The 57,671-nt window shown below is 48.8% G+C and carries 49 protein-coding genes, 2 tRNA genes and 2 pseudogenes (2 of these 53 running past the window's edge); 20 read left to right on the top strand and 33 right to left on the bottom strand.

Annotation, left to right across the window (positions count from 1 at the left end; all coding sequences use genetic code 11):
• On the bottom strand, positions 1–1,889 hold the 5' portion of the coding sequence (locus tag BSZ32_RS17085; protein WP_165788917.1) for an alpha amylase C-terminal domain-containing protein. 76 nt of this gene lie to the left of the window's left edge; only the first 1,889 of its 1,965 coding nucleotides appear in the window; its start codon is at positions 1,887–1,889; its stop codon lies off the left edge, out of view.
• 193 nt (positions 1,890–2,082) lie between these two features.
• Between BSZ32_RS17085 and BSZ32_RS17080 the strand changes: the two genes are divergently transcribed.
• Entirely contained in the window at positions 2,083–3,483 is a 1,401-nt protein-coding gene (locus BSZ32_RS17080) for an MBL fold metallo-hydrolase RNA specificity domain-containing protein (protein WP_105044535.1), read from the top strand.
• A 280-nt stretch (positions 3,484–3,763) separates the two neighbouring features.
• On the top strand, positions 3,764–5,611 hold the full coding sequence (gene htpG, locus BSZ32_RS17075) for a molecular chaperone HtpG (RefSeq protein WP_105044534.1): 1,848 nt from the start codon (positions 3,764–3,766) through the stop codon (positions 5,609–5,611).
• Positions 5,612–5,670: 59 nt separating this feature from the next.
• Here the strand turns inward: htpG and gltS are convergent, their stop codons facing one another.
• The 5 genes from gltS to BSZ32_RS17050 form a co-directional block, all read right to left on the bottom strand.
• On the bottom strand, positions 5,671–6,885 hold the full coding sequence (gene gltS, locus BSZ32_RS17070; RefSeq protein ID WP_105044533.1) for a sodium/glutamate symporter: 1,215 nt from the start codon (positions 6,883–6,885) through the stop codon (positions 5,671–5,673).
• A 187-nt stretch (positions 6,886–7,072) separates the two neighbouring features.
• Positions 7,073–7,939 (bottom strand): OprD family outer membrane porin, encoded by an 867-nt coding sequence (locus tag BSZ32_RS17065; protein ID WP_105044532.1) that lies wholly within the window; start codon positions 7,937–7,939, stop codon positions 7,073–7,075.
• A gap of 12 nt (positions 7,940–7,951) precedes the next feature.
• Positions 7,952–8,464, bottom strand: a complete 513-nt coding sequence (locus BSZ32_RS17060; RefSeq protein ID WP_129589812.1) for a hypothetical protein — start codon at positions 8,462–8,464, stop codon at positions 7,952–7,954.
• A gap of 217 nt (positions 8,465–8,681) precedes the next feature.
• The gene (gene xerA, locus BSZ32_RS17055; protein ID WP_105044530.1) at positions 8,682–9,584 is read right to left on the bottom strand and encodes a site-specific tyrosine recombinase/integron integrase; all 903 of its coding nucleotides are present in this window, start codon (positions 9,582–9,584) and stop codon (positions 8,682–8,684) included.
• A 14-nt stretch (positions 9,585–9,598) separates the two neighbouring features.
• Positions 9,599–10,027: a Fur family transcriptional regulator gene (locus tag BSZ32_RS17050; RefSeq protein ID WP_105044529.1), complete on the bottom strand. Its 429-nt coding sequence runs from the start codon at positions 10,025–10,027 to the stop codon at positions 9,599–9,601.
• A gap of 635 nt (positions 10,028–10,662) precedes the next feature.
• Between BSZ32_RS17050 and BSZ32_RS17040 the strand changes: the two genes are divergently transcribed.
• Both BSZ32_RS17040 and BSZ32_RS17035 read left to right on the top strand, forming a co-directional pair.
• Positions 10,663–11,142 carry a hypothetical protein gene (locus tag BSZ32_RS17040; protein ID WP_105044527.1) on the top strand — a complete coding sequence of 160 codons (480 nt, stop codon included), beginning with the start codon at positions 10,663–10,665 and terminating at the stop codon, positions 11,140–11,142.
• Positions 11,139–12,359 (top strand): DUF389 domain-containing protein, encoded by a 1,221-nt coding sequence (locus tag BSZ32_RS17035; protein ID WP_105044526.1) that lies wholly within the window; start codon positions 11,139–11,141, stop codon positions 12,357–12,359. The genes BSZ32_RS17040 and BSZ32_RS17035 overlap by 4 nt, the downstream gene beginning before the upstream one ends.
• Here the strand turns inward: BSZ32_RS17035 and BSZ32_RS17030 are convergent.
• Positions 12,356–12,958, bottom strand: a complete 603-nt coding sequence (locus tag BSZ32_RS17030) for a hypothetical protein (protein ID WP_105044525.1) — start codon at positions 12,956–12,958, stop codon at positions 12,356–12,358. The genes BSZ32_RS17035 and BSZ32_RS17030 overlap by 4 nt on opposite strands.
• Before the next feature lie 45 nt (positions 12,959–13,003).
• Complete coding sequence (locus BSZ32_RS17025; RefSeq protein WP_105044896.1) at positions 13,004–14,290, bottom strand: glutamate-5-semialdehyde dehydrogenase; 1,287 nt, start codon at positions 14,288–14,290, stop codon at positions 13,004–13,006.
• A gap of 92 nt (positions 14,291–14,382) precedes the next feature.
• Here BSZ32_RS17025 and BSZ32_RS17020 point away from each other — a divergent pair, with 92 nt between their 5' ends.
• Complete coding sequence (locus tag BSZ32_RS17020; protein ID WP_165788915.1) at positions 14,383–15,423, top strand: phosphatase domain-containing protein; 1,041 nt, start codon at positions 14,383–14,385, stop codon at positions 15,421–15,423.
• Positions 15,424–15,447: 24 nt separating this feature from the next.
• The gene (locus BSZ32_RS17015) at positions 15,448–16,860 is read left to right on the top strand and encodes a dihydrolipoyl dehydrogenase family protein (protein WP_105044523.1); all 1,413 of its coding nucleotides are present in this window, start codon (positions 15,448–15,450) and stop codon (positions 16,858–16,860) included.
• A 113-nt stretch (positions 16,861–16,973) separates the two neighbouring features.
• On the opposite strand, the pseudogene rpoD reads toward BSZ32_RS17015, so the two are convergent.
• From rpoD to rpsP, 5 genes and pseudogenes are all read right to left on the bottom strand, one after another.
• A pseudogene (rpoD, locus tag BSZ32_RS20660) lies at positions 16,974–18,865 on the bottom strand (RNA polymerase sigma factor RpoD).
• A gap of 234 nt (positions 18,866–19,099) precedes the next feature.
• On the bottom strand, positions 19,100–20,374 hold the full coding sequence (gene murA, locus BSZ32_RS17005; protein WP_105044522.1) for a UDP-N-acetylglucosamine 1-carboxyvinyltransferase: 1,275 nt from the start codon (positions 20,372–20,374) through the stop codon (positions 19,100–19,102).
• Between the two features lie 33 nt (positions 20,375–20,407).
• Entirely contained in the window at positions 20,408–21,256 is an 849-nt protein-coding gene (gene prmC, locus BSZ32_RS17000; RefSeq protein ID WP_165788914.1) for a peptide chain release factor N(5)-glutamine methyltransferase, read from the bottom strand.
• A gap of 20 nt (positions 21,257–21,276) precedes the next feature.
• Positions 21,277–22,353, bottom strand: coding sequence for a peptide chain release factor 1 (gene prfA, locus BSZ32_RS16995; protein ID WP_105044520.1), 1,077 nt, complete (start codon positions 22,351–22,353; stop codon positions 21,277–21,279).
• Between the two features lie 189 nt (positions 22,354–22,542).
• A complete protein-coding gene (gene rpsP, locus BSZ32_RS16990) occupies positions 22,543–22,794 on the bottom strand; it encodes a 30S ribosomal protein S16 (protein ID WP_206018891.1) in 252 nt (83 codons plus the stop codon).
• 236 nt (positions 22,795–23,030) lie between these two features.
• Between rpsP and obgE the strand changes: the two genes are divergently transcribed.
• Positions 23,031–24,155 (top strand): GTPase ObgE, encoded by a 1,125-nt coding sequence (obgE, locus tag BSZ32_RS16985; RefSeq protein WP_105044518.1) that lies wholly within the window; start codon positions 23,031–23,033, stop codon positions 24,153–24,155.
• Between the two features lie 259 nt (positions 24,156–24,414).
• Here the strand turns inward: obgE and BSZ32_RS16980 are convergent, their stop codons facing one another.
• From BSZ32_RS16980 to BSZ32_RS16935, 9 genes are all read right to left on the bottom strand, one after another.
• Positions 24,415–24,927, bottom strand: a complete 513-nt coding sequence (locus BSZ32_RS16980; protein WP_240610675.1) for a hypothetical protein — start codon at positions 24,925–24,927, stop codon at positions 24,415–24,417.
• 1,024 nt (positions 24,928–25,951) lie between these two features.
• Positions 25,952–26,515, bottom strand: a complete 564-nt coding sequence (locus tag BSZ32_RS16970; RefSeq protein WP_105044516.1) for a hypothetical protein — start codon at positions 26,513–26,515, stop codon at positions 25,952–25,954.
• A gap of 29 nt (positions 26,516–26,544) precedes the next feature.
• Positions 26,545–28,008: an Asp-tRNA(Asn)/Glu-tRNA(Gln) amidotransferase subunit GatB gene (gatB, locus tag BSZ32_RS16965; protein WP_105044515.1), complete on the bottom strand. Its 1,464-nt coding sequence runs from the start codon at positions 28,006–28,008 to the stop codon at positions 26,545–26,547.
• A gap of 80 nt (positions 28,009–28,088) precedes the next feature.
• Positions 28,089–28,898, bottom strand: coding sequence for a hypothetical protein (locus tag BSZ32_RS16960; protein ID WP_105044514.1), 810 nt, complete (start codon positions 28,896–28,898; stop codon positions 28,089–28,091).
• A gap of 91 nt (positions 28,899–28,989) precedes the next feature.
• Complete coding sequence (locus tag BSZ32_RS16955; protein ID WP_105044513.1) at positions 28,990–29,484, bottom strand: transporter; 495 nt, start codon at positions 29,482–29,484, stop codon at positions 28,990–28,992.
• Positions 29,474–29,905, bottom strand: coding sequence for a hypothetical protein (locus tag BSZ32_RS16950; RefSeq protein WP_105044512.1), 432 nt, complete (start codon positions 29,903–29,905; stop codon positions 29,474–29,476). The genes BSZ32_RS16955 and BSZ32_RS16950 overlap by 11 nt, the downstream gene beginning before the upstream one ends.
• 77 nt (positions 29,906–29,982) lie before the next feature.
• Positions 29,983–31,071: a chorismate synthase gene (gene aroC, locus BSZ32_RS16945; protein ID WP_105044511.1), complete on the bottom strand. Its 1,089-nt coding sequence runs from the start codon at positions 31,069–31,071 to the stop codon at positions 29,983–29,985.
• Between the two features lie 185 nt (positions 31,072–31,256).
• Entirely contained in the window at positions 31,257–32,726 is a 1,470-nt protein-coding gene (ilvC, locus tag BSZ32_RS16940) for a ketol-acid reductoisomerase (protein ID WP_105044510.1), read from the bottom strand.
• Between the two features lie 512 nt (positions 32,727–33,238).
• The gene (locus BSZ32_RS16935) at positions 33,239–34,117 is read right to left on the bottom strand and encodes a ThuA domain-containing protein (RefSeq protein ID WP_105044509.1); all 879 of its coding nucleotides are present in this window, start codon (positions 34,115–34,117) and stop codon (positions 33,239–33,241) included.
• Between the two features lie 243 nt (positions 34,118–34,360).
• On the opposite strand from BSZ32_RS16935, the gene BSZ32_RS16930 reads away from it, so the two are divergent.
• The 3 genes from BSZ32_RS16930 to BSZ32_RS16920 are packed head-to-tail and all read left to right on the top strand — an operon-like array spanning position 34,361 to position 37,533.
• Complete coding sequence (locus BSZ32_RS16930; RefSeq protein WP_105044508.1) at positions 34,361–35,242, top strand: HAD family hydrolase; 882 nt, start codon at positions 34,361–34,363, stop codon at positions 35,240–35,242.
• A gap of 13 nt (positions 35,243–35,255) precedes the next feature.
• Entirely contained in the window at positions 35,256–36,641 is a 1,386-nt protein-coding gene (mpl, locus tag BSZ32_RS16925) for a UDP-N-acetylmuramate:L-alanyl-gamma-D-glutamyl-meso-diaminopimelate ligase (RefSeq protein ID WP_105044507.1), read from the top strand.
• A 7-nt stretch (positions 36,642–36,648) separates the two neighbouring features.
• Positions 36,649–37,533, top strand: a complete 885-nt coding sequence (locus tag BSZ32_RS16920) for a tyrosine recombinase (protein ID WP_105044506.1) — start codon at positions 36,649–36,651, stop codon at positions 37,531–37,533.
• Between the two features lies 1 nt (position 37,534).
• Here the strand turns inward: BSZ32_RS16920 and BSZ32_RS20655 are convergent, their stop codons facing one another.
• Positions 37,535–37,825, bottom strand: a complete 291-nt coding sequence (locus BSZ32_RS20655) for a DUF3634 family protein (RefSeq protein ID WP_425500435.1) — start codon at positions 37,823–37,825, stop codon at positions 37,535–37,537.
• A gap of 1 nt (position 37,826) precedes the next feature.
• Complete coding sequence (locus BSZ32_RS16915; protein ID WP_105044505.1) at positions 37,827–38,900, bottom strand: mannose-1-phosphate guanylyltransferase; 1,074 nt, start codon at positions 38,898–38,900, stop codon at positions 37,827–37,829.
• Between the two features lie 93 nt (positions 38,901–38,993).
• Between BSZ32_RS16915 and BSZ32_RS16910 the strand changes: the two genes are divergently transcribed.
• From BSZ32_RS16910 to BSZ32_RS16890, 5 genes are all read left to right on the top strand, one after another.
• A complete protein-coding gene (locus tag BSZ32_RS16910) occupies positions 38,994–39,302 on the top strand; it encodes a hypothetical protein (protein ID WP_105044504.1) in 309 nt (102 codons plus the stop codon).
• Positions 39,303–39,437: 135 nt separating this feature from the next.
• A complete protein-coding gene (locus tag BSZ32_RS16905) occupies positions 39,438–39,875 on the top strand; it encodes a hypothetical protein (protein WP_129589810.1) in 438 nt (145 codons plus the stop codon).
• A 273-nt stretch (positions 39,876–40,148) separates the two neighbouring features.
• Entirely contained in the window at positions 40,149–40,619 is a 471-nt protein-coding gene (locus BSZ32_RS16900) for a metal-dependent hydrolase (protein WP_105044502.1), read from the top strand.
• 91 nt (positions 40,620–40,710) lie between these two features.
• Positions 40,711–41,973, top strand: coding sequence for a valine--pyruvate transaminase (locus BSZ32_RS16895; RefSeq protein WP_425500447.1), 1,263 nt, complete (start codon positions 40,711–40,713; stop codon positions 41,971–41,973).
• 229 nt (positions 41,974–42,202) lie between these two features.
• Positions 42,203–43,549, top strand: coding sequence for a MipA/OmpV family protein (locus tag BSZ32_RS16890; protein ID WP_105044500.1), 1,347 nt, complete (start codon positions 42,203–42,205; stop codon positions 43,547–43,549).
• A 160-nt stretch (positions 43,550–43,709) separates the two neighbouring features.
• Here BSZ32_RS16890 and BSZ32_RS16885 read toward each other — a convergent pair whose 3' ends face one another.
• From BSZ32_RS16885 to BSZ32_RS16875, 3 genes are all read right to left on the bottom strand, one after another.
• Positions 43,710–44,474, bottom strand: a complete 765-nt coding sequence (locus tag BSZ32_RS16885) for a hypothetical protein (RefSeq protein ID WP_105044499.1) — start codon at positions 44,472–44,474, stop codon at positions 43,710–43,712.
• Positions 44,475–44,600: 126 nt separating this feature from the next.
• Positions 44,601–45,602: a beta-ketoacyl-ACP synthase III gene (locus tag BSZ32_RS16880; RefSeq protein ID WP_165788913.1), complete on the bottom strand. Its 1,002-nt coding sequence runs from the start codon at positions 45,600–45,602 to the stop codon at positions 44,601–44,603.
• A gap of 342 nt (positions 45,603–45,944) precedes the next feature.
• Positions 45,945–47,552 (bottom strand): ABC-F family ATP-binding cassette domain-containing protein, encoded by a 1,608-nt coding sequence (locus BSZ32_RS16875; RefSeq protein ID WP_105044497.1) that lies wholly within the window; start codon positions 47,550–47,552, stop codon positions 45,945–45,947.
• A gap of 302 nt (positions 47,553–47,854) precedes the next feature.
• On the opposite strand from BSZ32_RS16875, the gene BSZ32_RS16870 reads away from it, so the two are divergent.
• Positions 47,855–47,928: transfer RNA gene (locus tag BSZ32_RS16870), tRNA-Arg, on the top strand.
• A gap of 54 nt (positions 47,929–47,982) precedes the next feature.
• A tRNA-Arg gene (locus BSZ32_RS16865) sits at positions 47,983–48,056 on the top strand.
• A 69-nt stretch (positions 48,057–48,125) separates the two neighbouring features.
• Here BSZ32_RS16865 and BSZ32_RS16860 read toward each other — a convergent pair.
• The 3 genes from BSZ32_RS16860 to BSZ32_RS16850 all read right to left on the bottom strand — a co-directional run bounded on the left by BSZ32_RS16860 (position 48,126) and on the right by BSZ32_RS16850 (position 50,660).
• On the bottom strand, positions 48,126–49,136 hold the full coding sequence (locus BSZ32_RS16860; RefSeq protein WP_105044496.1) for an NAD(P)H-dependent glycerol-3-phosphate dehydrogenase: 1,011 nt from the start codon (positions 49,134–49,136) through the stop codon (positions 48,126–48,128).
• Positions 49,137–49,139: 3 nt separating this feature from the next.
• Complete coding sequence (plsY, locus tag BSZ32_RS16855; protein ID WP_240610674.1) at positions 49,140–49,841, bottom strand: glycerol-3-phosphate 1-O-acyltransferase PlsY; 702 nt, start codon at positions 49,839–49,841, stop codon at positions 49,140–49,142.
• 129 nt (positions 49,842–49,970) lie between these two features.
• Positions 49,971–50,660 (bottom strand): peptidylprolyl isomerase, encoded by a 690-nt coding sequence (locus BSZ32_RS16850; RefSeq protein WP_105044494.1) that lies wholly within the window; start codon positions 50,658–50,660, stop codon positions 49,971–49,973.
• 46 nt (positions 50,661–50,706) lie between these two features.
• On the opposite strand from BSZ32_RS16850, the gene dinB reads away from it, so the two are divergent.
• On the top strand, positions 50,707–51,762 hold the full coding sequence (gene dinB, locus BSZ32_RS16845) for a DNA polymerase IV (protein ID WP_105044493.1): 1,056 nt from the start codon (positions 50,707–50,709) through the stop codon (positions 51,760–51,762).
• Here dinB and BSZ32_RS16840 read toward each other — a convergent pair.
• The gene (locus BSZ32_RS16840) at positions 51,759–52,751 is read right to left on the bottom strand and encodes an aldo/keto reductase (RefSeq protein WP_105044492.1); all 993 of its coding nucleotides are present in this window, start codon (positions 52,749–52,751) and stop codon (positions 51,759–51,761) included. The two genes, dinB and BSZ32_RS16840, sit on opposite strands and share 4 nt — an antisense overlap.
• Before the next feature lie 90 nt (positions 52,752–52,841).
• Here BSZ32_RS16840 and clpB point away from each other — a divergent pair.
• Positions 52,842–55,414: pseudogene (gene clpB, locus BSZ32_RS16835) on the top strand (ATP-dependent chaperone ClpB).
• 75 nt (positions 55,415–55,489) lie between these two features.
• Here clpB and BSZ32_RS16830 read toward each other — a convergent pair.
• Together BSZ32_RS16830 and nadD are read right to left on the bottom strand one after the other, a co-directional pair.
• Complete coding sequence (locus BSZ32_RS16830; RefSeq protein ID WP_105044491.1) at positions 55,490–56,311, bottom strand: tetratricopeptide repeat protein; 822 nt, start codon at positions 56,309–56,311, stop codon at positions 55,490–55,492.
• Positions 56,312–56,354: 43 nt separating this feature from the next.
• Entirely contained in the window at positions 56,355–56,948 is a 594-nt protein-coding gene (nadD, locus tag BSZ32_RS16825) for a nicotinate (nicotinamide) nucleotide adenylyltransferase (RefSeq protein WP_105044490.1), read from the bottom strand.
• 20 nt (positions 56,949–56,968) lie between these two features.
• Here nadD and chrA point away from each other — a divergent pair, with 20 nt between their 5' ends.
• Positions 56,969–57,671 carry the 5' portion of a chromate efflux transporter gene (gene chrA, locus BSZ32_RS16820; protein ID WP_105044489.1) on the top strand. Its footprint extends 473 nt past the window's final position, so 703 of the gene's 1,176 nt are visible here — the first part of the coding sequence; its start codon is at positions 56,969–56,971; the stop codon falls past the right edge of the window.

The raw sequence follows: 57,671 nt of genomic DNA, 5'->3' as shown, positions 1-57,671 counted from the left end.
ATGCTGTGGATGTTGATGGAGCTATTTATACGGTTGTGGCCGCCGAAGGATGGGTCATCTGAATTGAGGATTACTTCGTATTCGCCAGCGGAGGGAACGGAAATGTGGTAATCGGTGTACGACTGCGTCGGGTGGAGGTTGATGATTCCTATGTGGTTGGCTCGTTCGAAGGCTATGAGATGGTCGCCACCGTGGCAGCAGAGTTGCTGGGCTTGTGGAGCGGCTAGCATATTACTCTCACCGAGCACATGAATGAGAGCTTTATCGAAGTTGTTGAGGAACTGGTATTTCAGCTCTGGGTTATCGACGAGAGACCATTGGCGGCGGCAGTAGTGGTAGGACCAATCATTGCCTTCGCGTGGGAAATCTAACCACTCTGGGTGGCCGAATTCATTGCCCATGAAGGTGAGGTAACCTTCACCACCAATACAGGACGTTAGAAGGCGGATGAGTTTGTGCATGGCGATACCGCGGTCGATGACTGGGTGGGTGTCATCAGCTTTCATGTGCCAATACATGTCTTGGTCCATCAAGCGGAAGGCGAGTGTCTTGTCGCCAACGAGTGCCTGGTCGTGTGACTCGGCGTAGGCTATATTTGCTTCGCCGTGGCGACGGTTAGTCAGCGTTTCCCAGATTGCATTCACGTCCCAGTCTTCGTCGCTCTGTTCTTTGAGCAACTTGATCCAATAATCGGGGAGTCCCATGGCGAGTCGATGGCTGAAGCCAACACCACCTTCGTGCGTTGGGCGGCAAAGCCCAGGCATACCAGACATGTCTTCGGCGATATTGAGAACTCCAGGTCTGATCGATTCAGCAAGGGTGGTTGCGAGTTGGAGGTAGAGCACCGCGTCGTGGTCGACACCATTGGTGAAATATTTCTCGTAATGATCGAAGGCCACGCTGCCGTGGTGGTCGTAGAGCATCGAGGTGACTCCGTCGAAGCGGAAGCCGTCGAAGCGAAATTCTTCGAGCCAATAGCGGACGTTGGAGAGGAGGAATCGGACGACTTCATCCTTCCCGTAGTCAAAGCACTTCGAGTCCCATTGGGGTTGGTTTCCCTTTTCACCTGAGTGGAAGTACTGGTGGTCGGTTCCGTCAAATTCATTGAGTCCTTCAGCGAGGTTCTTCACCGCATGGGAATGGACGATGTCCATGATGACAGCGATGCCGTGGCTGTGCGCAGTGTCGACGAGGTATTTGAGATCTTCTGGTGTGCCGAAGCGTGAACAGGCGGCAAAAAAGTTAGACACGTGGTAGCCAAATGATCCGTAGTAAGGATGCTCCTGTACGGCCATCAACTGGATGGTGTTGTAGCCTAGGTGAAGAATGCGGGGGATGACGGTGTCGGCAAATTCCCGATAAGTGTGAAGCCGTGGTTCCTCGCCAGCCATGCCGGTGTGGGCTTCGTAAATGAGAGGGGATGTGACAGCGCTAGGATCGAATGTGTGTTTCCAAACGTAGTTGTCCTCTGGTGCCCAAATTTGGCCTGAGTAATCGTGGGTATCTGGGTCTTGGATCGCTCTGGAGATCGTGGCAGGGATGCGGTCGCGCACCGAGTTGTCGGCACCCACGATGCGGAGTTTTACTTTGTCGCCATGCTTGAGAGCTGAACCTTTGACGGTAGTGTCCCAATAACCGTCGTCACCTTTACTAAGTGGAAATGATTCTCCGTCCCAGTTGTTAAAGTCGCCAACCAGTGCGATAGATTTCGCATTGGGTGCCCACTCACGAATGTTCCAAGTATCCTTTTCGGAGTGGTAGAGTATTCCTAGATCTAGGTGGCTATTGGCAAAGGCGTAGAGCGAATCGTGGCTTTGCTCGATCTCCGAGAGCTTTTCCTGGAATCTTGCGATGCGTTGCTGGATGGCTCCAGTTTGATCCTGTAGCATGGGTCGTTTTGAACGAGAGTGGGAATTTCAAGGTTACTCACGCTTGAGAAACTAACAGTCCACGTGCCAAGTACGAACCTTTTCTGTGTTCTAAAAATGTCATTTTACTGTGTCGGAGGAATACTCCATCTATTTGTTCTGGTCAATGATCAGCCTCAACGCGTAGGTTAGGTGTTAGTCATTTTATATATTTATGAAACTTACATTTTGCGGAGCAGCTGGAACAACGACTGGATCACAACACTTACTCGAGGTGAATGGAAATAGGATCTTGTTGGATTGCGGCCTTTATCAAGGGCGACGTAACGACGCCTTTGAGATCAACAAAAACTTCCCACACTTTGATCCCGCCAGCATCGACACTGTGGTGCTTTCACATGCACATATCGATCACAGTGGGAATTTACCAAATCTCACTCGAAGTGGATTCGAGGGAAACATTTACGCGACCTTTGCCACGCGCGATCTCTGCCAGATCATGCTCGCAGACAGTGCTCGAATCCAGATGTACGACGTGAGTTGGTTAAACAAGAAACGTAAAAAGAATGAAGAAGTCCCGCTGGAGCCCTTGTATAATGAAATGGATGCTGAACGATGCCTCCGCCAATTCGTTAACGTTGGTTACGATAGGCCAATGTTGATAGCTCCCGGCGTGACCTTACGTTTCATCGATGCTGGCCATATTTTGGGCAGCGCTCAGGTGATTCTAGATGTAGAGGATCAAGATGATGGTAAGAGCAAACGCTTCTTATTTTCTGGCGATGTAGGTCGTGGAGGTAATGACATTTTACGTGACCCAGTGGCAGCAAAGGGTGTCGATTTTGTTCTAATGGAGAGTACCTATGGGGGGCGTAAGCATGAGCTAGGAACTGAGGTCGATGATAAAATAGCAGAGGTGCTCCGCCGAGCTCTAGAGAGAAAGGGGAAGGTGATTATTCCATCATTCGCTGTTGAGCGGACCCAGCAGGTATTGTATGTGCTGCATCAACTCTTTGAAGATGGGCGGATCCCGCGGGTGCCGGTCTATGTGGATAGCCCGTTGGCGGTGAATGCGACGGAGGTATTTAGATTACATCCAGAGTGTTTCAATCACGAGATCTACAACTTCCTGTTTGAGAAACGTGATCCATTTGGTTTCGAAGGGTTGACGCTTGTACGCTCGGTCGAGAAATCGAAGGCTCTCAATGCTAGCCAAGAACAGGCAATCATTATTTCAGCCTCAGGTATGTGTGAAGCTGGTCGTATCCTCCACCACCTTAAAAATGAAATTGATAATCCTAATAATACCATTCTATTTGTCGGCTATTGCGCACAGCAGACATTGGGCTGGAAGATCCGTGAAGGGCAAAAAAAGGTGCGCATCCTCGGAGGGGAATACCATGTGAGAGCGAAGGTTGAGATCATGGATTCGTTCTCAGGTCACGCTGACCATTCTGAGTTGCTCGAATACTTTAAGGCGATGACTGGAGCTAAATCAAAGACTTGGCTGGTACATGGCGAGGCCGAGCGCTCGGCAATCTTCAAAGAGGCGTTGGATGCAGTCCATGATGGTGAAGTGAGTCTTGGTGAGCTCGGGGAAACTGTGGAATTCTAGAGTTCTTGTTTGACGTCTATTACGCAGACTAGACCGACTTTCCATTGCAGAGGACTCTACCGCGAAAAATACGAAAAGTGCGCAAGCTGCAAGTACGATGAAGCGGTGACCGATTTTTACACCTCACCTCAATACTGGGTATTGTTGAGGCACTGTGATTTGTGGTGATGGAACTCATCTATAAATTCTCGCGAGTTTCGCGGTTAAAGACGAGTCGCTGATTGCTCTAAGAATCGGGCTTGCATGTGGGATTTTTTGGACTAAATTCCGCCCACAAATTATGGCAACAAAAGAAGTTCAACAACACGGATTCCAGGCTGAAGTAAAACAGCTCCTCGATATCGTCATCCACTCACTCTACACTGACAGCGAGATTTTCGTTCGCGAGTTGGTTTCCAACGCATCTGACGCACTTGAAAAAGCCCGTCTCAAGCAACTCACTGAGAACGACGTCTACCAAGGTGACGCAGAGCTCAAGATCTGCATCACTACCGACGAAGAGAACAACACACTTACAATTCAGGACTTCGGTATCGGCATGAACCGTGACGAACTCACTGAAAACCTCGGAACAATCGCACACTCAGGTACCAAAGCATTCCTCGAGCAACTCAAGGAAAAAAATGGTGACGGTGGTAATGCTGACGTTATTGGTCAATTTGGTGTTGGTTTCTACTCCGCATTCATGGCGGCTGACGAAGTGGAAGTTTCCACACACTCATGGGACCCAGCAGCAGAAAACCTCAAGTGGACATCTGACGGTTCCACTGGCTACAGCATCGAAGAAATCGACGAGCAAGCTCGTGGTTGTAAGATGGTGATGAAGCTTAAAGAAGACAAAGCTGAATTTTCTAAGGCGGACCGCGTGAAGGAAATTCTTGAGAAGTATTCTAACTTCGTCACATTCCCGATCGAACTCAACGGCGAGCGTGTTAACAAAGTGGAAGCACTCTGGCTCAAGTCTAAGAGCGAAGTCACCACTGAGCAATACACTGAGTTCTACAAGTTCGTGGCACACGCCTATGACGAGCCAAAGTTCACCATGCACTTCAGTGCTGATGCTCCACTCGCGATCAATGCACTCCTTTTCGTTCCTGGTGAAAACCAAGAGCAATTCGGCATGGGCCAAATGGAAGCAGGCGTTTCTCTCTATTGCCGCAAGGTACTCATCGACGCAAAGCCGCAGAAGTTGCTCCCTGAGTGGTTGCGCTTCCTCCGTGGTGTGATCGATTCCGCTGACCTTCCGCTCAATATCTCACGTGAGACAATGCAGGACACAGCGCTTATCCAGAAGCTCAACAAACTCATCACAAAGCGCTTCCTCAAGTTCCTCGCGACTCAGGCTAAGAACGAGCCGGAAGCATACATGGACTTCTACACAAAGTTTGGTCGTTTCCTTAAAGAAGGCATCGCAACAAGTTTCGAGCACCAAGAGCAACTCGCTGGACTTATCCGATTCGAGTCCACTTCTACAGAAGCTGGCACACAGACAGGTTTCGCCGAGTACATCGAGCGCGCTGCAGACGACCAAGAGGTGATCTACTTCCTCACAGGAGCTTCACGTGACATCCTCTCAAAAGGACCATACCTCGAAGCGTTCAAGGCTCGTGGAATCGAAGTGGCTCTCTTCACTGACCAAGTCGACCAATATGTTCTAGACTCAATGCCTGAGTTCAAGGGCAAGAAGCTCGTTCCTGCTGACCGTGCAGACATCGAACTCGATGATCTCGAGGCTGAAGGTGAAGCGCTCGACGCGAGTTCGCTCGCAGCTCTCACAGGCTGGATGCAGGACACTCTCGGTGAGCGTGTGGAGAAGGTAGAAGCAGGCAAGCGCCTCGTGGACAGCCCGATCGCAGCACTCGCACCTAAAGAAGCACCAAACGCACAGATGATGGCGATGATGAAGGCAATGGGCCAGGAAGTTCCTACTCCAAAGGTCACTCTCGAAATCAACCCACGCTCAGAAGTCATCAAGAATCTTTCCAGTCTTCAGCAAAAAGATAACGAGCTCGCGACTCTCGTAGCTCAACAGCTCACTGACAACGCACTCCTAGCAGCGGGTCTTCTAGAGAATCCACAAGAAATGGTTTCTCGCATGAACGACCTCCTCGCGCGCGTTGCGAAGTAGTTCTAGAAACTAACAAATCATCAAATCGGCCATTGTTCTCTGAGCAATGGCCGATTTTTTCACATCGCCACCTGCATGAACGGTAGACCGATGAAGAACTTGATTACCATGGCGTTGACCAAGTCGATGAAGAAGGCTCCGACCAGTGGCACGATGAGGAAAGCTTTGAAGGAGGGACCGTACTTGGAGGTGATGGCGTTCATGTTGGCTATGGCGACTGGGGTGGCACCGAGCCCGAGACCGGTGAAGCCAGCGCAGATCACGGCGGCATCGTAAGTTTTACCCATCACTCGGAACACCAGTAAAACTGCGAAGAGGGTGACCACTAGCACCTGTACGAACAGCACTAGCATTACCGCACCCATCGCTCCACTCAACGCGTTGAGATCCATGCTCATCAGGCTCATGGCGAGAAATAGTTGCAGTGCGACCTCGCCGACCCTGTCGAAGTCGGGCTGGCGAATCTCCTTTTTGAAAACATCGGCAAAATTGGTGATGGCGATGCCGACAATCATCGAGGTGAGGAAGCCGGGCAACTTCACACCGGCATCAAAGAATAGGCGATTGACCACGTCGCCGACCGAGATGCAAATCGCGAGGATGAAAATTGTTGTCATGATACGCTGCATCGTCACTGGCTCGAGGGCCGTCTTTGGTGCATCTTTCTTGGTCATCATGCCCTTACCAGCATCCGAGCCGGGAGCTAGGTTATTCTTCTTGATCAGGCGCTCGGCCACCGGACCGCCGATGATGCCACCGGCGACCAGTCCAAAAGTGGCAAAGGCGATGCCGATGATGGCCGCTTGGTCGAAGCCCGCTGCCTTAGCTTCATTGCCCCAGGCTATCGCCGTACCGTGACCGCCGGCGAAGGATATACTGCCAGCGAACAGTCCAATACCCGGGTGCACGCCGAGCAGCTTAGCCATCAGCACGCCGGTGACGTTCTGCACCACTAGGAACACCATCGCGCAGACCAGCAGGATTAGCAGTGATTTACCGCCGGCCTTGAGGCGGGCGAATTTCGCAGACAGGCCGATGGTGCTGAAGAAGGCTAGCAGAAGCAGGTCGCGCAAGCTTAGGTCAAAAATAATCTTCGGTCCATCGAGTAGCACGATGGCTAGCACAACGAGGCTGACAATGAGCCCGCCGGTGACCGCCTGGGGGATGCTGTACTTTTGCAGAAAGCCGACTTTCCTCGTCAGTAGGCTGCCGAGGAATAGTACGAAAATGCTGATGATCAGCGTGTCAGCGCCGTTGATGTTGAGGTCGTTCATATTAATGTAGCTGCGTTGGTGCCGAGAGTAACGTCAAAGGAGGTTGCGCGGACAGTGACGAGCTGGCTGCGGGCTGGCAATGGAAAAGGTGAAGATTTAAAACGCTTGGCCGACGACTGCAATGCGAGGGGTTTGCATTTTGGTGGCATCCTTGAGGCAGCAAATGTGAGGAGAGATAGGGTGGGCCTCAAAAGTCGTACGAGTAGTTGAGAATAAAACGGATATCCTCTAAGCCCGCTCCACCATCAATCGAGTTATTGGCGTAGCGCGCACGAAACCAAACACCGTCAAATAACTCTATCTTGGGTCGGTAGTCGACTGTGAAGTCAAATTCCTGCTGATCCGGTGAGGCATGCTTACCGCTATCAGGCGTATCAGCCGTGACCCAACTGGTATCCATCGACAGACCTTCAAGCCCATGCGGCTCTAGGTCATAAGTGAGTCCTATGCGAAACGACTCCTCTCCGGCCCTATCAAAGTCCTGAATAATCGAGGAATGATAGGCCGGCGTGCCGCCCCAAGGCTTTACAACACCACTGCCGTTTGCTGTCCATTGATACGAAACGGAGGTGGTCAAATTACCGTATTGAACTGCAGCTTTCACCGCTGCTGATTGCGTGTCAAAACTCCCCAGTAATTCACTCCCTACACTGCGCTGATCCGTAAACTGAGCCCCTAACCCTACACGGCAGCAGTCAGAGATTTGGATCAATTTTTCCCCTTCGAAGTAAATGGAGTTAAACATGTCCCAGCCATATTGCTCAGACAAAGCGATATAATTACCCTCCGAAAAGTTGTAGCGCAGCGAAATGGCCGACACTCCTTTATCCTCCCCGGCCACTCCCGCCACGTCCGACATGCTTTCGAAATTAGTCGAGGTTCTTGTCTTTATCCTAAAGACGTGGCCAAATCCCAATTGGACATTTTCAATCCCAGCCACTCTAAGACCAATCGCCTCAAAGGTGTTAGGTGTCATTCTAAAGTCATAACCATTGATATAAGGTAAATCGACTCGAGTCCGGCCCACACGAAGCAATGAATCCTGAACCTTAATATCAGCGTAAGCTTAACCTAACACAGTGTATCCCAGCCGACCTGGAGCCAGCAAACCAATACCATCACGGTCGCTTGGACCATAAATTTTCTGAGAGGTGTAAGCGGTCAGACCAACTCGAAACCAATCGTTATACCAGCCACTCTCTACCCCTAGTTCTCCTCCAAATGCAGCGGATTCCTGAACACCGCCACCCTGGATTTTTCGGTGAAGATAATAAAAGCGCGGATGAATCGAAAATTTAATATCATCGACAAACGGCTGGTTTGTTTTCGGTAAATACCTCTCACGCAATTCAGGCAACCACTTCCTAGGCAACACCACAAACGGATCATACTGATAGAGCAGGCTTTGAGGAATTACACCTATCGAATCCGTAGCAGTACGCTGACCTTTCAGGTCTGCTGAGACTGGTCCCTCAGCTTTACGATATTCTGGAATCGCATCAGCCATCACAGACGATGAGGTCAGCAAAAATACACCACCATATAATGATGCACGGACAGGAGAATTGATGGAACTCATAGAAAAGATGGCCGAGGTTTGTATGAACAACAATAGACTAATTGATTATGACAACTACAGATACTCCCAATGCAAGTCAAACCAATAGCTTGATGCCATATGGCTTACAGAGTAATCTGCAGGCTGATCAGGTAAGGACAGCAAGTTTCCTGTAGCCCTTAATTTCACCTCTCAAATGCGAAGCGAAACTTTAAGACTCAAACTACCCCCACTGCTGTTACTTCGCCCGGGGGTGGGCATTTTGGTAGGACTCTTTCATTCTCTTGGTGCTGACGTGGGTATAGATCTGGGTAGTAGAGAGTGAAGCGTGGCCTAGCAGCTCCTGGACTGACCTGAGGTCTGCTCCATTATCTAACAAATGCGTAGCAAATGAATGACGGAGTTTGTGGGGAGTGATGTGAAAGGGGATGCTGGTCATGCGCAGGTATTTCTTGAGCATAGTTCCAATGGAGGTGGTTGAGAGTTGTCTGCGGCTCTTATTGATGAAGAGCGGACCCTCATTTACTCGAGCTAAAATACGGTAATTCTGCACAGCGGTGAGGGCGAAGCTGCCAATGGGTACAATACGTTCTTTCGCTCCTTTGCCTAAAATCTTGGCAACTCCTTGGCTGTGGTCGATGTCGTTAACTTGCAGCTTAGCGAGCTCCGATAGGCGCAGTCCTGTGGAGTAAAAGAGCTCTAGAATCGCCGTGTCACGCAGTGGGAGCCACTCTGGAGTTTGCTTGGAGAGCTCAGCTTGGAGTGGTGCTTCTAGCAGTTCGACCACCTGCGTTTGATTCAGAATTGTGGGGAGTTTTCGTTCCTGCTTAGGTATCTGCAGCTCCACTAGCGGTGACTTGGCTAGGCCATGGCGGTGGATGAGGTACTTGTAAAATGAGCGCAGAGCAGAAAATCGTAATCGAATCGTCGATCGCGCCATTTCTAACTGCATACAATGGTAAAGGTAGTGGCGAAAGTCTTCATTATTACAAGCTTTCCAGCCGGGGAACTTACTTTCTTCCATGTAGGTTTGGAAGGCGGCGAGGGCTTGCGAGTAGTTCCGCAGAGTTCTTTCAGAGGCTGATTTCTCAACCCTTTGAAAGTTGATAAACCCATCGCTTAGTTGATCGTCGCTACTCATGCTTCATGGGGTGGCTACTTACTGCAGGCTGGACATATACCAAAAAATTCAAGCTCATGGTAGAGTTCAGTGAAACCTGTGGAGCTGGCAATTTCGCGCTCAAGCGCATGGACTGGACAGGGAGCTTTGATCGGCTCGATCTTGCCGCACTCAGAGCAGATTAGAAAATCCTGATGGCGACCTTCCAGTAAAAGGGTGAAGTAGGCTGCGCGCTCGTGGAGGCCTAGTCGACGAACCACAGCTTTATCCGTAAGCCTTTGGAGTAGACGGAAAACTGTCGCTCTATCACACTGGGTGTTGAGGTTCTTGTGTTCCGAAAGCTCAGCCAGAGTCATCGGCCTAGGGGAGGATAACAGAGTGTCGATGAGTAACTCGAGCGCTTTGGTGCGGCGGAGCCCAGATTCCCGACACTGGTTGATGATGCTGGCGGTGGTGTGTGGCATTGAAATCAATGTGTAGTGTCAGCCACTTTTATGCAAGCCTTGTCGCTGCGCTCCAATTAAGAAGGAACAATGAATAATTCAGTTGCAGTGGTGCGGTCAGAATATTGGATAAGCTTTAACGGAGCTCACGATGGTATTGCTCCACAACTCCTTCAGAGTTGCCTAGGGTTTTGTTTGAATCCCAGCGCAGCGACTGCGTCACGACACTGGGCTGAGTTCCGCAAGCTCGTTGGGCTACCAGTGCTGCAGTTTTCGTTAGCCTGAGACAATGGCCGTTCGACTGTGGTCGTGAGCTACCAAGTTGGGGTCCAGGCGCTCCTAGGAGGGCGGCTTCACCGCTTCATCGAGCTAGCGAATATTCGTGGTAGAGGTACTTCATCGAGCTGGACTTTTAGCGTTTTTCGTGTTTTTCGCGGTAGAAGCATTTCACCATGTCAGCTGTTTCTAACTTTTTAGTGGTGACTAACTCAGCTATGTCGGGTGGGAGGAATTTTCTTGGATTGGGAAAGTATGTGGTTAGTTTGTGGGCGTGAATATTCTGTTGGTTGTTAGGGATCGCGAGTCCTCCGCTGCGTTGGTGCAATGGTCGTTGAGGTTTGACAAGAGCTAATGCTTCAAAGTTATCCGTTCTTCGCGTGAAGGATGGACCATCGATAGGTGAAGCCGTGTGGGGTGCTGATGTTCAGAATGATTGGTGGGAGGGGATTTCAGAGGTAATAGGGGCTCAGGATGCGATCGCTGTCGAATTAGGAGAAGTGGAAACCGCTAACATACGTAAATCGGTGATGACTCAACTTACTGATACAAAGGCTAACTTGTTAGTACTACAGGACAGGATAAGCCACCCTGAGTTTTACCGAAGTGCAATTCAAGGACTGCTTGATTCCGTGCATTGCGCTATCATGGTTCTGCGGATCGGAGATGGTGATTCCGGTATAGGGAAAGTACTTTTGCCCTGTGCTGGCGGTCCTAATTCACGTCGTGGTTTAAAACTAGCCGCCGATGCGTTTGGTGAAGATGTGACAGCCTTTTTTGTGCAACCTGACACAGACGATGTGTCCTTGGAGGTGGGTGAGCAAAGATTGGAAAGTTTTTTTTGCGACGCTCAGGCGTGAAACCTGAAACCGTTTCTAGGAAAGTAAGGCTCAATGATTCGGTGTATGCTGCGATTCGGGAGGAGGTGAGTGAGGATAACTATGGCATGATGCTGATCGGGGCATCTGGGGTGAGTTCTGTGAGGAGAAAACTATTTGGCACAGTTCCCGATAAATTACTGCGAGGCACTGAGGGCATGAGTGTTGCGGTGATCCGTGGGGAAAAGCCAATTGGCCACCGCCTACGGAATAGACTAGAGCGTAGTTTGCAGCTTTCGGTGCCACAGCTTCGTCGTGATGAACGCGTTGCCCTATTTGCGGACATCGAAGACAAGAGTCGCTGGTCGTTTGATTTTGGCTCTTTGATGTTATTAGCCACAGCAATTACAGCTTTGGGGCTGATCGCAGACAGTGGAGCGGTGGTGACAGGGGCCATGTTAGTGGCGCCGCTGATGACTCCATTGCTAGGCGGGGGATTATCTGTGGTTCAGGGGAATTGGCCTTTATGGAGGCGTTGTCAGAAGGCTGTTGGGCTGGGATTCATTTCGGCGCTTGCTGTTGGCTACTTGCTAGGAACCCTAGCTAGACTATGCGGCTACGGTCTGACCGACGAACTCATCGCTCGCGGTGCACCTAGCGTGTTAGATCTCGGCATCGCCTTCATCTCTGGTGTGGCAGCTAGTTATTGCTTGGCTAGGCCTAAACTGAGTGGAGCTCTGGCTGGTGTAGCGATTGGCGCTGCTTTAGTTCCGCCGATTGCTACCACTGGAATTTGTTTGGCCTTTGGTAAATACCAAGTAGCTCAAGGTGCCGCGATCTTATTTGGAACCAACGCTGTGGCTATCGTGTTAGGCTCTGCTATGAACTTCTTCATGGCTGGAATTCGTGGCAAAGGTGGCCAGTCGACAGTCTGGGCAAAGCGCACGATGATTGTTTTCACCTTGGTGATGTTTGGTCTCATGGTCCCCTTGTCGTCATTGATCGTGAAGCAACTCGCTGGTGGCGATGACATCACAGAGGCCTATGAAAAGGTAGCAGCCGTAGATGGACTCGTTGTTAGTTCGGTAAAGAAGATGCCTTACAAAGCGGGAGTGCAGGTGGTGGAAATCACCATCGATAGCTCTGAAGCCGTGAGTGCCGAAATGGTGGGGCTACTACAGAGCGCGGCAAATGCGCACTCTAAGCGGAAACTTAAGGTCCGCGTGATCACACGCTTGGTGCGGGTGAGCGACAACTAACCTTTAGTGACGCGAATAACTTTGCCGTCTTTGATGGCAAAGTTGAAGCGCTCTGGGCGCATGTCCATAGTGACAATCTGCGGCTTGCCATCGATTTCTACTACCCGGGATGGTAGATTATTTTTTTTAGCGAGAGCATGGGCGCCTTTTACCGCTAAACCAATGAAGGATTTTTTCGTGAGCGGTTTGCTAGCGGAATAAACTTCTGTAGCGCCAACTAGCAGCTTTTTCAATTCCTCAGCAGTGACAGCTTCATAGCCGTCACTGTAGTTCCACTGTTGGCCCGTAACATAGACTCTACGAGGCAGCTTAGTGAACTTACTGGGAATATTTACTGAGTCTTTAGCTTTTGACATGACTGATGGAGCCAAGCCCTCTTTTTTCTGAACACTGCACACGATGAGCAGCTTGTTTTCTTTCGTGTGAATGCTGCTGATCTTGAGCGACCAGGCGGGGCTAGGGACGTCTATAGAGATCGCCACTGTAGCAGATGGAGTAGATGGAGTAGATGGAGTAGATGGAGTAGATGGAGTAGGTTCAGCCACAAGAGAAAGTGAGCCTAGCGCGATAGCACAACAACAAAAGAGAAGAGTTTTCATAAGTTTCAGAGCGTGGCTGCGGCGTGCATTTGTGCAAGTTCGAAACTATAGACCACTCTGCCGAGCGATGTCCTTGATCTGACCTGTGCCTGAGATGCGGTACTGGTAGCTACAGAGCTCTTTGAGACCCATTGGTCCACGAGCGTGGAGTTTGTCCGTGCTGATACCAATTTCAGCACCGAAGCCAAATTCTTCACCGTCAGCGAATCGTGTGGAGACGTTATGGAATAGGCAAGCACTGTCGATTTCAGATTGAAAACGAGCAGCGGCGGCGGCATCGGTGGTGATGATGACCTCGCTGTGTTGTGAGCTGTAGTGGTTGATGTGCGCAACAGCATCATCGAGACTAGCCACGACTTTCACGGAAATAATGAGGTCCAGGTACTCTGTGCTCCAGTCATCCTCGCTGGCTGCGATGATGTTAGGGAGAATAGCAAGCGTGGCTTCGTCACCACGGATTTCAACACCGCGAACTTGAAGTCGTTGAGCGAGCTTTGGTAGAAAGGCTTCAGCTATGTCTTTGTTGACGAGAACAGTCTCGAGCGCATTACAGACGGACGGTTTTTGCGTTTTTGCGTCATCAATGATGGCGACGGCTAGATCTTGATCTGCAGCTGTATCGACGTAGGCATGACAGATGCCATCGTAGTGCTTAATGACGGGCATTCTTGCGAGACTCACTACAGTCTCAATCAGACCTTTGCCACCACGTGGAATGATTAGGTCGAGGTATTTATCCATACCGGCAAGGACTTTGACACTCTCGCGGTCAGTGAACGGGATAAGCTGGACAGCACCTTCGGGAAGACCGGCTTTTTCTCCACCAGATTGTAGCGCTTCAGCGATTGCTTTGTTCGAATGAATCGCTTCAGATCCTCCACGGAGGATAGTGGCGTTTCCTGATTTTAAACAGAGCACAGCAGCGTCTGAAGTGACATTTGGGCGACTCTCAAAAATGATACCGATCACTCCGATTGGGACTCGAACTTTCTCGATAATGATACCGTTAGGGCGAGTCACAGTTTCCAAGGACTCACCGACTGGGTCAGGCAGGTCCGCAACCTGATCAACACCGGCAGCGATGGACTCGATGCGGGCAGCGTCGAGTCTTAGCCGATCGAGTAAAGCCCCACTGAGGCCCTTAGAGGAACCCGCAGTAATATCTTTAGCATTGGCTGTCAGGATAGCAGCAGAGGAATCACGGAGTCCCTGAGCCATCGCACGCAGGATGCTAGATTTATTCTCAGCACTCAGTAGTGAGAGTGAATGAGCTGCTTTGCGTGCTTTTTGGCCCATTGTGTAAATGGATGCGTGAATTTCCTCTGGTGTCATAGATTTGCTATAGTTGAAAATAGCCTTTTTGCCTAGTCTGTTATGTTGCTCGCTTGTCATCGTGCTGACGTATGATAGGTCTTGTGGTGTCGATGAAACGATTGATTATATGGCTGCGCCATGGTGCGCTGGTGGTTGAATGGCTTCTCGGGGTAATCTGGTACTTGATGACATTTTGGATCCCGCGTAAGAAGGCGCACCCTGTGGCAGATGTGTATAATGCGATCCAGCATCCAGGGGGGATTTACCTTTTTGGTAGAGTGATGGCATTACGTGTGATGACCGCGCCAAAGGCTAAGGACGACAAGTGGGTGAATTTCAAGAGGATGGCTAGTAATTGGTTCACTCTCGATTTCCCCAATGCTAGGGTTGAGGTGAAAATGGGAAATAGGGTGATCACTGTACGTTCTAACAAAGAAGGCTACTTCGAACTCCACGACACCTGTGACGAAGAAATCAAAAGTGTCCAGGTGAGTTTGCCGAACCATGGGTATTCTGCAGAAGTGGAGTTGATTGGTAGCCGTGAGTTCAAGGACTTGGTGATCATTAGCGATGTAGACGACACATTGATGGAGACTGGGTCAATTTCTATGGGGAAGATGCTAGAAACTACTTTGTTCGGAAACTCGCTCACACGTGAATTGGTTCCTGGAGTGGGTAGTTTAGTCACGGAGCTAAACCGGGGAGGGGAGCATCCAGTTTTCTATGTGACAAGTTCTCCGTGGAACTTGGCAAACTTTTTGAAGCGAATTTTTCACCGCGCTCAGCTACCAGATGGAGGACTTTTCATGACCAACTGGGGACTCACACCCGAGCAATGGTTGACGCCAAGTCATGATATACACAAGCGACAGGCAATCGATGAGGTCGCGTCCTGGTACCCACAGGCAAAATTCGTCCTGATTGGAGATGACAGTCAGCGCGACCCAGAAATTTATGCAGCAGCCTTGGAATCCTATGGAGCTGAAAAGGTGTTAGCTATTTTGATTAGAAGTGTCTCAGGAACATTGCGAGCAAACGAAGTGCGCGCTAAATATAAAACGGTGAATGCCAAATACGGAGATTCTACCGCGAACATTGCGAAGTCGGCGGATGAGATGCGGACAATTTTACAAACGAAGGGATTGCTGTAGTCTACAGCGAATAAAACAAGATTTATGAAAAGAAATACAGAATTTGACATTGCCGTTCTTGGTGGCGGCAGTGGTGGCTATGCCGCGGCGAGAACTGCTGCAGCGGCTGGCAAGAAGGTGGTAGTGATAGATGGAGCAGCCGAGCTCGGTGGGCTTTGTATTTTACGCGGGTGCATGCCTAGCAAGGCACTCATTGAGTCAGCTAACCGCAATCTCGTAGTTAGAGAAGCTGCGAAGTTTGGTATTGAGGTGACATCAAGCAAGGTGAACACTGAGACAGTTATCGAGCGTAAGCGCCGCTTGATAAAGGAGTTTTCTGACTATCGATCCGAGCAAATGCAAGACGGCAGATTTGAACTCATCCGCGGTCACGCAACATTCAAAGATCCGCACACACTAGAGGTTCAGCTCAAGGATGGTGGCTCAACAATGGTGACAGCTAAGACATTTATTATAGCTACAGGTTCTAGCGTTTTTGTTCCGGATATTCCAGGACTACATGAACATGGGTATCTCACATCAGATGACGTGTTAGATATGGTTGACGCTCCTGATTCTCTTGTGGTGTTAGGAGGAGGAGCAATCGCTTTGGAAATGGCTCACTATTTTGAAGCAATTGATAAACAGGTGACTGTGATCCAACGCAGCGGCCACCTACTGACTGGGATGGACGTGGATCTAGCCGATGAGTTAGAGACTGCGCTCACATCACGTACAATGAAGATCGAGTGTGACACGCGCTTATTACGGGTTGAGAAAACTCCCGACGGCAAAAAGCGTGTTGTTTATGAAAAAGGTGGGGTAGAGACCTTTGTAGATGCCGACGCAATACTCGCTGCGACAGGTAGGAAGCCGAACACAATAAACCTCGGAGCTGATGCAGCCAACATCGAGCTCAACTCGCAGGGTGGAGTGGTTGTAGGGCTTGATATGCAGAGCTCCGTTTCTCATATTTTTTCCTGTGGTGACGTCTGTAGCCCCTATGAAATTGTCCACATCGCCATTGAGCAAGGTGAACTCGCTGCTGAGAATGCCATCAAATTTATTGAGAAGGAGTGCGACTTTGGCAAAATTGACTACCGTCTCAAGCTCTACGGCATTTTTACCGATCCTCAAGTTGCAGCAGTTGGCATGACTGAAATCGAAGCCTCAGCAGCTGGCCGCGAGGTGATCGTGGAAACTCATCCATTCAATGATCATGGCAAATCCATGATTCACGGATCTAAACATGGCTTTGTTAAATTGATAGGTGACGCTAAAACCAAAGAAATCCTCGGTGGTTCAGTAGTCGGACCTGAGGCTGCTGAACTCATCCATGAGATCGTGGTCGCCATGGCATTCCATTCCACTGCGGGTCAGTTAGCTAAGATTCCGCACTACCACCCGACCTTAAGCGAGATCTGGACCTACCCGGCTGAAGAGATTGCTGACGCTTAAGTTTTTTTTCGTCGTAAAACTCGTGTAAACGTCACGCTTTTTTGTAACAAAAAGCGCGTCGAGTAATTCGACGCGCTTTTGATTTAAAGTATGTTTGATAGAAGCAGTTAGTCTTACATGTTTGGAAGCTCGATGAAGCCTTCCAGCTTGCGGATACGCGTAGGGTGGCGCATCTTACGCAGCGCTTTTGCCTCGATCTGACGGATACGCTCACGGGTAACCTGGAACTGGCGACCAACTTCTTCAAGCGTGCGGCTATAGCCGTCCTTGAGTCCGAATCGTTGCTCTAACACTTCGCGCTCACGCTCAGTGAGGGTATCGAGAACGTCGATAATTTTCTCCTTGAGCATTGCGAAGCCAGCTTCTTCCATTGGGTTTTCTGCAGCCTTATCTTCGATGAAGTCACCGAAGGAAGTGTCATCAGAATCACCGACGGGCGCCTGGAGTGAGATGGGCTGTTGAGCCATCTTGAGAACTGCGCGGACACGCTCGACAGGGAGGTGAATTTCCTCTGCGATTTCATCTGGAGATGGTTCGCGACCGTATTCCTGAACCAACTGCTTTTGCACACGCATGAGCTTGTTGATTGTCTCGATCATGTGGACCGGGATACGGATAGTACGCGCCTGATCAGCGATAGAGCGGGTGATTGCCTGACGGATCCACCATGTGGCGTAGGTTGAGAATTTGTAACCACGGCGGTATTCAAATTTCTCAACAGCCTTCATTAGGCCCATGTTGCCTTCTTGAATGAGATCGAGGAAGGAGAGTCCACGGTTAGTGTACTTCTTGGCGATTGAAATAACGAGGCGGAGGTTAGCTTCGACCATTTCAGTCTTAGCTTTGTAAGCCATCTTCATCCAGTGGCGCAGATCTTTGTTGTTCTGAGCGAAGCCTTCGGATGAGAACCATGAGTGCTGCTGAGTTTCACGGATCTTTGTTTCAAATTCTTTCTCGTCGGGATGTGCGTCAACTTTACGTTGGTACTTCCAGAATTTCTTCTGGTAGTCCTCTACAACTTCACAGAAATCTTCCACGACCTTCTGCTTGTAGAAAAAGCGTTGGTAGATTTTAGCGATAACCCAAGTTGCTTTTCTAGCTCAGCTTCGAGCTTGGCCACGCCTCTTGGGTTTTTAGCATTGAGCTTACGGAAAATGTCGTCGGTGTCTTCGTGGCACTGACGAAGTTGATCGCAGAGTTTAGGGAGCGTCTTCATGTAACGCTCGCGTGATTCAATCTTCTTATCGAGGATGACGCGGTCAAAGCGCTCTTTGCCTTTGATGAGTTTGTCTGCTAGTTCGAGATAGGAATCAGGCACGAAACCAAAACGGTGAAGGAACTTCTGAACGGTAAGTTCAGCGTCCTCAATACGCTTCGAGATCTCCACTTCTTGCTCACGCGTAAGCAGGGGAACCTGACCCATCTGCTTGAGGTACATGCGGACTGGATCATCAAGGATGTCTAACTTTTGCTCAGTTTTTGGCTCATCGTCGCTGGCTCCTTCGCGTTTCTTGTCGCGGTAGCGGTCGACTTCCGATGCATCGATGATGTCGAACTCCATGGAGCGGAGTCGTTCGAGGATTGCTTCTACGTCAGTCTGTTCAACGAGGTTGTTTGGTAGAATATCGTTGATGTCATCGTAAGTGAGATACTCTTGCTCTTTAGCGAGCTTAATAAGTTCACGTACCTTTTCCTGAATCTCAGGTGTGTCGATACGGTTTTTGGGAGTTTTTTTTACGCGCTTAGCTTTCGCTTCAGCTTCAGCATCGAGGAGGGCTTGTAGTTTTGACTTTGGCGCGGCAGATACAGTCTTCTTGCCCTTGGCTGCTTTTTTGGGAGCGGCCTTCTTCACGGATGTCTTTTTTGAGACCGTAGTTTTCTTCGCGGCAGTCTTTGTGGCTGCAGTCTTTGTGGCTGCAGTTTTCTTTGCTGCAGCCTTCTTAACAGTAGACTTACTTGCTGCTGTTTTTGTTGCGATTTTTCTCGCTACTTTTTTAGATGCCATGATTAGCTGTTGGTGAGCTGGAGTGAGTGACATATACACACGTCACCCATAAGATCTGTCAATACGCTGAAGCGCGCATCAGGAGTTGGAATCTCCTTTACAGATAGAGCTTCGTCAAGGCATTTCGAGGCGTGCGCTATACTTTTTAGTAGCAAAATATTTATGCAATATGAATAAAACTCTCCTATGTTTCAATAGATCGCTCACTATAAGCGACCTAGGAAATTGATTTCGTTATTCTTGGACGCGTTCGACGTCAGCACCGAGAGTGAGAAGTTTTTCGTCGATATGCTCGTAACCGCGGTCGATATGGTAGACTCGATTTATCTCAGTGGAGCCTTTAGCTGTCAGGGCTGAGAGAACAAGCGCTGCTGATGCGCGCAAATCTGAAGCCATAACAGGTGCCGCTGAAAGCGACTCGACCCCCTCGATGACGGCCGTTCCGCTATCCACCTTTATGTTTGCACCCATGCGACCCATTTCAGCGCAGTGCATAAAACGTTGTGGGAAAATGGTGTCTTCGATGACTGAAATTCCTTTGGTTACCGCGAAGAGTGAGGAGAATTGCGCCTGCATGTCCGTCGGGAAGCCTGGGTGTGGGGCGGTGACGATTTTAGCCCCAGTTGGGTGTGCACCAGGTGAAACCGTTACTGTTGTTCCAGCTTCGTTAAAGTGAACATTGTGACCAGCTTCGATAAGTTTTTCAGCCACCGGAGCTAGGTGCTCGCGGCAGATTCGGTTGAGAGTTATTCCCTCTTTTTCGGCAGCCATGGCTCCAGCGACCATGAATGTGCCAGCCTCGATACGATCGGGAATGATGGTGTGCTCAACGCCGTGTAGCTTTTCGACACCTTCGATTGTGATCCGCCGAGTCCCAGCGCCTTCAATCTGGGCACCCATACCGATGAGGAAGTTTGCTAGGTCGACAACTTCTGGTTCAGCAGCGGCGGATTCGATGACTGTTGTGCCTTTAGCTAGAACAGCAGCCATCATGAGATTGTCAGTGCCTAGCACTGTTGGACCTTGCTTGCCTCGGAGATCAACTTCGGCACCGATAAGTCCATTTGGTGTAGTCATATCCATGTTGCCGCCTTCCATGTCGATCACTGTGCCGATAGCGCGGAGGCCTTTGAGGTGGAGGTCGACAGGTCGATCACCAATGACGCAGCCGCCGGGGAGTGAGACGCGTGCTTTACCAAGACGGGCGAGGAGGGGACCCATAACGCAGATGGATGCACGCATTTTGCGCACTAGCTCGTATGGAGCATCGTGAGTGATGTCTTTTGCGCTAATCCTAACTGTACCACTGGATCGCTCTACTTGCGCACCGAGCGCAGAGAGAATCTGAATCATATAATTAGTGTCTGAGACATCAGGCACTCTACGAATGATAACATCTTCATCCGTAAGCAATGCTGCGGCTAAAATGGGGAGCGACGCATTTTTTGCGCCTGAAATATTGACTGACCCGCTGAGTTTGCGGCCGCCATGTACGATAAGTTTATCCATGATAAATCAGAGTTTAAAAGTTGTTGTGATGAGCTAGTTGCCGCTCCAACGCGCCGTTGGGAAACGATAGATGCCTGAGAGGTCTGGGAAAGTTTTGATGTCGGAAAATCCTTCGTTAGCGAGTAGTTTCTCAACTTCGACATTCTGATGAATGCCAATTTCGAGAGCGATGGTGCCTCCAGCTTCAAGGCTGGATTGACATTTCTGAATGAATTCGCGGATGATGTCCAGTCCGTCTTTACCTGAATAAAGGGCAATGTCTGGGTCATATGTGAGTTCGGCCGCTAGTGAACTACGGTCAACTTCAGGGACATAGGGGAGATTGGCAACAATGAGGTCATATTTCGAATCCAGCCCTTCAAATAGGTTGCTCCGCTGAACTGCGCAATTCTCAGCGCCGTTCGATGTGATGTTTTTCTGAGCTAATTCGAGCGCATCTTCAGATATGTCCACGCAGCTCACTTTAGATTGTGAGCCATATTCCAGCGCTAAAGTAATGCCTATGACACCTGAGCCCGTCCCCATGTCTAGAATCTTTGAGGGGGCGACTGGACTGAGCTGCTTGAGAACGATTTCACAGAGTTCCTCCGTCTCAGGTCGTGGAATGAGCGCACGGGAGTCCGTGTAGAAGTCGCGCATGTAAAATTCCACTGTACCTAGAATGTGTTGCAGCGGCTCGCGATTGCCGCGGCGCTTCAGCATACCACGTAGTGGGATCAAGCTCTCCTCACTCATAGGCTCATCAAACCTTGTGTAGAGTTGGATTTTAGAGCAATCGAGTTGATGGCACAGCAATAGCTGCATGTTCCGACGCGCATCGTCGACGCCTTTTTTCTCAAGCCACTGAGTGCCGGAGTCGAGTGTCTCGAGAATTGTTTTCAAGGTGCTAAAGTCGATTGGTGTTACTCCATGCCTGCGTCAGCAAGACGTTGCTCCATTTCTTCCTTCATCAGGTTCTCTGTGATCTCTCCGAGCTGACCATTCAGGATTCCATCCATATTGTGGGATGTGAAGTTGATGCGGTGATCTGTGACTCGAGATTGTGGGAAATTGTAAGTGCGGATTTTCTCTGAGCGATCACCCGAGCCGATCAAGGATTTACGTTGAGCTGAATACTTTTCAGACTCCTCGCGCACCTTCGCTTCATAAAGTTTGGCGCGCATGATTTGAAGACCTAATTCACGGTTCTGAGTTTGGCTTCGACCGTCCTGGCATTTCACCTGAAGTCCAGTGGGGAGGTGGGTGATCTGCACGCAGGAGTCAGTTGTGTTTACGTGCTGTCCACCAGATCCACCTGAGCGTGTTGCTTGGATATGAAGATCTTCTTTTTTCAGCTCTATATCTACTTCCTCAGCTTCTGGGAGGACGGCGACGGTGATGGTAGAGGTGTGGATTCTGCCCTGAGTTTCAGTGGCAGGAACGCGCTGCACACGGTGCACACCTGATTCGTATTTGAGGTAGCGGAATACTTCCTCGCCGGTGACTTTTAGGACAACCTCCTTGAAGCCGCCAACGTCTGATGGGCTACTCTCCAGGTGCGTAAGTTTCCAGCCACGACTTGTGCAGTAGCGCTCATACATGTTCATTACTTCGCCTACGAAGAGGCTAGCTTCGTCACCACCTGCACCAGCGCGGATTTCGACTAGGGCGTCGCGGTCTTCGTTGGCGTCACGAGGGAGTAGGGCGTACTGAATCTTCTCAGAAAGGTCTTCGATGGTTGCTTCTAAATCAGGTATTTCCATTTCAGCCATTTCGACCATCTCAGGGTCGTCCTCCTTGGCTAGCTCCTGATTTTCAATAAGATTAGTTTTAGCTGTGCCTAAAACCTCCCACATATCCAACAACTTCTTGAGCCGACGATGCTCTTGCATAATCTCCGATGCCTTCTTCTGATCTGAAAAAAGATCGGGGTCTGTAATGAGTACTTCTACTGCGGCGAAGCGCTCGCGTCGTTTCTCAATAAGAGAGGCATAATCCATGACGGGAGAGTCTATTCAGATCTGCTAGCGTGCAAGCACTTTTCGGTGCTGCTGCACTATTTAGTGCAGATTTAAAAGACCTAGTGGTTGACGTGGTACAGACAATTACCCAAATTCAACTTTCAGCTTAAACGCAAAGAAGCCGCCCATATAAATGAGCGGCTTCTAAAAAATCAGTTGATTCGTAAATTAAGCTTCGAGAGTTGCCTTACGAGCCTTTTTGATGATGTCACGCACTGTGTCAGATGGCTGAGCGCCATTGCCAATCCATGCATCTGCCTTAGCGAGGTCGATTGAGAAGTTTGTACCTTCAAGCATTGGATTGTATGATCCAATTTGCTCGATGTAACGGCCGTCGCGACGTGCGCGGCTGTCTACTGCTACGATCTTGTAGAAAGGACGATCTTTCGTGCCTTGGCGATTTAGTCTAAGTGCTACCATAATAAATAATGTTTATAAGATAAACGCTGCTCAGAAAGAGCGGCGGGAAGCGGCAAGCTGCACAGATCAAGGGGTTTTGCCAAGTGAAATCGAACAAAAAACCGCAAGAGATTCTATGAGCGTGTTAAAAAAGTATGAATCCAACTGTATTGCGGGTTGCTGATATAGGAATTAGTGTTAAGACGTCGACCCACCCTTGAAGAATCTGAACCTTTTAAATTAAGAACCACTAAGCCATGTTTATCGATAATGTCCGCGTATACTGTAAAGCCGGAGACGGTGGCAATGGAGTTGTACACTTTCGCCGAGAGAAGTACCTCCCTAAAGGTGGCCCCGACGGCGGTGACGGTGGTGACGGGGGAGATATCATTATTGAGTGTAGCCCAAACACTGACAACTTACGTCAGTTCTTCTATGACCCAAAGCTTGTCGCCACAGGTGGTGCGCACGGATCAGGTGCTCGTAAACACGGAAAGAACGGCAAGAAAGTGGTTGCCCTTGTCCCTCCGGGCACTGTGATCTACAAGAGCCCAGCCCTAAATATCAAAGACGCTGTCGAGATGGAGCGTACAGATGGAATCGACCTTGAGCCGGTAGTCGATCTCATAACGCCCGGACAACAGTTTGTGCTTTGCCAAGGTGGCGTGGGCGGAAAAGGGAACTGGCACTATAAATCTTCCACCAACAGAGCTCCGGAGGAACATACTCTAGGGACTGAAGGTGGTGAATCAGTTTACTACTTTGAGTTGCGCCACATCGCGGATGCTGGAATGGTTGGCTTTCCGAATGCTGGTAAATCCACACTCGTTGGTAAACTCTCCGCCGCGGCCCCCAAAATCGGTAACTACCCATTCACCACGCTCAAGCCTACAGTAGGCGTTGTAGAATTTCCTGGCTTCCGTCGTTGCACGGTTGCCGACATCCCTGGACTCATCGAGGGGGCACACGAAAACCGCGGCCTTGGTCACGAGTTCTTACGTCACATCACTCGCTGTCACTTACTTCTCTTTGTGATCGATATGGCCGGCTTTGACGGACGTGACCCAATCGAAGATCTTCAGACTCTACGTACAGAAATTAAAATGTACGATGAAGATTTGTCGAAATTCCCATGGGTAGTTGTCGCCAATAAAATGGATCTCGACGGCGCTGCCGAGAATTTGGAAGTATTCAAACAGCGCTTCCCAAAGGTGAAAATCATCCCAATGTCCGCTGAAAAAGAAGAAGGATTAGACAACTTGCGCGACCATCTCGATGAAACAGTCGGCTACCACCTACACGGAACACAGATAGCTGAAGGGCGCGACGAAGATTCACTAGATAGTGATTCATCCAATTGTGATGTTACTGCTGAGGAGTAGGTTAACTTCCATTTTTACGCGCTAAGTGTAACCTTTAGGAAATCCCAATGAATGCGCTCTATTAGCATTCATTGGGATTTTTGTGTGATGCTCAAACCGTATTCACTTCAAATGAATGCCACGGTGGGATTATGGGGGGGCTATCAATCTTGAGATTCGTGGATTTTAGTACTTTCAGAAGTTTTAAGAATGAACAGTTTCCACAGTAGAGTTCAATTCCGTGAATTCTTGGATTTCTGCATGAAATGGATTTTTTAAATTAGTGAGTCTGCCTTGCAACAGATCCATTCACCAAAGTAATCTGGGTTTTATTGTAGTAGTCTTGCGGTGTGAAGAGCCAACCCGAATCGCGCTGCACTACACTGTAGCTCGACGCTTTGAATTCAGGTAAGAAAAGATTGCTCGCTGGCTCGTAGATTTCTCGCCCAGTGTATCGACCTCTAACGCGGTAGGTGTAGTTCTGGTCGTAACCATGACGACTACTCTCAGGTCCTGATTCTGATCGGCGGTCTGGCTGGGGTGACGAATTCTCATTCATGACCACAAGTTGAGCCTCTGACCACGGTTGGCCAGGCTTTCGCACGTAACCCCAGAATCGCGTCTTCTCCACGAAGTAGCGACGGGCATAAAAGTAATCGCCTCTAATTTCGGCCGATACCTCAAGTTGGCGCATCTGCGGAGTCACCTCAGTCATGCTCATATTGGCACTGCGTGAATTCCCCATGGGTACGCAGTTGGAAAGGGTGAGGGTGGCTAGGCCAACTAAAGGCATAGCCCAAAAATTTTTTAAGTTCAGCAAATTCATTGCAGTTGTCTAACCACAGATTACCTAGATTAAACAGATTCTTTTTCTTTACAAGCAAGCTCTCTAGATGACTTTAGATGGAAAGCTTGGATGATTTTGATCACAAGTCTCACAAGTCTCACAAGTCTCACAAGTCTCACAAGTCTCACAAATTTCACGGATGCTTGCCAGCACGATGAAGCTCCCGGGATCGCTGAGTCACAGCTCGGCAGTAACTAGCGCAACTCCGCAAAAAAAAATTGCAGACCAGCAAGAGATCACTCCAGAAGTGTGAATAATACCCAATGGGCCGCGGTTGGCTCGACTTGACGAGCTCGGCGAGACTTCAGATGGATGAATAGCGACTGCCACCTAGTTAAAATAGAATCATCTATATAATTCTATAGGATTTAGAGTGATTGCGTAGTGTGGCTCTAGCGTGAATGCAAAACGTTACTCTATTGGTGCTGCTTGCCTTTTCCTATTTTTGATAAATTCCAGTGGTAAGGAAAAGACAACAGGGAAGTCGGAGACGCTCTTTCAGGGGGAATACGATGAGTTGGATAGTAAAAACCTAACAGATTTGTGGGATTCGGACACGCCATACAAGTCTTTCTTGAGTGGGAAGAGTAATTTCGCTCTGCCCCTTGATTCAACTAGGTTACTAAAAAATCTCGATAAGCAGGGGTATTAGGATCAGTTGAAAGATTTTCTGAAGACCCCCCAATATTATTGTGAAAGTTATGACACCTAGCAGGCTATAGAAGGATGACATGTGGAAGACCTACGAAGTCGTGAAGAGTCTTGGTTTTACCAAATTTGAAATTGCCCGTGGCTCTAAGTGGCAACTTTAGGGAGTCGTTAGGTGGTGAGTTTGGTCGCACGCCGATACAGGGTAGTCGTGGAGAGAACGCGGGTGCATTTAGCTGGCCAAGACCACACTCTCATTCCAGATCTAGGGTCTAAAGCAAAAGCCCACGTGATCAAACGAGTGCAGGATTGATCTCGCTATCTACCCTTTTGACTCAGCAAGTAGTGTGGGCTCAATCGGGGCGTGTGCGAGTTTGATGAAATCTGAAGAACTGCGTGAGCCTCCCTTGCCTTCACGGATCTCAATGACCCAGCGTGAGTCGTCCTGTGCCTTATAACCAAGGAATTCTGCCATGTTGGCAAACCCTTTAGTGCACTGGACTGTTATTGTACTTTCGCCATTCTCGAATAAACCGTCCTTAAATTTAGAGGTGTTTGAGTCGCCGACTATTTTGCTGATATCCGCTAGAGCTCCGACGTTGGTGCGGAAGAAAATACGGAGTGATCCAGACCTGCTCTTGCTAGGATCGAGAGTGATGACAGCAACTGGATAAAGCGCCTCATTTATCTCAACCCAATGAGTGGTGATCGAGTCGACCGCTGCGTACTTGCCCTCGGCTGGGACATTAGACTGGTAAATCGGTTCGCTGACGATTTTCGTGTGAGTGGTCGTGTAGGTAACGAAATAGATGGCAAGCGACAATAGTAGCAGCACAGCGATAGCCATGCTGACATACTCGATTAGGGAGGATTTCTTTTTTTCCATCTGTTCGGGTGGGGTTTGGTAAGAGTCGCTTAGAGGCCGAGCTTCACTTTGATGTAGTCAGAAACCATTTTAGGATTCGCCTTGCCCCTAGAGGCTTTCATTACCTGACCAGTAAACCAGTTGGCAGCTTTAGCGTTGCCACCTTGGATTTCGGCTACTTTTTCTGGGTTGGCTGCGATAATTTCGTCAATGATTGTCTCGATAGCTGAGTTGTCAGCAGGCTCGAACCCCATTGATTTAGCAATGTCAGCAGGCTTCTTTTCTGGTGCATCCCAGAGCGCTGAGAAAACATCTTTCGCCTGATTATTGGAAATAGTTCCAGCTTCAACGAGCTCTACCAATTCACGAAGTGATTCTGGTTTGACCGGGTTATCACCGATGGTGAGGAATGTCTCATTGAGCTTGCCGAGGAGCGTGTTGATAATCCAGTTCGCTACTTTCTTGCCGAAATTGGAGCCCTTAGCTGCGAGTTCGAAGTAGTCAGCTAGCTTCAAGCCACTCGTCAGAACGCCTGCGTCGTAGGCCGAAACTCCGTAGTCACTGACAAAACGATCACGCTTGTCGTGTGGGAGTTCAGGGACGAATGCTTTCATTTTCTCAAACATTTCAGCCGTGTTGACGGGTAGGAGGTCGGGCTCAGGGAAGTAACGGTAATCGTGTGAGTCTTCCTTGATGCGCATGACTGAAGTCTGCCCAGTGTTAGGATCCCAAGCTAGAGTTGCCTGTACCTGCTCAATTCCCATGTCGAGTTCTTCGATCTGGCGGTCGATCTCGTAGTAGATCGCGCTGCGGACTGAGGAGGTAGAGTTAAGGTTTTTGATTTCAAGTTTTGTGCCCAGTTCTGTAGTGCCTTTTTTGCGTACAGAGATATTCACATCACAGCGCATCTGGCCTTTGTCCATGTCAGCATCTGAGATTTTTGCGTATTGGAGAATCTGCTGGAGAGATTTGATGTAGGCGTATGCTTCTTCAGCACAATCGATATCGGGCTCGGTAACGATCTCCATAAGCGGAGTGCCGGCGCGGTTGTAATCGATAGTGGATGAGCTGGCTAGGTGTGTGGACTTAGCCACGTCTTCCTCGAGGTGGATGCGGTCCATTTTGACAACTTTCCCCGGCTTTGGAATGTGCTTCTGGGCGTCCTTGTGGTAGGCGAGATCGTAGAGTGGCACACCGCCGCCGCCGCAGAGTGGCAGGTCGAATTGGGTGAGCTGGAAGTTCTTCGGCATGTCCGGGTAGAAGTAGTTCTTACGGTCCCACTTAGAGATGGGCGGAGTCGTGCAGTTGAGCAACATGCCAGCGAGGATTGTCTGCTCGATTGCGTGCTTGTTGAGCACAGGGAGCGCACCAGGGAGGCCTAGGCAAACTGGGCAGACGTTGGTGTTTGGTTCGTGACCGTAACCAGCGCGACATGCGCAAAACATTTTGCTTTGGGCTGTGATTTGACAGTGAACTTCGAGGCCGATGGTTGCGATGTAGTCTTCTCTAGGCATGATGAAGAAATTTAAGATTTGTGATTTAAGATTTAAAATTGAGTGAGCTGGACGCTCAACTGTGCTTTGTTGGTGATGGTCTAGCGGAGCTTGAGGGCTTGTTCAATATCGATCTGTGCGATTGCGTGATTCAGTTCGGTGTCGGCCATCAGAGCGATGAAGCCAGGGTGTGCGAGAATCGCTGCTGTGTCACCTTTTTCGATGCTTTCTTTGATAGCTGGATCTTGCAAGAATTCCTGTACCTTAGGGGATTCTAGGGTGCTGGCGATTGCTGGATCAGAGGCTAGAGCTTGGAGTTTCTCTGGCGCAGCGACCTGCATGATGGCAAGCTTGGCTAGGTTTTGTGCACCGCTTTCATCTTGCGATATAAACCGTGCAACCTGCTTGCCGACGGCCGAGTTGAGAAAGTCATACTTGAGTTTAGCTAAGTTGGGGAGCTCCTCGGGGGCGGCATCACTCGCCTGGGCGATCCAGTAATCGATCTCAGCCCAGGTGCCTTTATCTACTAGGCGGTGCATGCCCAATAGGCAGATTACAAATCCTAAGGCGAAGCCCGTGAGTAAGCCGAAAATTCCAGATCCCTTCTTCCGTTCCTCTTGTTCCTTAGCAAATGGGTTTGAGAAAAAATCGGTGAGAGTTTTGAGTAATAGGAAAGCGAGAATCCCGCAAACAATGCCACAGAAGTATTGGCCGTACTCTGGAATCTTTGGCCATTTTTCGAGCACCAGCGGGTAGCCAAATTGGTAACCAGCCCAGCCAGCAACGAGGGTGCCGACTAAACAGACAAACCCGTAAAATAACTTGAGTGCGCCCTTAGCAAATCCCAGCGCCGCAAAAACGAGGATCACTAGCATGATCACTCCCGATGCACCGATTTCGCCGAAATTCATTAGGTCAGATAAAATAGAACTGAGAGCATCGCGTCGATCTTAAAGGAATTAGAAGTAAAATGAGGTTCAGCACGGATCTAGCCGAAAATATTTACCACACCCACGAGAGTCCAATTGCAACATTCTCGCTATCGAAGCTTTTATCAGTTTGGGTGCGAGTTCCGATATAAGCAATTTTTGCTCCAAATTGGCGGGTGAATGAATAGCCTGCTGCGAGCGAGTAAGCGAGGTTCTCTTTGGTGTCATCCTTGTTGATGGCATTGATCTCATTTTGACCACCAATGCCATAGCCAACGCTAGCACTCGTCCAGAAGCCTAGTTTGAAGGTGTAAATGACATGCGTTTGAAATGCCCAGAAGGCATCTTGCTGACGTTCGCTACCATTCCAGAAATTGTCATTGTCAGTAAAATACCACATCGAAGTTGAGGTCTCATAAGTCCATTTTCCACGTCGGTGGGTGACACCAACTTGAGGCCGAATGGTGAAGCGGTTAGAGCCGATGTTGATGAGTTGATCCTCGGAGTAATCGCCAGTGGGTAGCTGGACGATGAGAGCAGCGCCAATGAGGGTGCCACTATCTGCCACGGACTGCCGATGTTGCTGGTACTCTTTTCCCTTCAGCGGAGGGGCGCCGTAGAGGATAGAGGATAGAGGATAGGCGTAGGACTGTATCGGTAGGTCCCTGCCGGTGGGCCCGTGCTGATTTCCCCTGAAGTAATCCACGATAGGTGCCATCTTGAAATCCTTGACCCAGCTCAAAGCGTGATGACTTGCCTGAAAATTCAAATGTACGCATGTAGCGGACAGCCACGGTGTTCATCTCTAGCTCTAGGTCTTCCACCTGAAGGACCGGATCGAGAAAGATGTCAGCCTGTGCGTATATGCAGCCAATGCCAGCGATGTCAGTGTCCAGTGGCAAATGACTCCAGCGTCGAGGGGTGAGCTCTTGGGCAACGGCTACTGAAAAACTACAGAGGACGAGGATTAAGCTGAGCGTTGATTTCATCTGATAGGTTGAAAGTAAAGCACCCCGACTCGTGATGCTAGAGCGGGGTGCTTAAAAGTAGTGAGAAACTTGGTCAGTTAGACTGAGCCCATCTGCGCGCGTTGGCGGAGGATGTGGTCGACTAGTATCAAGTAGGACATAGCCTCAACCATTGGCACGGCACGTGGCAGAACGCAGGCATCGTGACGACCACGGCCTTTGAGCTCTGTTTCCTTATGGTCGGTATCAATCGTTGGTTGCTCGGTCATGATCGTCGCAGTTGGCTTGAATGCCACACGGAAGATGATGTTCTCGCCATTCGAGATGCCACCTTGGATGCCTCCTGAGTTGTTAGTCTTGGTGCGGACCTTGTCGTCTTCCATATAGAAATAGTCGTTGTGTTCCGCGCCTGTGAGCTGAGTTCCATCGAAACCTGAGCCGATTTCAAATCCCTTAGTAGCAGGGATCGACATCATGGCCTTAGCGAGTTCAGCTTCGAGCTTGTCAAAGACTGGAGCGCCGAGCCCTGCTGGGCAGTTGCGGATCACGCACTCTACCACACCTCCGACGGAGTTGCCTTCGCCGCGCACTTGCTTGATCAGATCGATCATTGGCTCAACCATTGCTGGGTCGCCAGTACGGACAATGTTAGATTCCACGTCGTCGAACTTCACTGTGTTAGGATCGACGTTTGCCTGAAGGTGTTTGATAGATTTGACATAGGCGATGACTTCGATGCCAGGGCAAATTGAGTCGATCACTTTTTTAGCCACTGCAGCAGCAGCCACTCGGCTGATTGTCTCACGAGCTGACGCGCGTCCACCACCATGCCATGCACGGATGCCGTATTTAGCATCGTAAGTATAGTCAGCGTGAGAAGGACGGTACTTGTCCTTCATCTCTGTGTACGACGATGGGCGTTGGTCCTGATTGCGGACAAGAATGCCAATAGGGGAGCCAAGAGTTTTACCCTCGAACACGCCTGATAGAATCTCGCAGACATCGCCTTCCTTACGTGGAGTCACAATATCGGACTGGCCTGGACGGCGACGATCGAGTTCTTTTTGAATGTCTTCCTGAGTGATTTCAAGAAGTGGTGGGCAGCCGTCGATGTTGACGCCTACTCCGACGCCATGAGACTCACCCCATGTAGAAATTTTAAAGATTTGGCCAAGTGTGCTGGACATAGATATCTAGTAAATGGATTTACCCAGAACTGCAAGTGTAGAAGCGGGTAAGCTTCTGTCATTGGTCAATGGTCATGAGTCAATGGGGCTAGATGTGCTTGAGTAGTAACAAAAAAGAACTCAGAGCGATTTACACCCTGAGCTCTTTTAATAAGAATTCTAGATTCTTTGTTCTAACGAACAGACTAGATAGCAGCCATGTTGGACATGGACTCACGGAGGATCTCACCGATCTCTTCAACTTCGTGGTTACGAATGTTGTAGTTCACGTCCACAAGGAGGCGGTTGTCTACAGTCGTGTCAGTGGAGTCGAGGCCCTTGCCGATCACGTCTGTGTCGATCTCTTCGATGAAGTTCTTGAGAAGTGGAACTGCAGCGTGTGAGAAAAGGTAGCAACCATACTCAGCTGTGTCGGAAATGATGCGGTTCATTTCAAAGAGCTTCTTACGTGCGATTGTGTTGGCGATGAGTGGAGTCTCGTGGAGTGACTCGTAGTAAGCAGACTCAGGCTGGATGCCAGAATCAACCATTGCTTCGAATGCGAGCTCTACGCCAGCCTTCACCATTGCCACCATTACGATGCCTTTGTCGAAGAATTCTTGCTCAGAAATCTCACCAGATGGTGTGGACTTTTCAAATGCAGTCTCACCAGTCTCTCTGCGCCATTGGAGCAGGTTGACGTCGTCGTTAGCCCAGTCAGCCATCATTGTCTTGGAGAACTCACCAGAGATGATGTCATCCATGTGCTTGTAGAACAGGTCACCCATGATGAATTTAAGTTCTTCACCAAGGCTGTATGCCACGATCTTAGCCGGGTTAGAAAGACGATCCATCATGTTAGTAATGCCACCGTGCTTGAGAGCCTCAGTGATAGTCTCCCAACCGAACTGGATAAGCTTTGATGCGTAACCTTCTTCGATTCCTTCTTTGACCATCTTGTCGAAACAGAGGATTGAGCCAGTTTGGAGAAGTCCACAGAGGATAGTCTGCTCGCCCATAAGGTCGGACTTTACTTCCGCTACGAATGAAGAGTTGAGCACACCAGCGTGGTGGCCACCTTGAGCAACGCAGAGAGCCTTAGCAATCTCGATGCCTTCACCTGTAGGATCGTTCTCTACGTGGCAGGAAATGAGAGTTGGAACACCAAAGCCACGCTTGTACTCCTCGCGTACTTCAGAACCAGGGGACTTAGGAGCCACCATGATCACGGTGAGGTCCTTACGGATTTGTGTGCCTTCTTCCACGATGTTGAAACCGTGAGCGTAGGTGAATGTAGCGCCTTCCTTCATGTGAGGAATCACTGTCTCAACAACAGAAGTGTGCTGCTTATCAGGTGCGAGGTTCATCACGATGTCTGCAGATGAAAGCATCTCAGCGTAGGTGCCTACAGCGAAACCATTCTCAGAAGCATTGAGAAATGACTGACGCTTTTCAGTGATTGCCGCGTCGCGGAGTGCGTAAGAAACGTCGAGTCCAGAGTCACGCATGTTGAGACCTTGGTTGAGGCCCTGTGCGCCACAACCAACGATGACGATCTTCTTGCCCTGTGCAGCTTCTGTGCCACGTGCAAATTCGGATCCGTCCATGAAGTGACAATCGCCAAGCTCTTCAAGCTGGCGGCGAAGTGGAAGTGTGTTGAAGTAATTTTCAGCCATAATATTTAGTTCTGTTATTTGTGGGGGGATAAATTTGTTACCCGCGCATTCAATCCTAATTTATCGATTGCGTAAATTGAATTAATCATCAAGTTGTATTGCGTTTTTAGCAATGACTAGAAGAGGTTAAATCCCGTGAAGCGACGACTAACCACGAAATAAAGGAAAAGCCAACAGGGCAGGGCTTCACCGTCAATGCCCACACGATGAAACATCTCACTCACGAATCCACAGCGATCAAGAATCGTTAGGCTGGTATTTCTAAAAATCCAAGGCAATGGTCGTGAGCTACAGGGGGGGGGAAGTGGTGTAGTGTGTGGTCGGATTTCTCAAGCGATGCAATGAGGGCAATCTATGGCGCTAGTTCGCATCGCTCAGGAGACTTCAACTTTGTCCTTGCGCACTGGGCATCACCATTTTGACACAAATGTTTAAATGGTATTACTCAAGAATAAAAAAATGCCGCATCCATGTGATGGACGCGGCATTGAGAGTTAAAAATTGAGGTGAACTTACTTACTTGTAGCGAGGTATTTCACTGAGTTAGCAAGGATTGTTTGGAATTCTGGTTGCTTCCATTCCTCAAGACCATGGCCGAGAGAGAAAGAAATCGCCTTTGATTTACCAACTGGGTGCTCCCAGAGGATGGCTGCTTGGCTTTTTCCTTGCTTACCTTCGAGAAGGATTTTGGTGTTCTTAGAGTCGGCGCCAGTGATGAAGTTATTGTAGAGTTCAGCATTGGGTGTGGTGTATCCAGTATCAACGCCTTTGAAGATCGGGTGCGATCCGTCAATTGGTGTGGCCACGATTGGCTGTTTAGGTCCGTGTCTAGTGGATGCTATACCTGTCATGTTAGGCCATGCTGGAAAAGCAACGCCAGGGTGGGCAGTTTTCCACTCGGCGAGGAGTTTTGCTTTTGTTTTTGCTTTAGGGTTAGCGCCTTCAGCGTGGACGGCGTCCTTGCCATTTTCTTTATAAGTCACCCAAAAGCTATGAAGTGAACAATGAACGAGGAGGGCTGGGATGCCTTTTTCCTTTGTTTGTTGAATGATGTTGTGTGGGGCATTGAGCTTTTTGCTGCCAGCCATGCAGATATTATAGACAATGACGTCTGAGCCATTGCCGAAATTGGGTTCGGTCGCGAGTTTTGTTTCTACTTCGGCGTGGCTGCCTGAGATGACTTTGAGGTTCCAGTTGTTCTTCTTTGCTATTTCCTGGAAAATCTCGCGCTGAGGAGTGTACTTGTGATACTTGCCAGGTTCGTGGGTTACGTAGAGGACGTTGATCTTGTCGGATTTGCTGTCGTTAGTCGCCGACTTGGCTTCAGCATTTGAAACTAGGGCGCTTGCTCCAAAAGCTAAGCAGCTAAATAGTGTGGTTTTCTTTATCATAGATATGTTAGTTGTGGGGAGAATTTTCTACTTGAATAAGCGTGTTTACGAGGAAATCTTACAAAGATGTAGAAAGTTTTCTTCAAAAAGGCAAGAAACATCAATCTGACTCGATTTACCCCGTTGAGGTTACTGTGGAAGATGCGAAGTACAAGAGAGCGTGAGTTTCAGTATCTATTGGTTAAGAATACGCTAATATGGTTGCCACACTAAGGCTTTGTTTACTATTAAGGTAATACATTTATGGCCATACCCCAAAGTACAATTGCGCTTGTTTACGATTACGACCAAACGCTCAGCCCGAGCTTCATGCAGGATGATGTTATTTTCCCTGAGTTTGGAATCAACCCATCTTCCTTTTGGGACAAGTGTAATGCGCTTGTTACCGAGCAAAAGTGGGATGGGGAGCTAGCCTACCTGAAGTGTTTGTTAGATATTTTGGCAATGGATGGAGTTTCCAATGCGCGCCTCACCGAATTGGGGCAGAATCTATCGTTTTTCCCTGGTCTCCCGGACATGTTTGATGAGATTGATGGAGCCTGTCTCAGCGAGGCGCATCATGCGGCGGGAATAAAAATCGAGCATTACATTGTTTCCTCTGGTTTGAAGGCTCTGATGGATGGTTGTAAAATCGCGAAGCATTTTAGGCAAATTTATGGCTGTGAGTATGGTGAAGATGAAAGTGGTGTGATTAGTTTCCCGAAGCGCGCGATTTCACATACGACGAAGACTCAGTACTTATTTAGAATTAATAAGGGCCTGTTAAATCACGACCAAGATGTCAATGATCACATGCCGAAGGAGTTGCGACCCATTCCATTTTCTAACATGGTGTATTTAGGGGACGGTCCTACGGATGTCCCTTGTTTTACAGTGATGAAGCGCAATGGCGGGAATGCGATTGCTGTGTACAATCCGAAGGATAAAAGCCGTAAAAGCTTCAAGAAATGCTATCAACTCAGCACGAGATCTGACCGTGTGCGGAACATCGCGCCAGCTGATTATCGTCCTGGTAGTCATTTACGATTGATTTTAGAGCAAATGGTGACTGATATTGCGGATCGAATTCTCCTGAATCGTCAGGAGGAGACCGACAGCGGCACAGTCGCTGCACCATCATTTTAGAGGAATAAGGAATATGAGCGATAAGAAGAATTTCCACTTTGTGGGAGTATGCGGGACAGCAATGGGGTCGGTAGCTGCGGCGATGAAAAATCGTGGCTACAAAATTACAGGTTCAGATGAAAATGTGTATCCACCGATGTCTACCTTTCTGGAGTCACAAGGGGTTGAGATAACGGCTGGTTTTGCTGCCGAGCATATACCTGAGGATACCGATGTCATTGTCATTGGTAATGCGGTGAGCCGTGGTAACGAGGAGGCTGAAGCTGCACTTGATCGGAAGTTGCTCTACGTTTCCCTACCTGAGGTGCTGAAAGAGCACTTTCTGCGCGGTAAGAGGAATCTAGTGGTTTCGGGCACCCACGGCAAGACAACGACTGCATCTATTCTTACATGGTTGTTAGAGTCAGCGGGAGTGAACCCGAGCCACATGATTGGTGGAATTCCGACGAACCTAGGTCAAGGCGCGCGCTTCACTGAGTCTGACTTTGTTGTGTTGGAGGGAGATGAATACGATACCGCTTTCTTTGATAAGCGATCCAAATTTCTACATTATCTGCCCGAGGTGGTAGTGGTGAATAATATCGAGTTTGATCACGCGGATATCTATGACTCCTTGGATGAGATTAAGCTGACATTCCGCCGATTACTCAACATCGTACCGCGCTCAGGTGTGGCGTTCATCAATGGTGATGATGCGAATTGCCTAGAAGTCGCTGAGGGCGCTCCCGCTCCTATCCAGTCAGTGGGTTTTTCTGAGAGCTGTGATGTACGAATCGAGAACGTGGAATATGCAGGTGAACTGAGCCATTTCAGTATGAATGGCGAGCGCTACTCTATACCAATGTCAGGCGAATTCAATGTGCGCAATGCTGCTATGGCGGTATGCTCCGCGCTTTTTGTAGGAGTCTCTGCCGCTGCTATTCGTGAGGGTTTGATGAGCTTCCAAGGAATTGCTAGACGCCAGCAACTGCGCGGCGAAAAAAATGGCGTGAAGGTCGTTGATGACTTTGCCCACCACCCGACAGCTATTGATCAGGCTATTGATGCGCTACGGCAGAAGTATGCACCGAATGATCTCTGGGTGATTTTTGAACCTCGTTCTAACACTACGCGACGTAATATTTTCCAGAATGAATTAGCGAGCGCTCTATCAAATGCGGACAAGGCTGTGGTTGCCGGCGTTCCTGATCCAGACAAGGTTGCTGAAAATGACCGATTGTCTCCGAAGAAATTGATCGCAGATGTGAGCGCGACAGGCACTCCAGCTTGGTACTTTGAATCGGTAGACGAGATTGTGGCTCACGTTGCGAGTGAGGCTAAGTCTGGCGATGTTGTTGCTGTTTTAAGCAATGGGGGATTCGGCGGGATTCACGATAAAATATTGGCAGCTATCAAGTAGTACTTCTATGGACGGGGAGATTGAAAAATTTATCATGTACCTTGCGGTTGAGCGGGGTCTCTCCACGTCCTATCAGTCATCAGTTAGGCAGAGCTTGGATGCTTTGCGTCAGTGGGCAGCCGACGGGGATCATTTGCTGCAGGATATCGGCACTGAGGAGTTGGCTAGCTTCGTCGCAAAGCGCAAAGATGAGTCGCTAGGGAATTCCTCACTGAGGATCCTAGTGGTTCACCTAAAGGTATTTTTCCGCTACCTTACTAGCAAGGGTCATGTCATTGCGGATGTGGCTGAGCCTTTGATTGCGCCAAAAGTAGAAGGCTACTTGCCGGATACTGTTTCAGTTGAGCTGCTTACATCATTGTTAGAGTCGATCGATACAATGAAGCGGCTGGGTAAGCGAGACCGTGCTTTACTAGAATTATTTTATGCATCAGGGCTTCGCTTGTCAGAGATTTGTCAGCTGAGGCTGGAGCATTACGATAGCGAAGAGGCTGTGGTGCGAGTCACGGGTAAGGGGAATAAAACGCGCCTTGTGCCAGTGGGGGATGCCGCCCGGAATGCTATAGAGATGTACCTGCGTGCCGAGCGTGGGGATCTGGTTACTTCAAAAACGAGCTCACACGTATTTATCTCCGTTAGGGGAGGGGCTTTAAGTACGGATAGAGTGAGATCTATCGTGAAACAACGGGCTAGTAACGCTGGGATAGAAACGAAAATGTACCCGCACTTGTTCCGCCATTGCTTTGCCACGCATCTTCTGGAGAATGGTGCTGATTTACGAGTGATTCAGGAAATGCTAGGCCATGCGGATATCTCCACGACCCAAATCTATACCCATGTAGATCAGAAACGCCTGAAGGGGCTGCATCAGCAGTTTCACCCGAGAGGGTAAATCAGGACAACGAAAGGACATTTCTCAACTTTTGTCGCATAGCTTCTGGAATGCTAGGTGAGAAATGGAAGCCTTTGTCTCTATACCTCTTAACGACGGCGTTAGAGATGTTAGCTTCTCTTAGTAAACCTGTAATCGTACGTGTTGTTGCTGATGAAAGGGTGCCAGATTTCCAAACACAGTTGCCACCTTTGATTCGTAAATGAACCAAAGGTGTGCCTCTCGTCGAGATTCTCTCGCCAAGTCGATAAATGGGCTGAGAAGCCCATAATAGTGAGAGAAATTTTGACATGCTAGGTTAGCTCTTCAGGGAGCAATGCTACGAGCTTTTTGATGTCATCTGCTTGATGGCGATTTGCGATGAGGATGGAGTCACCAGTTTGCACGACGATGAGATCGCTGACGCCCAGCATAGCAACCTGAGTTTGTTTCGACTCAGTGAAAATGATGTTGTTATGGCTTTCTACCACTTTGAGAGGGCTGTTGGATTTGTTGTCGCCTTCCGCGTCATCGAGGTATTTGGCAACGGAAACCCAGGAGCCAACATCATCCCAGTCGAAGCTAGCTTCGATATTGAGCACGTGAGCCGCTTTCTCCATCAGCGCGTAATCGATAGAGATTGGGGTGAGCTTTGAGAACTTGTCCGCAACCGTGGCTTTGATGTCGTCGGATTCCATGAGCTGGCTAATAAAGCCTGCTAGCTCTGGCGCATGGAGTTCGAGTTCATGCACAACTGTCGGAATCGACCAGATGAACATCCCTGCATTCCATGCGAAGTTTCCTTGTTTGATGAATTTCTCAGCAAGCTCTGGCGCGGGCTTTTCCCTAAAACAAGTGACGTCGTGCGGGATATTTTTGATTCCAACAGGAGCTAGAGCGCTTGGGGCACCCCGTTCTACATAGCCATAGGATGGGCAAGCCCAAGTGGGTTTGATGCCGATTGTGAGGAGTGACTCGGTTTGCTGAGCGGTGGTGATGGCGTCAGTGAGGACATCGTGAAAGTTCGCGACATCATCGATCAATTGGTCGGCGGGCAGGACAATCATTGTCGCCCCTGGGTCGCGTGCTGCGATAAGTCCAACACCTAAGGCTACAGCCGGAGCTGTGTCACGCTTGGCGGGCTCCGCAAAAATGTTTTCTTTGGGAAGTTCACTGGCGACCTCCCTAACCGCATCAATTTGTAGCTCGTTGGTTAGAATTAGAATATTCTCTTTAGGGATCAAACCCTCAAGTCTAGTAATAGTCTGATTAAGTAAAGTGGTGTCACCTAAAAGGTTTAGTAATTGCTTAGGTTTGGCGTCGCGTGAGAGCGGCCAGAATCTGGTGCCGCTGCCGCCAGCGAGGATTAGTGCGTATGTTTCAGCCATGGATTGAACCTGCAATGCATCGCGTGACTATAAAATAAGAAAAGTAGAAGATTTGGGCTTTTTTTTGGAGCTGATAGAGATTACTTTGAATTCATGGATTACGGACAAAGTGAAACTTCAAAGAAATGGGTTGATAAATCATCTGCTGCGGCGCCTGCATTATTTGGTGCAGCTGCAGGTATTTTCTTGGGTGATATGATGCACCGAGGTGCGCGTCGGCCAGTGGCAGTGTCTCTCTTTTGTCTTGGTATGGCTGCAATTGCGCCATGTGTAGCTGATGTGGTGAAGAAAAAAGTGGCGGGACCAAGCACACGTCGTGGCAGTCGGCGCACTTTAGCGAACATCCGTGATGGTGCAGCTATTCCTGATGTGGATATCTACAGTGACGAGATTGGAATCTAGGTGATTAAGCACTCATTTGTAAGATGCGCATCGGCTTTGCTGTTGCGCATTTTTTGTATCTACTCTGATCATGGCAATTGCGTCCGATACGCTAAGAGTTTGAACGTGAGAGGGAACGGGTGCATTATGTGAGATATGAAACTGCTCATCTTGTCTTTTTTGTCGGTTGGCTGGTGTGTGTCGATGATTGGCTGTAATTTTGCTGAGTCAGAGGCTCAGATTTCACTACCTACAAGTGGAGTGAACCCACTAGACCCAGTTAGTTTTAGTCGAGCCCGTACTACAGAGGCTATAGAGACTGCTGATGGAGCTTACCGTGTAGGTGATTATGTCGAGGTCGCTCAACCAAAGACTCCAATGTACTCTCAATACCCAAGCGGTAGAACCAGACCACAAAAACATTTAAGTCAGGGAGTAGTTTTGAATGTGCTCGGGTTGAATGGTAGCTATATGCATGTTCAGAATGAGAAGGGGGATGAAGGCTATGTGTCCATAATGACAGTAGTGCCGCAAGGACTCCTAGCTGCGGATTTGCCACTCTCCGAGAGTGATGTGGCAGCGAGTGATGAGTAGTCACCATAAATTTAGCTAGTGGAGCGGGAGTAAATCCGTAAACTGCTGGTATGAAGTATACTACACGAAATCCTTATCCTAGTTGTGTGTATTGGTTGAATCCTATTTTTTGGGCACTGCCCTTGATGCTGGTCACTATGATTTTCATGATTGTGATGCACCTTTCTCAGCTGGATTTTGTATCGCTTCAGCTTATTTATTCAGTTCCATTATTGGGCAGTTGCTTGGGGGCCGTTTTGTTAGCAATGAGGATGCACATTTCGTAAGACTAAGATGAATACGATCACGCATGCACTTTTGCCAGTTCTGGGAGTTTATCTCTACAGGAAGCTTAAGTCTCATGAGGCTCTTTCTTTGAAAACCTACATGATGATTGCCCTAGCTGGAGCTACACCTGATTTGCTCAATCCGCATTTCATCCTAGAGGCACGGTTGTCTAGTTGGTCGCACAGTGTGTTTGGCTTGCTTGGGTTTAGCCTTGTTGTGCTGATTCTTTCTAAATTGAAGTCCACCAAACTCGATTTCAACTGTGGGTGGATACTTATCTCAGCCTATGTTTTGCACCTTTTCTGCGATGCCATAGCTGGGGGGATTACATTTTTCTACCCTGCGAATTCTTTAGTGATTGGTGACTATTATGTGTCAGCTGTTTGGTGGATTCCTATAGATGTTGCTTTTTTTCTATGGGTTTATTTCATCTGGCGCTACCCGCGACTGAGAGTTGGCGCTAGAAAGCGAGCTTAGGGCTTAAAAAATAGCTAAATTCTGATGGTTTTCCTTTGTTCTAGCAGTATAAGCGCCATAGGCGCTACTAGCTATCGCGTTTATAATTATGATAGATTTTTCAATATTCGGAAATAACCTCTGTGGGGGGAGCGGTATCGAGGAGCTCATGGATGATCTCGGTAATGCAATGGTGCATGGTGGACCAGATATTAAGATGCTCGGAGGCGGCCAGCCTGGTAGTATTCCAGAGATGAACGCGATTTGGCGTCGTCGGATGGTAGAGATAATGGAGACTCCAGGAGCTATGGAGGCGATGGTGGGAAACTATGATCCACCGAAAGGGAACCCCAAATTCATCTCAGCCTTAGCACAACTCTTTTCTGAGCATCTGGGCTGGAATGTTACTGAGATGAATATAGCCATCACAGCTGGTGGCCAGACGGCATTTTTCTTTCTCTTTAATGCCTTAGCGGGACGCACTCGCGATGGACGCCGTAAGAAAATACTTTTGCCCCTAGTGCCAGAATACATTGGTTATTCGAACCAGTCTGTAGGGGAAGATTTCTTCACTGCAGTGAAGCCAAAGATTGAATTGATCGGTGAGCACCAATTCAAGTACCGTGTCGATTTTGAGAATCTTGAAATTACCGATGAAATAGCGGCAATTTGTGTGTCTAGACCAACTAACCCGACTGGCAATGTCCTGACAGATAATGAGATGGCAAAGCTGTCTGCTTTAGCTGAAGAAAATGAAATCCCGCTTATTATCGACAATGCCTACGGGGCGCCGTTTCCTAATATCTTTTTTGCCGATGCTAATCCTTTGTGGAATGAGAATACTATTCTAACCCTGAGCCTTTCAAAAATTGGTCTGCCCGGAACGCGCACAGGAATTGTGGTTGCTCCAGAGGAAATAGCCTCAGCTGTGGCATCAATGAGCGCAATCGTCGGCTTGGCGAACAGCAATGTTGGGCAAACAATCATGGAGCCGCTCGTGCGAAGTGGTGAGGTGTTACGACTCAGTAATGAGGTAGTTAAGCCATTCTATGTGGAGAAATCTAGGAAAGCTCAAGAGTGGGTTGCTGAATCATTTGATACTAACATTCCATACCGAGTACATCTGAGCGAAGGGGCTTTATTTTTGTGGATCTGGTTTGAAGACATGCCCGTTACAGCGAAAGAACTCTACGAAAGACTGAAGAAGCGTGGCGTTCTCATCGTTCCCGGTAACTATTTCTTCTTCGGCCTCGGTGATGCCGACTGGAAGCACCGTAGCGAGTGTATTCGCATGACATTTACCATGGAGGAAAACGTGGTGAAGGATGGGATCGCAATCATTGCAGAAGAGGTGAGTAAGATTTACAGCGTGTAGCTAAATCTCTCAAAACAGTGATGAGGTCTATTGTTCTACGGAGGTTCTAATTGAAGCAAGTACCGAAAGTTCGGCGACAAAGTCTGGTAGCTTCATTTCTCCTTTCACCACGCGAGCTGAAAAATTTGGGTAGTCTGAGGTTAGAAAACAAGAATGATCAACGAGTTAGTTAGAGCTTAGACTTAACTAGCCGTTGACTATTAGTGGAGACTTCATTAGCAATTCCAGCGTGAATAAAGCAAAGCTAACTCTCCTACCATTTTTTTGTTCAGGATTTCTGACTGCCGGTGATTTACCCGCAAGCCGGGAGGATACATCCAAGGCTCCTGTTAAGTTCTCGACTGGCGAAGATCTATTGCCTCAGTGGGGCGTCGCTATGGGGGTGCGCTATGCTAGTGTTCCTTATGCGTCTGATGACAAGGCGACATCAGATATTTTCCCACTATTCTACTACGAAGGTGAGCGCTTCTTCCTCCGTGGTGACTACGGCGGTGTGAAACTCTGGGAAGGTGATAAGTATGGATTCAATGCACTGGCACGTCACCGGTTCACGGATATTCCCGCCGAGTTTATCGACAAGGTGAATGGCAATACTTTGGACATGGGCTTGCAGGCGTTCTGGAAGCTCGATGAGCAATCCCAGTTACAATTTGATGTGCTCAGTGATCCACAAGGCAGATTCCATTCTGCTGCACGTTGGGCTGGCGATTACAGTAAACCTAACTGGAGGTTCTTCCCTGAGTTAGAGATCCGCTTCACTGGTTCAGAATTTAACTCCCACTACTATGGTGTGGACACCTACGACTTGAGTGAGGGAATCGAAGCGCGTGCTCGATTCAAGGCTCGCCGCCGTGTAGTCAGCAACCTCCACCTCGAAGGGCGAGTCGAAGGCGCTTGGCTTGGGTCAGAGGCATCTAAGAGCCGCGCTGTCGAAGATGATTTTGCCTACGAACTTTATTTAGGTTTCGGGTTTTATGATGGAGATGAGCGAGCTGAGGTGAGCACACTGGAAGCGAAACCTTATTGGCGTCTTTCCCAAGGCTGGGGTACGTCATCGGATTTCCAAAACATGATCTTTGGTGAGCACAAGACTGACGATGGCGCAGACGTCAATGTGACTTCTATTTTCTACGGACATCCGCTTGCAGATAGTATTTTTGGAGTGCCTATCGAAATGTACATCACACCAGGTTTTTCTTACCATTATTCATCGGATGTTCAGGACTCTTCCACGGAGTGGGTGTTGGCTTTCAAAGGGTTCTACACATTCCCTACACCTTGGAGATTGCGTCTCGGTATCGCAGAGGGTATTTCCTATGCTGATTCACTCACCTACTATGAGAGCTCCGAGTTAGAGCAAAAAGGTTTCGAAGAGAGTAAATTGATGAACTACCTAGACCTCACACTGGACCTCAATATCGGTGATGTGTTTAAATCTAACAAACTTGAAGACCTTTGGTTAGGTTATGGTATTCACCATCGCTCAGGGATGTATGAAAGCTCATCAGCATTTGGTGATATTTCTGGAGGCACAAATTTCGCAAATATCTACCTGCAGTGGCACGGAGAATTCTAGGCCTACTCGAGTTTTTTTATCGCGAAAGTTGCAAAATGTTCGAAAGCTTGTGTGGTTGATGGAACTGTTTTTTTTACCACTAATTACACAAGTTTTCACGGATCGCTTTTAGTATCCTTTTGCAGAGCACTCCGATGGGCGGTAGTTGCCATAGGTTCCTTTAGGGAGCTATAGCGGTTGGCGCGGACTCCGCCACTAGTAGATGAGTTGTAGCTACCACTTGAGGTAGATTTGAGGCCACGAAACTAGCTCCAACTCCAAAAGCGTTTCGAGGAACCACGAGTGTGGGATTTTTGCGGAGCTGTTTATTTTTCCGATTGGTGATGTCATTGGCGAAGAATGTAGATTCGCTAATGGTGAAGCTCGTGCAGCCTTTACGGCCTCCCCATGGGTCGACACAGCTGAAGCTGCAACTTCGGCTATCTGGTTCTAGCTTCTGGGGGGTGCTGGTGATTGTGATGAAGTGACTACTGACTTCGGACCATCGGTGTCCGCCAGTGGCCGAGGTGATTTTAACAAATCTCGATATGTAAAGGAGAGGAGGAAACCCGTTCTTCAGTGACTGTGTAATGCTAGCGTGAAGTTTTACTAGAAGCTCTCGGTGGGTTTGATCTTTAGTTAGGAAAAGTCTCTCCAGGCGCACCGTGGGGAGATGAGCTTTTTTGTGTAGCTCGTTGATTGCTTCAGTTAGGTCGTCTGGGCGAATACCATTCTTATCATCCCACCGTCTCTTCATGTACGCATTGCGTGAAAATCGTGAGCAATAAGTCTTGGTGAAGTAGTGGAATTTTTCCTGTGGGCTGCCAGTCATTTTACGAGTGGAGCCACGCCAGTCATCGGAGCTGAATTGATAGGCATTGAGCAGGGCTACTGGGCCACATGCAAGTTCGTGGATCGGCACTTGATCGATTACTTGAGCATCCATGTTAGGGGCGTCAAGTGTGTCCGCGGCTAACCAGCTAGTCGAGAATGTGAGACAAGCTAACAAAAAAAGAACTCCGCATAAATTGACTATGCGGAGTTTCTAAAAAGTTTGCAAGTGGAGAAGAAGTTACCACTCGATTGCGGTAGCAGCCCAGGTGAGGCCGGCGCCGAAGACGACTAAGATAATCTTGTCACCGCGTTCGAATCTTCCTGCGCGGTGCGCTTCGTCTAGGGCGATGGCGACAGCTGCAGCTGAAGTGTTGCCGTACTTGTGAAGGTTGACGAAGACTTTTTCATTGGGGATGGTGAGGCGGTCAGCGATGGCATCGATGATGCGCAGATTCGCTTGGTGCGGGATGACGAGTTTGATGTCATCCGCAGTGAGGTTGGCGCGCTCAATCACCGCCTCGGAGGCTTTCTTCATGGCGTTGACGGCGAGCTTGAATACTTCGCGGCCAGACATGTTGAGTGAAGCGAGCTTTTCAGCAGCATTTTCTGGAGTGGTAGGGCAGGCTGAGCCGCCACCTGGGATGTTCAGGATGCCAGTGTGTTTGCCATCAGTTCCCATTTCAGTCGCTAAGATGCGGCCTTCACCTTCTTTTGAACGGCGAAGCACTGCAGCTCCAGCTCCGTCACCGAAGAGCACGCAAGTATTGCGGTCTTCCCAGTTTACGAATGAGGAGAGCTTCTCAGCTCCGATGATGAGGGCATTCTCGAATGCTCCGTCAGAAATCATGCGCTTGGCCAATTTCAAAGCGTAGAGGAAGCCGGAGCAAGCGGCTGATATATCAAACGCGATAGCTTTATTAGCTCCAAGATTATGCTGAACATAGCACGCCGTCGCAGGTGTGATAGTGTCAGGTGAAATGGTAGCTACAATGATGAGCTGTATGTCTTCTGCAGCAATGCCTGATTGCTCAAGCGCTTTTCTTGCCGCGTTGGTGGCAAGGTGAGAAGTGAACTCGTCATCAGCGGCAATATGGCGTTGCTTGATGCCAGTTCTCGATGTGATCCACTCATCTGTGGTGTCAATAACTTTAGCAAGGTCGGCGTTAGTGACAACTTTCTCAGGCACATAGCTACCAGTGCCAGCAATCATTACGGGATATTCAGATGCAGATTCACTCATCGCGATTGGTGATAGCCGTGATCGTTTCTATGGTCAACCTTTGACTGCCCCCTGAATCAACTGATTTATTATACCACTTAGCATTTCAAAAGAGACAGATGTTGTTTTTTAGGTTCTAGAAATGTGCGCTTCACGGAAGAAGTGAGGGGCTGGGTGTTTTCCTTCTGAATCAGCGTTTATCCTCAGTTACGATGCTCGCATCGCTCCTTCTTCTAGTCTTGATTTCTAAGGGAATCACTCAAGCATCAGTCTTTTTCGAAACACTGAGTGGTATTAGTTCTGTAGCAACAAAAAAATGGGAGCTCGAAGTGAGCTCCCATTGAGAAATATTATTAGGGTTATCTACGAAGTCACCGCTGAGCGATCGTCGTTTAGGCCCGACTTCTCGAGGAAGTAGTCGTAGCCGCCGCTGTATTTGGTGAGCTTGCCGTCTGCGACGTGAACTGTGGTTTCCGCAAGGTTGCGGATGAAGTGCACATCGTGGGAGATGAAGAGCAATGTTCCTTTGTAAGACTTTAGTGCCTGAACCAGAGCCTCGATAGAAAGGAGATCAAGGTGAGTAGTCGGCTCATCCATAAGCAGGAGGTTCGGTGGATTCACCAAGAATTTCACCAAGTTGAGTCGTGATTTCTCACCACCAGAGAGTACGCGGACGCGCTTGAGTACATCGTTCTTGCGGAATAGGAAGGAGCCGAGGATGGAGCGGGCTTCATCTTCGCGTAGTTCAGGATTGGCTGCCATAACCTCGTCGAGCACTGTGTTAGACTCATTGAGTGTGAGTGCACGGTGCTGGGAGAAGTAGCCCATCTTTGTGGCGTAACCGAGTTCGCAGGAGCCTTCTTGCACGTCTTCGAACCCAGCAATGATCTTCATCAATGTTGATTTACCTGCGCCGTTAGGCCCGACGAGTACTGTGCGGTCACCGCGCTCGACCATGAAGTCGGTTTTATCGTAGATGACTTTGTCGCCGTATGCCTTACGCACACCCTTGAGTTCTGCTAGAATCTGGTTAGATCGTGGTGGCTCAGGGATATTGAAGCGGAATACTTTGCGTGGAGCCATCGGCTTGACGATCTCAGCTTTGAGCTTTGCAATCATTTTCATCCGCTCGTTTACCTGCGATGACTTTGAGCCAACATTGCGGAATCTATCGACAAATTCTTGAATACGCTCGACTTCTTTTTGTTGTGAGCGATAGCGCTGCACTTTTTGGTCGTAACGCTTTTCACGTTGTTTTTCGTAAGAGCTGTAGTTGCCAGTGTAATTAACGAGCTTTTGCTCATCGATCTCGTAGACTGTCTCGATGATTTCATCCATGAAATCACGGTCGTGAGAGATGACTAGCAAGGCGCCTGGGTAGCTCTGTAAATAACGCTGGAGCCAAATGAGTGAAAGGAGGTCTAGGTGGTTCGTCGGCTCATCCAGCATGAGGAGGTCTGGCTCTTGGACGAGGAGGCGCGCGAGGTTAGCACGCATGACCCAACCGCCAGAGAAGGTGCTGGCTGGCTCGTTGACTTGATCTTGCTTGAAGCCGAGGCCAGCGAGAATTTTTTTAGCCTTAGGCTCTAGAGCGTAGCCATTGTTGGCGTCAAAGGTGTCTTGGGCTTCCGCGAATTCTGGCAGGTCAGTTGTGCCTGCAGTTTCGCACTCACGCATCGTTTTGATTGCTGCTGCCATTTCAGGTGTGATGCCGATTGCGAGTTCGAGGATGGACTCAGGACCAGGGTCGCCAGATTCCTGTGCTAGGTAGCCAGTGATGGCGTATTCATCTATATCAGCTTTGCCCGAATCAAGGTCCTCTTGATTGAGGATTATGCGGAATAGGGTGGACTTGCCTGCGCCATTAGGCCCGACGAGAGCAACGCGCTCACCCCAGTTGATGGTCATCTTGGCTTCTTCAAAGAGTGTTCTCCCACCAATCGTCTTAGTGAGGTTGCGGATCGTTAACATGTTTGATCAGTGCCGTGAATTTGCGGGATTTTCAACCTAAAACTCATCTGGAATAGCCAAATGTTTCGCTAAGTTTGTAGAGCGTCGCAGAAAGATGGGAGGATTCATCGTAGAGTTATCGTTCTCTGCACCCTTGGCATTGGAAAAATAGAACAAAGATATTTGTATCTAGCTACTTCTTGGCAAGGGTGTTGCGGAGAATGCTTCAGATTACCTAATAAAAAAAGTGCAGCGTTTCCTTGACGGATAGGGGGTCTTGTGGTTTTCTGCGCCCGCAGCGCAACACAGCATGTGTTTCAAAAGCACCCGTAGCTCAATTGGATAGAGCATCTGACTACGAATCAGAAGGTTAGGGGTTCGACTCCCTTCGGGTGTATTTCTTTTCTGGAAAATACACGAAACACAAAAGTGGTGCAGCAAGCAATCTAAAGCACCTGTAGCTCAATTGGATAGAGCATCTGACTACGAATCAGAAGGTTAGGGGTTCGACTCCCTTCAGGTGTATTTCTTGCAAAAAAAGCGAAGCCCAAAAGGCTTCGCATTTTTGTGTCTATAGGAAGTATGAGGTGAGCTTTAGCCCATTTCAGGCTTTAGGTCTCTAGTGAGAAGATCAACGAGGGCTTCCTGAGCTGATTTATCTTCATATAAGATCTGATAGACAGCATCAATGATAGGGGTTTCTATCCCATGTTTACGTGCTGCTTCATAGATCGAGAGGGTGTTGGGAACACCTTCGGCAACCATTCCTAGTCGTTCGGTGACTTCTTCCAGAGTCTCACCACTACCGAGAGCTTTGCCCACGCGGTTGTTGCGTGAATGAGGTGAATAACAAGTCACCATCAGGTCACCAATACCAGAGAGCCCAGAGAAAGTTTCGGGTCTGCCACCGAGAGCGATGCCTAAGCGGGTCATTTCAGCGAGCCCACGTGTGACAAGCGCGGCGATAGCATTATCACCTAGACCAATACCGGAGATGATTCCGGCTGCAATAGCGAAGACATTCTTCAGCGCTCCACCGAGTTCGATGCCGGCTACATCGTCGCTGGTGTAGGTGCGGAAGTACGCTGTGGTGAAGACTGATTGAAGGCCTTCTGCTAGATCGTTGTTAGTGGAGCCGACTACCGCCGCAGATGCGAGATGAGTCGAGACTTCTTCCGCGTGTGTTGGGCCAGAGTGCACAGCTATTGGGTTGTGCGGCATGAGTTCCGTGATGATTTCGCTCATGCGAATACCTGAGCCTCGTTCAATACCTTTGGAACACGAAACCAGCGGAACATCGGTAGATATCCCAATTGAGGCAAGCTCAGTTGCGGCAGAGCGTGTAGCTGAAGTGGGCAGAACAAAGAGGATGAGGGAGGCATCGACTGCATCCTTATAATCGACTGAAGCTTCGATGTTTTTCGGTAAGTCAATGCGTGGCAGGTAGTTTGCGTTGGTGTGAAATCCATTAATTTCTGCGCACTGCTCAATGTTGCGGCCAATGAGTGTGACTTTAGAAAAGTGCTCAGAAAGCACCATAGCTAGGGCTGTGCCCCATGAGCCAGAACCTAGTACAACTGCGGTTTGGGATGAATCGAATGGCATGGCTTAAGATTTTTTACTTTTTGGGGTGAAGCGGTTTTCGGTGCCATTCATTAATTTAACGATATTGGACCGATGTTTCCAGACGGACATAAGAGCGATGAAAATAGCGAAGGCTAATAGTGGTTTATTCCATGTGTCATTGGCTAATTTACCATGACGCCATGAGCCGTATATCACGACAAATGGAAGAGAGACTGAAGCTAGAATACTGGCGACAGAAACGTAGCGTGTAAGCTTAAAGCTCACAAACCAAATGAAGCCTAGGATGAGTAGTCCAAATGGTGCGAGGGCGGTGATCACTCCAGCTGAGGTCGCGACCCCTTTACCGCCTTTAAATGAAACCCAGGGGGAATAGTTGTGCCCCATGACAGCGCAAAGCCCAGTCAGTATGTGTAGGCCCTGTGCATTGATTTGACTGAGTATGCTGGCGTGATCCTGCAGACTGGGAAGTAGCATAAAATTTTTTGCGACGATATCAGCAGGTTGATCAAAACGAATGAAATTTATCGCTATGAACGTAGGTATGAGCCCCTTGAAAAAATCTAGAACAAAACAAGTGATCCCGTATTTCTTCCCAACAACGCGAAGCACATTGGTAGCGCCGATGTTCCCCGAACCATGCTCGCGGATATTGACACCTTGGGACTTTGCTATGAGTAGTCCGAAGGGGATAGAGCCTAGTAAGAAGGCGATGATGGGTGGCATCCAGATTGGCATTACGCTATTAAGTCTAGGAGAGTGTGAGCAAATGTCATTCCCAATATACCTTAGAGGTGAAAAAAGAAAGCTCAGGAGAATCTCCTGAGCTTATTGAGTGGTCGTTAGTGGTGGGTGTTACTTGTCTTTGCGTGGGTAGCGGACATCGAGCACGGAATTCCAATCGGCGATACGTTGGGATTGCAATTTGTAGAGAGCATCACAATTATCGAGGATCTCGATTGAGGTGATTTTGTTACCCACTCCATCGGTCTTCCAACCTGGGCCTGAGAGTTTCCCGGTTATTTTGTTCACGATGTCTAGACCTTTAGTAACTTTGCCAAACACTGTGTGCCGTTGATCGAGGTGGGGAGTGGCTTTGTGGGTAATGAAGAATTGAGATCCATTCGTGCCAGGCCCCGCATTTGCCATCGAGAATGTGCCCGCACTATCGTGCTTGAGCTCGTCGACAAATTCGTCTTCGAATTTATAGCCAGGACCGCCGCGGCCAGTCTCGGTCGGGTCGCCGCCTTGGACCATGAAGTTGGGAATGACACGGTGGAATTTGACTCCATTGTAATAACCGCGATCGGCTAGGTTGAGAAAATTGGCAGCAGTGATAGGCGTTTTCGAAGCAAAGATGGAGGCTTCAATATCACCGTTATCTGTATGGATGATGATGCGAATGTCTTGCTTTGAGGCTTCGATATCACCTTCCTCCGTGTGGGTGTGGCTAATATCTTTCTTAGGGACTTCGGGTTTTTGCTGGTTGCAGGCAGTGAAAATGACACAGAAAGTGGCGAGTAATAAGAGTGTGAGTTGTTTCATCGTGTGGACAAATACCTCAGCCTAGGCTTTGCTGCAAGCACACAGAATGAGTGAGCAGGAGAAACAGCGGAAAATCATACATATCGACATGGATTGTTTCTATGCTGCGATTGAGCAACGTGATTTTCCGGAACTCAGGGGGAAGCCGATTGGTGTCGGTGGCAGTGGCAGGAGGGGGGTGTTGTGTACGGCGAGCTACGAGGCGCGCGTTTTCGGTGTGCGCGCTGCGATGCCAGGATTCATGGCGCTTGAGAGGTGTCCACAGTTGATTTTAGTGCCGACGCGTTTTGAGGTATACCAATCGGTGTCGGCTCAGATTCGTGCGATTTTTGGAAGGTTCACAGATCTTATTGAGCCGCTGTCCCTAGATGAAGCCTACCTCGATGTGAGCCATTGGCGGTCTGATGCCTCGGTGATTGCACGTGAGATTCGGCGTCAGATTTTTGAAGAGACTCGGCTGACTGCTTCAGCGGGGATTGGGCCGAACAAGTTGATTGCTAAGATCGCGAGCGACCTAGATAAGCCAAATGGTCAATGGGTAGTCACTGCTAACGATGTGGATGGGTTTATGCGTACCCTGCCTGTAGCTAAACTCTGGGGGGTGGGGAAGAAAATGCAGGAAAAGTTAAGTCAGCATGGAATTGTCACCTGTGGGGATATGCAAAAACTAGATAAAATAGCCATGTCTAGGCGCTATGGTCGATGGGGAGTAGAGCTTTACGAGTTGTGTAGGGGGGGCGACGCGCGTGAGGTGGAGGTCCACAGAGTGCGCAAGTCTATCAGCAAAGAGACAACCTTCAGCGAAGATGTAGTCGGAGATCTAGCTTTAGTTCCTGAGTTGCGCCGTTTGGTTGCTGAGGTGGAGCAAAGCTATCAGGCGCGCTACACCGAGCGTACCATCAAGAGCGTCGTGGTGAAGCTTAAGTTTGCTGACTTCTCGAGAACCACCATAGAAAAGGTTTCGTCAAGTGTTGATGAAATCCTAGCAGAGGCCTTATTGATAGATGGTCATGCACGTGGTGGGGGTAAAGCCGTGCGTTTGTTAGGTGTGGGGATCAGGCTCGCAGATGAGGAGGATGAAACCCAATTGGAGATGTTTTAAACGATCCCATTGATAAGTGCTAGTTCCTCGTGGGAAAATTCGCAGTTGTTGAGGCACTTGAGGTTCTCTTGTAGTTGTTTTACGCTGCTAGCGCCGATCAGGGTGGATGTGACTGTCGGGTTGGATATTGTCCAGGCTAAGGCCATTTGAGCCAGCGATTGGCCACGAGCATCGGCTATGTTGGCTAACTGCCTGACCTTACCAATATTTTCATTCACTTGGTTCACCGTTAGGAAACCGTTTTTTTTTCCGGCACGAGAATTAGCAGGGATTCCTTCGAGATAGCGGTTCGTGAGTTGACCTTGAGCTAGCGGTGAGAATGTGATGCATCCGACACCGTGCTCGTCTAGTACGTCTGTGAGTCCGTCCTCAATCCCGCGGTCGAGGAGTGAGTATCTTGGCTGGTGGATCAAGCAGGGTGTATTCATCTCCTTGAGGATCTTGATTGCTTCGGCGGCTTTGTCTGCTGGGTAGTTAGATATGCCTGCATAGAGTGCTTTTCCTTGCTGCACCGCAGTGGCTAATGCTCCCATAGATTCTTCCAATGGCGTGTCCAGGTCTGGGCGATGGTGGTAAAAGATATCCACGTAGTCTAGCTGCATGCGTTGCAGTGATTGGTCTAGCGAGTTGAGGATGTACTTGCGTGAGCCCCATTCTCCGTAGGGACCATCCCACATGAGGTATCCAGCTTTGGTGGAAATGATGAGTTCGTGGCGGTGATTACTGAAATGAGTATGGAATATTTTACCAAAATTGATCTCGGCACGACCTGGAGGTGGTCCGTAGTTGTTGGCTAGATCAAAATGGGTGATGCCAGCATCAAAAGAATTCTTCAAGATTGCTTGCGCCATGTCTAAGCTGTTGGGTTTCCCAAAATTATGCCAGAGGCCAAGTGAGATGGCTGGTAGCTTGAGGCCGCTTTTTCCACATCGATTATACGGCATGCGACCGTCATATTTATCAGGATGGGAGGTGTAGTCTAGTGGCATATAGGTTATAGTACGCCAAAGAAGGTACTCAAGTAAACATCCTATTAAATAGATCTCGCAGAGAGCCTGGAAATTTTTATAATAAAACAAATGCAAAAATTGACAATCAAGCTGCAGGAAGCATTGCAGCAAGCACAACAAACAGCCACTCGCTCTTCACACCCAGAGTTAAAAGACGTGCACGTTTTGTTGGAGTTACTCCAACAAGAGGGAGGAATAGTGGTTCCTATTTTAGAATCAGCAGGGGTTGATTTAGTGAAGCTCAAAGCGGGAGTCGTTAGTACTCTGGCGTCAGAGACTAGTTTGAAGGGCAGTAATGCTCAGCCACAACCAAGTTATGGATTACGCTCCATTTTGGATGAGGCTGACCAAGCACGTAAATCTATGGGGGACGATTTCATCAGTGTGGAGCACTTCCTCATTGGCGCTCTCAAATCAGGCGGTCCAGCGGGTGAAATGTTGCAAGAGAATGGTCTAGATGCGCCAACGTTAGAGCAAGCTCTGAAAGTGGTCCGCGGGAGCCAAAAAATCACTGATGAGGACCCAGAAGGTAAGTACCAATCTCTGGAGAAATATGGCACGGATCTAACAGCCCTAGCTCGGGCAGGAAAAATCGATCCGGTGATTGGACGGGATGATGAAATCCGAAGGTTGATGCAAGTGTTAAGTAGGCGCACCAAAAACAACCCTGTACTGATTGGTGACCCAGGTGTGGGCAAGACGGCTATTGCAGAGGGTCTAGCCCGCCGTATTGTCAGTGGGGATGTACCAACATCGATGCAAGGGAAACGACTCATATCTATGGATATTGGAGCAATGGTAGCAGGGGCTAAATTCCGCGGTGAATTCGAAGAGCGTCTCAAAGCCTTCCTCAAAGAGGTAAGTGAATCTGATGGCGAGATCATTCTCTTCATTGACGAGCTACACACCATAGTCGGTGCCGGTGCTAGTGAAGGCGCTGTCGATGCTTCTAATTTACTTAAACCACAATTGGCTCGTGGTGAGCTCCGTACGATCGGTGCAACCACGCTTGATGAGTACCGCAAGTACATCGAAAAAGATGCAGCACTTGAGCGGAGGTTCCAACCCGTCAAAGTGGGCGAACCTAGTGTTGAGGACACTATCGCAATCCTACGCGGCTTAAAAGAGCGCTATGAAGTACACCATGGAGTGCGTATTCAAGATAGTGCTATTGTGGCGGCTGCCACATTGAGCGATCGCTATATCTCGGACCGATTCCTACCTGATAAAGCTATAGATCTTGTTGATGAGGCTGCATCACGACTGAAAATTGAGCTTGATTCGGTGCCTACAGAGATTGATCAAATGCAGCGCCAGGTCATGCAGTTAGAGATGGAGCGCCAAGCCTTAGAAAAAGAATCTGATCCAGCTAGTGCAAAGCGGCTAGCAAAGGTGAAGGAGGAAATGGCTAATATTAAGGAGAAGTCAGATGGACTTATGGCTCAATGGAAAAATGAGAAAGAGATCATTACCATCGTCAATAGCGCGCAGGAAAGCATAGAGTCATTGAAAAATGATGCGGAACAAGCAAAGCGTGAAGGAGACCTGACAAAAGCATCAGAAATAACGTATAGTCGCATCCCGGAAGCTGAAACAAAAGCTGAGGAGGCAAAGCTAAAGTTAGATGAAATTCAGAAAGTTGGACGCATTTTAACGGAAGAAGTTACGGAGGAGGATATCGCCGGTGTGGTCGCTAGCTGGACTGGCATCCCCGTAAGCCGTCTACAAGAGGGTGAGCGCTCAAAGTTAGTGCAGATGGAAACCCGTCTGGGTGAGCGAGTCATAGGCCAACGACCAGCCATTGTTGCAGTGTCTAATGCCGTGCGCCGAGCACGTGCAGGATTACAGGATGAAGACAGACCGATTGGTTCCTTTATCTTCCTTGGTCCTACTGGTGTGGGCAAGACTGAGCTGTCCAAGGCGTTAGCAGAATTCCTTTTTGATGATGAGGGGGCGATGGTTCGTATAGATATGTCCGAATATATGGAGAAGCATGCTGTCTCGCGTCTAATCGGGGCCCTCCAGGTTACGTCGGCTATGACCAAGGTGGTCAGCTCAGCGAGCATGTTAGGAGAAAGCCCTACAGTGTGGTTCTGTTTGATGAGATAGAGAAAGCACATCCCGATGTATTCAATGTTTTACTACAGGTGCTAGATGATGGACGTATCACTGATGGACAAGGGCGTACGGTAGATTTCCGAAACACAGTGCTCATAATGACTTCTAATATTGGCAGTCAGTATATTGTAGATGAGTCGAATGCTGAACAACGTGAAGCTAAGGTGAATGAAGCACTACGCTCACATTTCCGCCCAGAATTTCTCAATCGTATCGATGAGACTCTCATTTTTGATAGACTCAACAAAGAAGAGCTGGGAAAAATTATTGGTCTACAACTTGATAGAGTGTGTGAGCGGCTTGCTAAGCAAGGGCTCGGCCTAGACTTAACTGCAGAGGTGCGCGAATACCTCGCGGAACAAGGGTATGATCCCACCTATGGAGCCCGTCCGCTGAAGCGAGCTATCCAGCGGTGTTTGCTAGACCCTTTGAGCTTAGATGTTCTTGACGGGAAGTTTGTCGAGGGTGACACGATTCATGCCGAGCTCGATAGCACAAAGAAAGTGGTCTTTAGCAAAGCTTAATTAGTATTCTAGAGATAAAAAAAGCCCGCACCGAATGTTCGGTGCGGGCTTTAATTTTTTTAAGTGAGTCGCTGACTACTCTTCTACCGCAGGTTTCTGCTCGTCACCATAGTAACTTTTGATGTAGCCAAACTCGGTCATGGTGTCTTCCCATGAAGCAAGTGTCTGAGCTGAGCCTGAATACACACGACGTCCTTTATTGAGAAATTGTAGGCCTTTCTCTTTATTGTCGAGGGAGTAATTTAAGGCTGAGTTAGCATAGTAATAGAAAGGGGAGTCGTCACGATAGTCATAGAGGGCGGACATGGCTTTGACCGTTTCTGCGTGTGATTTGCGAACGTCTGCGCCAAGTTTACCATCATTGGATAAACCAATATGCGAAAGGAGAATTTTGAACTCAACGAGGCGCTTCATTTGTAGCGCATTCTCGGGTGCTATTTCTAGAGCTTGTTTGAAAATCTCGATAGACTTATTCCAGTCGCGCGAGACGAAAGCAACTTCTCCCATGTTGAAAAGCACATTGAGTGATGGGCCTGTGATGTCTTTAGAAAGGACAAATTGTTCCATTGCCTTTGGGAAATCACGGAGCTCGACGTAGCACGCACCACGCAGGTTGATGACTTGTGGGTCATCTGGGAAAATATCAATCAACTCACGAGTTGCCTCTAGAGATTCAAAGATACGCTTATTTTGGAACAAGATACCAGCTTCGTTTTTCTGCTTAACGAAGGCAATGCGGGTCTCTTTCGGTAAGTTGCTAAATGCATTGATGGCATTTTTGTATCGCTCAGTAGGCCCATTCTTAGCTGGAGCAGGGGTTTCTGTAGGAGTTGATTCCTGGGCGATCAATTGTGGTGCGGTCAGAGCGACGGCTACGATTAGAGCGAGTTTTTTCATAGGAGTGGATTCTATAATTGATATTAGAGGAGTGAATTGGGATTTAATCAAGTGGCGACTTGAGGTAGAGCTGATTTTTTTTGATTAAGCTGGCGACTTGAGGGTGGAGCCAGGGGGAAGTGAGGTTAGCCGCAATTTGCTGGCGGACGACCGTCGCCGCAGCTGGATGTTGTAGAGTGTTGAGTAATGTCGACTCGAATTCATTCACGGGAATGGCTTCAGAATCGCGGCTGTAGACGATGATTCTTAGCAAATTTGCGAAATGGTGGGCTCGATCCCAGCGCGAGATTGATTGCCATTGGTCGGTTCCCATCAACCAGAATAACTGGGCATTCGGGTAAAGTGACTTGAAATGCTCAGCGGTGCGCCATGAATACGATGGTGGGGGAGAAGTGAGATCATAGTCGCTAACCTCTGCCCATGGCAGCTTGGATGTAGCCAGTTGACACATCTTGAGGCGTTCCTCAGCAGTCGCTGATTGCATCTCTAATTTATGTGGAGATTGCTTGCAGGGGAGAAAGATGACTTTATCTATCCCTAGTTGAGAGACTGCTTGATGAGCAATAAAAGTGTGGCCTAGGTGGATGGGATCGAAGGTGCCACCAAATAGGCATATTTTCATTTGCGATTCGTTCATTGAATATCTAGCTTTGCGCTATGCAATTTATTACTTGTTTCTTAGCTGCCCTCAAGCTTGGATTAACGTCATTTGGTGGCCCTGTAGCCCATTTGGGTTATTTCCGTGACGCCTATGTCGTCAAGCATGGCTGGATCAGTGAGGAACGCTTTGCTGAGCTGCTGGCACTTTGCCAGTTTTTACCAGGGCCTGCAAGTAGCCAGCTCGGAGCGATTATTGGTTACGAGAAAGGTGGTTGGAACGGAGCTTTAGGTTCTTGGCTGGGATTCACACTGCCTTCAGCCATTTTGATGATCCTCCTCGCTGTAGGACTACAGCCTATTTCTGATGCTCTAGGCACTGGTTGGATTCATGGGTTGAAGCTTGCTGCCGTTGCTATTGTGGCGCTGGCAGTCATTGGTATGTATAAGAAGCTTTGTCCTGGTCGCCCTCAGTTACTGGTCGCTCTCGGTTCACTAGCGCTGTTACTTTTGGCATCACAAGCATGGCTTCAACCCTTAGTTATTCTACTCGGTGGACTCGTTGGTGCATATTTGTTTTCTGAATCAAAAGTCCATGTGAAGAAGGAAGATCGGGAGAAGCGAGGTAAGCTACCGATTCTGAGTGTGGTGGGTATTTTAGCTTTCATTGGAGCTATCTGCTGTTTGCCATTGTTAGCGCAAATGGGATCGGGCGCGAATGCCGTGGCTGGTCTATTACGTGCGGGATCTCTTGTTTTTGGCG

Origin of the sequence: Rubritalea profundi, assembly GCF_002954445.1 — a bacterium.
Lineage (GTDB): Bacteria > Verrucomicrobiota > Verrucomicrobiia > Verrucomicrobiales > Akkermansiaceae > Rubritalea > Rubritalea profundi.
This window is presented reverse-complemented; position numbering and strand designations above follow the sequence as displayed.

What these genes read in the sequence shown, in the direction of transcription:
- BSZ32_RS17080 (WP_105044535.1), top strand. Translation starts at nt 2,083, where the DNA reads ATGAAACTTACATTTTGCGGAGCAGCTGGAACAACGACTGGATCACAA.
- htpG (WP_105044534.1), top strand. Translation starts at nt 3,764, where the DNA reads ATGGCAACAAAAGAAGTTCAACAACACGGATTCCAGGCTGAAGTAAAA.
- gltS (WP_105044533.1), bottom strand. Translation starts at nt 6,885, where the DNA reads ATGAACGACCTCAACATCAACGGCGCTGACACGCTGATCATCAGCATT.
- BSZ32_RS17060 (WP_129589812.1), bottom strand. Translation starts at nt 8,464, where the DNA reads ATGAGTTCCATCAATTCTCCTGTCCGTGCATCATTATATGGTGGTGTA.
- xerA (WP_105044530.1), bottom strand. Translation starts at nt 9,584, where the DNA reads ATGAGTAGCGACGATCAACTAAGCGATGGGTTTATCAACTTTCAAAGG.
- BSZ32_RS17050 (WP_105044529.1), bottom strand. Translation starts at nt 10,027, where the DNA reads ATGCCACACACCACCGCCAGCATCATCAACCAGTGTCGGGAATCTGGG.
- BSZ32_RS17030 (WP_105044525.1), bottom strand. Translation starts at nt 12,958, where the DNA reads ATGAAAACTCTTCTCTTTTGTTGTTGTGCTATCGCGCTAGGCTCACTT.
- BSZ32_RS17025 (WP_105044896.1), bottom strand. Translation starts at nt 14,290, where the DNA reads ATGACACCAGAGGAAATTCACGCATCCATTTACACAATGGGCCAAAAA.
- BSZ32_RS17020 (WP_165788915.1), top strand. Translation starts at nt 14,383, where the DNA reads ATGAAACGATTGATTATATGGCTGCGCCATGGTGCGCTGGTGGTTGAA.
- BSZ32_RS17015 (WP_105044523.1), top strand. Translation starts at nt 15,448, where the DNA reads ATGAAAAGAAATACAGAATTTGACATTGCCGTTCTTGGTGGCGGCAGT.
- murA (WP_105044522.1), bottom strand. Translation starts at nt 20,374, where the DNA reads ATGGATAAACTTATCGTACATGGCGGCCGCAAACTCAGCGGGTCAGTC.
- prfA (WP_105044520.1), bottom strand. Translation starts at nt 22,353, where the DNA reads ATGGATTATGCCTCTCTTATTGAGAAACGACGCGAGCGCTTCGCCGCA.
- rpsP (WP_206018891.1), bottom strand. Translation starts at nt 22,794, where the DNA reads ATGGTAGCACTTAGACTAAATCGCCAAGGCACGAAAGATCGTCCTTTC.
- obgE (WP_105044518.1), top strand. Translation starts at nt 23,031, where the DNA reads ATGTTTATCGATAATGTCCGCGTATACTGTAAAGCCGGAGACGGTGGC.
- BSZ32_RS16980 (WP_240610675.1), bottom strand. Translation starts at nt 24,927, where the DNA reads ATGCCTTTAGTTGGCCTAGCCACCCTCACCCTTTCCAACTGCGTACCC.
- BSZ32_RS16970 (WP_105044516.1), bottom strand. Translation starts at nt 26,515, where the DNA reads ATGGAAAAAAAGAAATCCTCCCTAATCGAGTATGTCAGCATGGCTATC.
- gatB (WP_105044515.1), bottom strand. Translation starts at nt 28,008, where the DNA reads ATGCCTAGAGAAGACTACATCGCAACCATCGGCCTCGAAGTTCACTGT.
- BSZ32_RS16960 (WP_105044514.1), bottom strand. Translation starts at nt 28,898, where the DNA reads ATGAATTTCGGCGAAATCGGTGCATCGGGAGTGATCATGCTAGTGATC.
- BSZ32_RS16950 (WP_105044512.1), bottom strand. Translation starts at nt 29,905, where the DNA reads ATGAAATCAACGCTCAGCTTAATCCTCGTCCTCTGTAGTTTTTCAGTA.
- aroC (WP_105044511.1), bottom strand. Translation starts at nt 31,071, where the DNA reads ATGTCCAGCACACTTGGCCAAATCTTTAAAATTTCTACATGGGGTGAG.
- ilvC (WP_105044510.1), bottom strand. Translation starts at nt 32,726, where the DNA reads ATGGCTGAAAATTACTTCAACACACTTCCACTTCGCCGCCAGCTTGAA.
- BSZ32_RS16935 (WP_105044509.1), bottom strand. Translation starts at nt 34,117, where the DNA reads ATGATAAAGAAAACCACACTATTTAGCTGCTTAGCTTTTGGAGCAAGC.
- BSZ32_RS16930 (WP_105044508.1), top strand. Translation starts at nt 34,361, where the DNA reads ATGGCCATACCCCAAAGTACAATTGCGCTTGTTTACGATTACGACCAA.
- mpl (WP_105044507.1), top strand. Translation starts at nt 35,256, where the DNA reads ATGAGCGATAAGAAGAATTTCCACTTTGTGGGAGTATGCGGGACAGCA.
- BSZ32_RS16920 (WP_105044506.1), top strand. Translation starts at nt 36,649, where the DNA reads ATGGACGGGGAGATTGAAAAATTTATCATGTACCTTGCGGTTGAGCGG.
- BSZ32_RS20655 (WP_425500435.1), bottom strand. Translation starts at nt 37,825, where the DNA reads ATGTCAAAATTTCTCTCACTATTATGGGCTTCTCAGCCCATTTATCGA.
- BSZ32_RS16915 (WP_105044505.1), bottom strand. Translation starts at nt 38,900, where the DNA reads ATGGCTGAAACATACGCACTAATCCTCGCTGGCGGCAGCGGCACCAGA.
- BSZ32_RS16910 (WP_105044504.1), top strand. Translation starts at nt 38,994, where the DNA reads ATGGATTACGGACAAAGTGAAACTTCAAAGAAATGGGTTGATAAATCA.
- BSZ32_RS16905 (WP_129589810.1), top strand. Translation starts at nt 39,438, where the DNA reads ATGAAACTGCTCATCTTGTCTTTTTTGTCGGTTGGCTGGTGTGTGTCG.
- BSZ32_RS16900 (WP_105044502.1), top strand. Translation starts at nt 40,149, where the DNA reads ATGAATACGATCACGCATGCACTTTTGCCAGTTCTGGGAGTTTATCTC.
- BSZ32_RS16885 (WP_105044499.1), bottom strand. Translation starts at nt 44,474, where the DNA reads ATGGATGCTCAAGTAATCGATCAAGTGCCGATCCACGAACTTGCATGT.
- BSZ32_RS16880 (WP_165788913.1), bottom strand. Translation starts at nt 45,602, where the DNA reads ATGAGTGAATCTGCATCTGAATATCCCGTAATGATTGCTGGCACTGGT.
- BSZ32_RS16875 (WP_105044497.1), bottom strand. Translation starts at nt 47,552, where the DNA reads ATGTTAACGATCCGCAACCTCACTAAGACGATTGGTGGGAGAACACTC.
- BSZ32_RS16860 (WP_105044496.1), bottom strand. Translation starts at nt 49,136, where the DNA reads ATGCCATTCGATTCATCCCAAACCGCAGTTGTACTAGGTTCTGGCTCA.
- plsY (WP_240610674.1), bottom strand. Translation starts at nt 49,841, where the DNA reads ATGCCACCCATCATCGCCTTCTTACTAGGCTCTATCCCCTTCGGACTA.
- BSZ32_RS16850 (WP_105044494.1), bottom strand. Translation starts at nt 50,660, where the DNA reads ATGAAACAACTCACACTCTTATTACTCGCCACTTTCTGTGTCATTTTC.
- dinB (WP_105044493.1), top strand. Translation starts at nt 50,707, where the DNA reads ATGAGTGAGCAGGAGAAACAGCGGAAAATCATACATATCGACATGGAT.
- BSZ32_RS16840 (WP_105044492.1), bottom strand. Translation starts at nt 52,751, where the DNA reads ATGCCACTAGACTACACCTCCCATCCTGATAAATATGACGGTCGCATG.
- BSZ32_RS16830 (WP_105044491.1), bottom strand. Translation starts at nt 56,311, where the DNA reads ATGAAAAAACTCGCTCTAATCGTAGCCGTCGCTCTGACCGCACCACAA.
- nadD (WP_105044490.1), bottom strand. Translation starts at nt 56,948, where the DNA reads ATGAACGAATCGCAAATGAAAATATGCCTATTTGGTGGCACCTTCGAT.